This window comes from Glycomyces lechevalierae, assembly GCF_027622945.1.
GTDB lineage: Bacteria > Actinomycetota > Actinomycetes > Mycobacteriales > Micromonosporaceae > Glycomyces > Glycomyces rutgersensis.
This window is the reverse complement of sequence record NZ_JAPZVQ010000005.1, coordinates 72040-127543: the sequence shown is the minus strand read 5'-3', so window position 1 is coordinate 127543 and position 55504 is coordinate 72040. Positions and strand designations below refer to the sequence as shown.

Genomic DNA, 55504 nt, shown 5'->3' with positions numbered 1-55504 from the left:
TTTTACTACGGCCGGAACCGTCCGAGCCGTAGGTCGTCGCGCTGACACCGACCTACCGGCCCCGGGCGAACAGCCCGGGGCTTTTTTCACGCCCAGGGCCACCGCCCGGAGTCAGATGAGACATCGCTCTAAGGAGAAGCCCTGATGACCGCCAGCACCGAGACCGAAGTCGCACCCGACGAGCTCAAGGAGCTCCGCGTCGAGATCGACGCCCTGGACGCCGAGATCATCCGCCTCTGGCAGCGCCGCGCCGAGGTCTCTAAGCGCGTCGGCGAGATCCGCATGGCCAACGGCGGCACCCGCCTGGTCCTGGACCGCGAGCGCGCCATCCTCGAGAAGTACCGCGCCGCCCTCGGCGACGACGGCATCCAGATCGCCATGCTGGTTCTCCGCGCCGGCCGCGGACCGCTCTAAAGAGTGACGCCGCGCCGGTCGAGTGTCGTACCCGGCGCGGCATAATTGTTCGTGATGAACGACCTTCTGACCGGCCTCAACGAACCGCAACGCCAAGCCGTCGAGCATGCCGGGTCCCCGCTGCTCATCGTCGCGGGCGCGGGATCCGGCAAGACCCGCGTCCTCACCCACCGCATCGCCCACCTGCTCGGCGAGCGCGGCGCCCACCCCGGCGAGATCCTCGCCATCACCTTCACCAACAAGGCCGCCGCCGAGATGCGCGAACGCGTCGCCGGCCTCATCGGCGACCGCTCCCGGGCCATGTGGGTGCTCACCTTCCACTCCGCGTGCCTGCGCATCCTGCGCCGCGAAGCCCACCGGCTCGGCTGGAAGAGCAGCTTCACGATCTACGACACCGACGACGCCCGCCGGCTCCTCACCCAGATCGTCAAAGACCTCGGGCTCGACTCCAAGAAGCAGTCCCCGCGCTGGTTCGCCGCCGAGATCTCCAGGCTGAAGAACGAGCTCATCGGCCCCGAGCAGGCCGCCGCCAAGGCCGACGACGCCCGCGGCACGCTCGTCGCCGACGTCTACGCCCAGTACGACGAGCGCCTCCGCCTCGCCCAGGCCGTCGACTTCGACGACATCATCGGCGCCACCGTCCAGCTCTTCCAGCGGTTCCCCGAGGTCGCCAAGTCCTACCGGATGCGGTTCCGCCACGTCATGGTCGACGAGTACCAGGACACCAACCACGCCCAGTACACGCTCGTCCGCGAACTCGTCGGCACCGGCGACGACCGCGCGGAACTGTGCGTCGTCGGCGACGCGGACCAGTCGATCTACGCCTTCCGCGGCGCGACCATCCGCAACATCATCGAGTTCGAACGCGACTTCCCGGACGCCAAGACGATCCTCCTGGAGCAGAACTACCGCTCCACGCAGACGATCCTCGACGCCGCCAACGGCGTCATCCGCAACAACACCGAACGCGGCCGCGAGAAGCGCCTCTGGAGCGACGAAGGCCCCGGCGGCCGCATCCTCGGCCACACCGGCGACAACGAGCACGACGAGGCCGCGTGGGTCGCGAACCGCATCGACGAACTCGTCGACGCCGGCGAGACCAGCTTCGGCGACTCCGCGATCTTCTACCGCACCAACGCCCAGTCCCGCGCGTTCGAGGAAGTGTTCGTGCGCCGCGGCATCCCGTACAAAGTGGTCGGCGGCGTGCGCTTCTACGAGCGCAAGGAAGTCCGCGACATGCTCGCGTACCTGAAGCTCACCGCGAACCCCGACGACACCGTCTCCGCGATGCGGGTCGTCAACGTCCCCAAGCGCGGCGTCGGCGACCGCGCCGTCGCCGAGGTCGAAGCGCTCGCCGCCCGGCTCCGGATCTCCTTCCCCGCCGCGCTCCACCGCGTCGACGAGGCCCCCGGCGTCTCCGGCCGCGCCCGCACCGGCATCAAGCGCTTCTGCGAGATCCTCGACGAGGCCACCGCGCTCGCGCAGACCGCGCCGCCCGAGGAAGTGCTCGACAAGCTCATCGGCGACACCGGGTACCTCGAAGGGCTCGAGCAGTCCACCGACCCGCGCGACGAAGGCCGCGTCGAGAACCTCCAGGAACTCGTCGCCGTCGCCCACGAGTTCACCGAGTCCGTCGTCCGCGGGACCACGGCCACCGAATTCGAAGAGACCGGCGAGGCCGACCTCGCCGCGGACGTGCCGTCCTTCCTGGAGCACGTCGCGCTCGTCTCCGACGCCGACTCGATCCCCGACCCCGAGGCGGAGGAAGGCGGCGTCGTCACGCTCATGACGCTCCACACCGCGAAGGGCCTCGAGTTCGACACGGTGTTCCTCACCGGCCTCGACGACGGCCTCTTCCCGCACGAGCGGTCCATGAACAAGCCCGGGGACATGGAGGAGGAGCGCCGCCTCGCGTACGTCGGCCTCACCCGCGCCCGCAAGCACCTGCACCTCACCCGCGCCGGCACCCGCAACATCTTCGGCCAGCCCGAGTACTACGCCGCCAGCCGCTTCCTCGCCGAGATCCCCGCCGACCTCATCGAATGGAGCGAATCGGCCCCGCCGCCGCGCGTCGTCAAACCCAAGACCACCGCGAACTTCGGCTCCCCGATCGTCATGCGCAGCGCCGCCGACATCCCGTCACTCGACGTGGGGGACAGGGTCACCCACGACAAGTGGGGCCTCGGCCGCGTCGTCGAGCTCAAGGGCTCCGGTCCGAGGGCCCAGGCGCGCATCGACTTCGGCGACGGCGAACCCAAATGGGTGATCCTCAGGCTCGCCCCCGTCAGCAAACTCTGAGCCGCGGGGCCGGCCTCGCTCAACGCAGGTCGAGCCCCGCCTCGGCGAGATAGTTCAGCGGCTCGACCGGCTCGCCGTTCACGTGCACCTCGAAGTGGACGTGCGAGCCGAACGAGCGGCCCGTGTTCCCCGCGTTCGCGATCTGCGAACCGGCGTCCACCCAGTCGCCCTCGCTCACCAGCACTTCGGAGTTGTGCGCGTAGTACGTCTCCACGCCGTCGCCGTGGTCGATGATCACGAGGTTCCCGAACCCGGTCTCCCAGCCCGCGTGCGTCACCGTCCCCGGGTACGCCGCGTACACCGGGTCCCCGGTCTCCGCATCGAAGTCGACCCCGTTGTGGTTGCGGCCCCAGCGCTGCCCGAACAGCGACGTGATCGTGATCTGGTCCAGCATCGGCGTCCACTTGATCTGCGCCGCTTGGCCGGTGACGGGGGAGGTCCGCTCCGACAGGGCGACCTCGTCGGCCGTGGCGGTGCCGAGCGGGGCGGTCGAACCGGGCGACGACGTGCTCGCGACCTGCGCCTCAGGGACGCTCGCCTCCGCTGCGAGGGCCGCGATGTCGGCGACCGCCCGCGACGGCGGCGGCTCCTCCTCTCCGGAGGAGAACCCGGCTCCCGTCGCCATGGCGACGATCGACGCCCCGGCCACGGCCGAGCCCACGACGGCGGTGTAACGACGTTGCGTCCCCGCCAGCAGCGGGGACAGTTCAGCGGCCCACGAGGCGCGATGCTGGCCCCTCGTGCGGTGCGGCCGGGCGGCGTGACGCCTGATCGCTGAGGCGGCTACCGGTCCGGTTTCGGACATGAAGACTCCGAGATCGAAGTGTGCCCATCAGCGGCGCTTCGGAACCGCGCGGGTTCCCGGGGGGCCGGCCGTGGGCTTGGCGACCGCCACACGGTAGCGCCGCGAGCGCGCGGCGGGCGAGATCCGTCACCGCCCGGCGTGTCGCGACAATCAGGACAATTCCGGAAGGTAGTGGTCAGCCGTCCGCCAGGGCCGCCTTTGATTCGGTGAACAGGCGCACGATCTCCGGCCGCACCTCGGCCCGCTCCGACAGCGGCGACGCCCAGCGGATCCGGACCGGCACCTCGACGCCGTCCACGAGCGCCGCGAAATCCGCGCCGTCGCCGTCGAACCCCGTCATCCGGGCCGCCTCCGAACCGCGCTGGTCTCCGGCGCCCCGGCAGATCACGAGCGTGTCCGCGGCGTGGTCGGTGTTCATGTGGTGGCAGATCGCGGCGATGACTTTCGGCTCGAACGGGTTGCGGCCCAGGCCTTCGCCGAGCGCCGCGAGCACCGCGCCGTTGTGGTCGTACGCGAGCAGGACCTCCTCGATGAGGCGGTCCTGCTCGGCCGCGGTGAGGTCGGCCGCGTCGAGTCGGGACCGGTACTCGTCCTTGAACGCCTTGGGGCTCTTGATGTCCGCGAAGTCGTAGAACGAGGCGCCCTCGCCCTCGAAGCCGTAGTTGCGGCGCGCGGCCTTGCCGAACGCCTGGCCGCCCGAGAGGTCGCCCAGGTAGCGGGTGTACGCGTGGGCGATGTAGCCGCCCGGCCAAGCGGCCGCGGCCTCATCGATTCGGTCCACGTAGGCCTTCGTCGCCGCCAGCGGCTCGACCCCCGAACGCCACTTGGGGCCCATGAGGAACCGCAGGTCGGCCTCGATCGCGGGCACGCGCGCGAGTTCGGGGAACACGAACGGGCCGGCCACCGGGTCGTCCCGGAATCGCTCGGCCGCGGCCTCGATCGCCTCGTACACGAAGAACTGCTGTGCGTGCCAACGCGTGTAGTCGTCGACGCTCAGCGTGCCGTCGAAGAGCAGGTCGAACACGCCCGGGGTCGGCTCGGCGGCGTCGGCCGACGGGTCGAGGCCCTGGTGCCGTGACCAGGACGCTTCGCGGATCCGGGCCGAGAAGGCGGCGGTGTCTGCTGGCATGTGCGCATTCCTTATCGAACAGCGATCGTCTTCACGAGTAAGGCGAGCCTAACCTACATGATCGAGCAACGGCGGGCATGTGAACGCCCGACCCGTGAGCGAGGCCGCCGCGGCCATCGGCGAGAATGGGACGTGAGCCGTGCTCACCCGTACGGCTGAACCAGAAAGAGCGCGAGAATCACGGTCGCAAGCCTTCCCCGCGGAGAGCCGACTGTGGCACCATGGCTCTACTGGTCCCCTTGACAGCACATTCCCACACCTCACGGGAGGCCTCGTGAAACCGGTCAGAATCTTCAAGCGACTCGGCGCCGCCGTCGCCGCGGGTCTCCTCGCGCTCGGCATCATCGCCGGGACCGCGTCGGCCGCCAGCGCCGGCGGCTCGGGCGAACTCAACTCCGCCGGATCCGGTGAACTCAACAACGTGTCCACGTTGGGCTCGGGAGAACTCAACTAGCACCTGGCGACCGGAGATGGTCAGCATGCGATGCCGATGACAGGCCGGGCTTCGACCGTGCGCGAGGCCATGCCGCAAGTGATCTCCGGCGGCGTGTTCGCCGCCGGGCTCGCGTGGCTCGTGGTACTCGGGCCCCCGCCGTCGTACCCCGTCCTGCAGCTGATCATCTTCACGGCCTCGTTCTTCGTATGCCAGGGCCTGCTGGTCCAGCATCATGCCCGCGGCACCGGGATCGCGTTCAACCTGACGGACATCCCGATGGTCGTGGCGCTGTTCTACCTGCCGCCGTTCTGGGTCGTGGCGACCAAGTTCGTCGCGGCGGCGATCTTCTTCGGGCGGCGTTACGTCCGCGAGGACATCGGGCTGCTCAAGCCCGTCTTCAACACCGGGGTGACCACGACGAGCACCGCGGTGGGCGCGGTCTACGTCCAGTACATGACCCTCGGCGCCGCCACCGACCCCCGCACGTGGCTGGTCCTGATCTCCGCGATCGTCCTCATCGGGGTGGTGACCACCCTCTTCCTCTCGGCGATGTTCTTCTTCATGACCGGCTGGGGGGCCGTGGTCCACGCGTGGGCCGGGTTCGCGCTCACCATGATCGGGCCCGTCCTCGCCGCGTGCGTCGGCCTGATCTTCCTCGTGCTGCTCTCGGCGACGATGTGGACCTCGATCTTCATCGGGCTCATCGTCATCGCGTTCATCTACCTCGCCCGCAGCTACGCCGCGCTCCGCCGGCAGCGTCACGTGCTCCGCGAGCTCAACGCCTTCACGCAGCTCGTGGTCGACTCGGTGCGGTCCAACCGGCTCATCGACGCGATGCTCGGGCGGCTGCGGGACATCCTCTCGGCCGAGTCGGCGACGGTCTGGGTCCCGGCCGCGGGCAGGTACCCGCAGATTCGGCTGACCTCGACGCTCGACGACGCCGGGCTCACGGACCTGGACCCGATTCCCGATGCGCTCCAGCGCGAGGTCATGGAATCCGGCAAGGGCTTGCTGCTGAGCCCGAAGAACGGCACCCGCGAACAGCGGGCGACCCTCGAGGAGGCGGGGCTGCGCGGCGCGATGCTGCTGCCGCTGCGGTCCGGCGACGAGGTGTACGGCTGCCTGTCCGTGGCCGACCGCATCGGCGGGGAGATCTCCCACTTCGAGCCGGTGGACCTGCAGCTCATGGAGACCATCGCCGCCAACGTCGGCATCGCGGTCCAGAACGAGCGCCTCCTCGACCAGCTCCGGTACGACGCGTACCACGACCCGCTCACCGGGCTCCCGAGTCGCCGCCGGTCCCTCGCGGCGCTGCAGGAGGCGCTGTCGATCACGGTGCCGAACGAGGTCGTCGCGGTCTTCATGTTCGATGTGGACTCGCTCCACGAGATCAACGACGCGCTCGGCCACGAGGCGGGTGACACCGCGCTGAAGGAGTTCGCGAAGCGGCTCAAGGCCCACGCGCCCGCGGCTTCGTTCCTGGGGCGCATCGACTCCGACGAGTTCATCCTCCAGACCCGCCTCGCCTCCACCGATGAAGCGCTCGACACGGCCCGGCGCCTGCGCGCGGCCGTCCAGGGGCCCTTCGAGGTCGGCGGGGTCGCCGTGAGTCTTTCGGCGGCGGTGGGGGTCGTCACGCACCCGGACTTCGCCGCGGACGCGGACGAGCTCCTCAAGCGCGCGGACGGCGCCACACGGCAGGCGAAGACCGCCGCCGACGGCGTGCAGCTCTACCACTCCGGCCTCGAATCCGAGAGCCTGCGCCGCATCGGCCTCGCCGCCGACCTGCGGCGGGCGCTCGACCGGGGCCGGCTCGAAGTGCACTTCCAGCCGAAGGTCCGCCTCGACACGGGCGTGGTGCTCGGCGCTGAGGCACTGGTGCGGTGGCCGCACCCGACGTTCGGGCTCGTCGCGCCCGAGGAGTTCATCCCGATCGCCGGGTCGACCGGGCAGCTCGGGGCGCTCACCGAGATGGTGCTCGACGAGGCGCTGCGGCGCTCGGCAGAATGGGCCGGCGAGGACGGGCCGCTGCCGATGGCGGTGAACCTCTCGCCGCGCACGCTCGCGGACAAGGACTTCCCGGACAAGGTCGCCTCGCTCCTCGAACGGCACGGGGTGGCGCCGGAGCGGTTGACGTTCGAGATCACCGAGGACGACGTGGTCTCAGGTGAGCCGCGGCTCACGCCTGCGCTCGACCGCCTGCACGAGATGGGCGTGCGCCTGTCCGTGGACGACTTCGGGACCGGGTACTCCTCGCTCGCGTACCTGCGCCGGCTGCCGGTGCAGGAGATCAAGATCGACCTGCGGTTCGTGCAGGGCATGGCGACCGACGCGGACGACCGCGCGATCGTGGAGGCGGTCCTGGGCCTCGCCCGGCACTTCGCGATCGACGTCGTGGCCGAGGGCATCGAGGCCCACCAGACCGTCGAGGAGCTCCGCGAGCTCCACTGCGAGGCCGGTCAGGGGTACTACTTCTCGCGTCCGCTCCCGGCCGACCGCTTCGCCGCATGGCTCGACCACTGGACCCGTTTACGGCTCGCAAGGGTCGCCGAGGCCTGCGGCGGCACCGGGAAGACCCGCCTCCGGGCGGCCGATCGGGCCCGTTGTGGCCCGCACCGCAAGGCGGGCCCCGTGTTCGCTCCGGGCGGCCCGTCATGTACTCTTGTCAAGGCCGCGAGGGAAGCCTCGCGATCGCCCCCTTAGCTCAGTCGGCAGAGCGTCTCCATGGTAAGGAGAAGGTCTACGGTTCGATTCCGTAAGGGGGCTCGGAAGCACTCCGGAACCATTCGAGTGCTGTACTGCTCACAGGTTTTCTGCTCACGCAGTGCCATCTGGTGGCAGTGAGCGCACGGCGGTGTAGCTCAGTGGTAGAGCAAACGACTCATAATCGTTGTGTCGGCAGTTCGATCCTGCCCATCGCTACTTTTGTAAAGCGTCGACCACCGAGATACTCTGGTCGACGCTTTGTTTTGTTCAAGAACGGCCCGTCATCCCGGCAGGCCGCGTTAGAGGAAGGCACTCATCGTGGCCAAGGCTACTGACGTCCGCCCCAAGATCACCATGGCGTGCGTGGAGTGCAAAGAGCGCAACTACGTCACGAAGAAGAACCGTCGGAACCACCCCGACCGGCTCGAGCTCAAGAAGTACTGCCCGAGGTGCAAGGTCTCGCGGACTCACAAAGAGACCCGCTAGTCCCCACCGCTCCGGTACATGCTCAACACTTCGTACGCAGGTCGGTCTTTGCCGCCCACTGAACCCGTGGTCATCACCGCGGATGCGGTGACCCGTTTCGCCCAGGCCCTCGGCCTGGACGACGACGGAACGGTTCCGCCTACGTTCTTGATATCGCTCACGCTGCCCGCGGCGGAGCGGCTCATCGACGACCCCGACTTCGGGCTCGACTGGAGCCGCGTCCTGCACCGCGAGCAGCGTTTCGCGTACCACCGCGAGCTGCGGGCCGGTGCGGCGGTGACGTGCGCCTCGACCATCGAGTCGATCAAGTCCGTCGCCGGGAACGACCTCCTCGCGCTGCGCACCGACGTCGCCGACGGCGACGGCCTGGCTGCCGAGGTGTGGACCACCCTCTTCGTGGCGGGGGACGCGGCATGAGCCTCACCGGACTCGAAGCGGGCCAGACCGTGTTCACCTCGGCGTTCGCCGTCACGCGGGCCGACCTCGTGGCCTACGCCGACGCCTCCGGGGACCAGAACCCGATCCACCAGGACGAAGCCGCGGCCAAGGCCGCCGGACTCCCTGACGTGATCGCCCACGGCATGTACACGATGGGCCTCGTCTCCCGCGCGGTGCGCGAGTGGAGCAGGGGCGCCGGGCTCGACGCGACCCTCACCGACTTTTCGGCGCGCTTCGCGAAGCCCGTCGTGGTGCCCGCCGACGGCGGTGCCGAAGTGGTCGTGGAAGGCAAGATCCGCAAGCTCGACGCGACCTCGGTCGAACTGGCGATGACCGTCACGAGCGGCGGCGAGAAGGTGCTCGCGCCGGCGCGTGCGACCCTCGTGGTGAAGTAGCAGACAGCGAAGAACGGCGCGGACCTCCTGGTCCGCGCCGTTTCGCTGTATCCACAGGGCTGTGGATAACTCGCTGTAGTCGAAGAATCCCTTGCCGCTCTTGCGGCCGATCTCGCCGGCCGCGACGAGGCGGCGCAGGAGCGCGGGCGGGAAGAACTTCGGGTCCGCGGTGTCCTCGTAGATGTTCTCGGTGGCGTGCGTGATCACGTCGATCCCGGTGAGGTCGGCCGTGGCGAGCGGGCCCATCGGGTGGCCGAAGCCGAGCCGGCAGGCGGTGTCGAGGTCCTCGGCGGAGATCACGCCGTCCTCCACGAGCCGGGCCGCCTCGTTCACGAACGCGCAGATGAGGCGGGTGGTCGCGAACCCGGCGACGTCGCGGTTGACGACCACGCAGGTCTTCCCGGCGGACTCGGCGAAGCGGCGCGCGGTGTCGAGCGCCTCGTCGCTGGTGTGGATGCCGCGCACGAGCTCGCAGAGCTGCATCATCGGCACGGGCGAGAAGAAGTGGGTGCCCACGACCCGCTCGGGATGCGTTGCGGCGGCGGCGATCTCCGTGATCGGGATGGCAGAGGTGTTCGTCGCGAGGACGGTCTCCGGCGAGCAGATGCCCGAGAGCGTGCGGAAGACCTCCTGCTTGACCGCGAGACGCTCGAAGACCGCCTCGACGGCGATCCTCGACCCCGCGGCCTCGTCGAGGTCGGTGCTGACGGTGATGCGCGACTGCGCGGCCTCCGCGTCCTCCGCGGTGACCTTCTCCTTGGCGACGAAGCGGTCCAGCGAGCCGCGGATGGCGGCCCGTGCGCGCTCGAGCGCGCCCTTGTCCGTGTCGATCAACGTGACGTCCCAACCGCCCAGGCTCGTGACCTGCGCGATCCCGGAACCCATGAGTCCCGAACCGATTACCGTGACTTTTGCCATGGGGCGAGGCTATATGGTCGGTGCATGGCGGTCAATCTCACCAGGATTTATACGAAGACCGGCGACGACGGCACGACCGGCCTCGCCGACTTCTCGCGCGTTCCCAAGACGCACGTCCGGCTCGCGGCCTACGGCGACGTGGACGAGGCGAACGCCGTCATCGGCGCCGCCCTGGCGCTCCAGACGGGCGAGATCGGGGAACGGGAGCGGGAGGTCCTGCTCGCGGTCCAGAACGACCTGTTCGACGTCGGCGCGGACCTCTCGACGCCCGTGTCCGAAAACCCCAAGTATCCGCCGCTGCGGATCGACGAGTCCTATGTGACCCGGCTCGAGGGCTGGATCGACGAGGCCAACGCGGACCTGGAGGCGCTGCGGTCCTTCATTCTGCGCGGCGGCACCCCGGGCGCGGCCCTGCTGCACCAGGCGTGCACGGTGGCGCGGCGGGCCGAGCGGAACGTGTGGGCGCTCCTCGAGGCCGAGCCGGACACGACGCACGCGGTCCCGGTCACGTACTTGAACCGGCTCTCGGACCTGCTGTTCGTGCTGGCTCGGAAAGCGAACCCGGGCGGCGACGTGTTGTGGAAACCACGCGGCTCACAGGCTTGAAAACGCTATCTACCTTGGCTTTTCTCGCATCGTGTTGCTGAATCGTTACGCCTTTACAGCTCCTTTACGGGTTGACGAGAGCGGTAACACAGGTGAGGATATGAGCGGTAACATGCACGCGCGCAAATATCGAAAACCCTCGTAACAACCCTTTGAAAGGCGACCCCCATGAAACGACGGTCTCTTGCCGGCATCGGCGCCGGCGCCGGCGCAGCCCTCTTCACCCTCTCCGCGTGCGGCGAGGACTCCGGCGGTGATGGCAACGGCGGCGGCGGTGACGGGTACGTCATCGGCTTCTCGCAGGTCGGTGCCGAATCCGCTTGGCGCACCGCCAACTCCAAGTCCGTCCAGGACGCCGCCGCGGCGGACGACCGCATCACCGAGCTCAAGTTCGACGACGGCCAGCAGGACCAGGAGAAGCAGATCGCCGCGGTCCGCTCCTTCATCAACCAGGCCGTCGACGCGATCGTGATCGCCCCGGTGGTCGAGACCGGCTGGACCGACGTGCTCACCGAGGCCTCGGACGCCGGCATCCCGGTCGTGCTCGCCGACCGCGGCGTCGAAGCCGCCGACGAGGACCTCTACGTGACCCGACTCGGCTCGGACTTCGAGGCCGAGGGCCGCTCCGCCGGCGAGTGGGCCGCGACGACGTTCGCGACCACCCCGGACTTCAAGATCCTGGAGCTCACCGGCACCACCGGCTCGGCCCCCGCGAACGACCGCAAGGCCGGGTTCTTCGCCGTCCTCGACGAGAAGGGCGTGGCGTACACGCTCGTCGACTCCCAGACCGGCAACTTCACCGCCGAAGAGGGCAAGGCGACGATGGAGACCTTCATCACGACCCACGGTCTCGACGGCATCCAGCTGCTGTACGCGCACAACGACGAAATGGGCCTCGGCGCCATCCAGGCGATCGAAGAGTCCGGCAAGGCCCCCGGCACCGACATCCAGATCATCATCGTGGACGGCTCCAAGGCCGGTTTCCAGGCCGGTGTCGACGGCAAGGTCAACTACATCGTCGAGTGCAACCCGGCCTTCGGCGAGCAGCTCATGGACGTCGTGGTCGACGTCATCGAGGGCGGCAGCCCCGAGAAGTTCACGCCGGTCGAGGAAGGCGTCTTCGGCCCCGACCAGTTCGAGGCCGAGCTTCCGAACCGTCAGTTCTAACGTCCCGCAAAGGCACCGCGTCGCCGCTCAGGATCCCTCGCCCTGGGCGGCGGCGCCGACCCCCAGAGTCCGCTCCTAACAAAGGACGAGTCCCATGTCCGCTGCCCTGGTCTCGATGACCGGCATCGTGAAGGACTTCACCGGCGTCCGCGCCCTCGACGGCGTCGACTTCACCCTCAGGCCCGGCGAGATCCACGCCGTCATGGGTGAGAACGGCGCCGGGAAGTCCACACTCATCAAGGTCCTCACGGGCGTGCACGCGCACGACGCGGGGGAGATCCTGCTCGACGGGAAGCCCGTCCGGTTCAACAGCCCGGGCGCGGCCCAGGCCGCCGGCATCGCCACGGTCTACCAGGAGGTGAACCTGACCGAGAACCTCTCGGTCGCGGAGAACCTCCTCGCCGGGCGCGAACCGCGCCTCGGTCCGTTCATCAACTTCAGGGCCATGCGCCGCAAGGCGAAAGCGCTCCTCGACGACCTCGGCATCGACCTCAACGTGGCCGCGCCGCTGTCGTCGTACTCGATCGCGATGCAGCAGCTCGTGGCGATCGCCCGGGCCGTGGACATCGACGCGAAGGTGCTCATCCTCGACGAGCCGACCTCCTCGCTCGACCGCGACGAGGTCGCCGTCCTCCTGGGGCTCATGCGCCGCCTCGCCGCCGAGCGGGGCACCGCGATGGTGTTCATCTCGCACTTCCTCGAGCAGGTCTACGACATCTGCGACCGGATGACGGTGCTGCGCAACGGGAAGCTCGTGGGCGAATGGGCCACCGCGGACCTGCCCGAGAGCGAGCTCATCGGGCACATGCTCGGCCGCGAAGCGGCCGCACTGGAGCAGCTGGAGCGGTCGGTGGCCGGTCACGAGGTCGCCGACGAGGCGCCGCTGCTGAGCGCGAAGGGCTTGGGCCGCAAGGGCTCCATCGCCCCGTACGACCTCGACGTGCGCCGCGGCGAGGTGGTCGGCCTGGCCGGGCTCCTCGGCTCGGGCCGGACCGAGACCGTGCGGCTCATCGCCGGCGCGGACCGGGCCGACTCGGGTTCGCTCAGCTTCGACGGCGCGAAGGTCGCCGGCCACAACCCGCGGACCGCCGCCGCGCGCGGCATCGCGTTCTGCCCCGAGAACCGCAAGACCGAGGGGCTCGTCGGGGACCTCACCGTCGCCGAGAACATGATCCTCGCGATGCAGGCCGCGCGCGGCTGGGCCCGCACGATCCCGCAGTCCCAGCGGAACAGGGTCGTCGCGGAGTTCATCGACAAGCTCGGCATCCGTCCCGGCGACCCGGACATGCCGGTGAAGAACCTGTCGGGCGGCAACCAGCAGAAGGTGCTGCTCGCCCGGTGGATGCTCATCGAGCCGAAGCTGCTCATCCTCGACGAGCCGACCCGCGGCATCGACGTGGGCGCCAAGGCGGACATCCAGAAGCTCGTCGCCGAACTCTCGGGCGAGGGGATGGCCGTGCTGTTCGTCTCCGCCGAGCTCGACGAGGTCACCCGCCTCTCCGACCGGATCGCGGTGCTGCGCGACCGGGAACTCATCAGCGTGCTCGAATCCGAGGCAGACATGACGACCGAACGCATCGTCGACACGATCGTGGCCGGAGGCGGCAGTGAATAACGCGCTCAACCGCGTCCTCGCGAACCAGTACGCGCGCCGCCTCATGTGGCCGGTGCTCGTGCTGCTCGTGCTCATCGCGGTCAACATCGCCGTCACCGGCTTCGACTTCATCTGGCCGCACGTGAGCGACGGGCGCCTCTCCGGGGCGTTCGTGAACATCCTGCGCCGCTCGGCGCCGCTGCTGCTCATCGCGCTCGGCATGACGCTCGTCATCGCCACCAAGGGCATCGACCTCTCCGTCGGCGCGGTCTACGCGATCGGCGCGGCCATCGCGTGCCAGACGATCATCGACGGCACGGACCAGTCCGCGGCCGGGCTGATCTTCCGGGCCGTCGCGATCGCGCTCGTCGCCACCGCCGTCATCGGCGCGTGGAACGGGACCATGGTGGCGTACTTCGGGATCCAGCCGATCGTCGCCACCTTGATCCTCATGATCGCCGGGCGCGGCATCGCGCAGCTCGTCACCGGCGGGCAGATCCCGAAGGTCCAGGACTCCAGCCCGTTCACCGAGCTCGGGCGCGGCGAGATCCTCACGGTCCCCGTGCCGATCTGGATCGCCGCGGCCGTGTTCGCGGCGCTCGTGCTCCTCACCCGCCGGACCGCGCTGGGCATGCTGCTCGAAGCGGTCGGCGGCAACCCCGAGGCGAGCCGCCTGGCGGGCATCCGGTCCAAGGGCATCACCGTCCTGGTGTACCTCGTGTGCGGGCTCTGCGCGGGCCTCGCCGGGCTCATCGGCGCGGCGAACCTCGGCAGCGCCGACGCGAACAACGGCGGCCTGTGGATCGAGCTCGACGCGATCCTCGCGGTCGTCATCGGCGGCACCTCGCTGCTCGGCGGCCGGTTCTACCTGCTGGGCACCGCGATCGGCGTGGTCATCATCGGGACGCTCGGCGACACGATCATCAACATCGGGCTCTCCGACCAGTGGCAGTTCACCGTGAAGGCCATCGTGGTGTTCATCGTGGCGCTGCTGCAGAGCCCCGAGTTCCGGGCCTGGGTGTTCAAGCCGTTCAAACGCAGACCCGCCGCCCCGGCGGCCGCGCCCGCCGAGGAGGTCCTGGCCAAATGAGCACGCAAACGCTGACCGAGCGCCCCGCGCGCTCCACGCTGTTCGACGGCATGACCCGGTACATCCCGATCGGCGCCACGGTGGCGCTCCTGCTCGCCCTGTACTTCGGCGGCGTCGCGAACTACCGCAACTTCGACAAGCCGCAGGTCATCGCGAACCTGTTCATCGACAACGCGCCGCTCCTGGTGATCGCGGTCGGCATGACCTTCGTGATCCTCTCCGGCGGCATCGACCTCTCGGTCGGCTCGGTGATGGCGTTCTCGACCATGACCTGCGCCTGGCTCACGGTCGAGGCCGGGCTCAGCGCGCCGCTCGTGGTCGCCCTCGTGCTCGTGTTCGGCACCGGGTGGGGCCTGCTCATCGGCGCGGTGATCCACTACTTCAACGTGCAGCCGTTCATCGCGACCCTGGTGGGGCTGTTCCTGTTCCGCGGCCTCACGCTGCAGATCTCCACCAGCGACATGTCGATGCGCGAGGTGAAGTTCTTCCAGTGGGGGATGACGCACGTCGAGGTCGGCGGCGGGATCCGCCAGGGCGGGTTCTGGCTGCCGTACCTGTCGTTCGCGGCGATCGCGGTCGTCGCCGTGGCGTTCGTGGTCCTCCACTACACGCGCTTCGGACGCGGCGTGTACGCCGTGGGCGGCAACGAGCAGTCCGCGCTCCTCATGGGGCTTCCGGTGGCGCGCACCAAGATCGGCGTGTACGTCGTGAGCGGGTTCTGCGCGTCCCTCGCCGGGGTCCTGGCCGCGTTCGCGACCAAGAGCGCCGACCCGCTCCGGCACGTCGGCGCCGAGCTCGACGCCATCGCGGCCGTCGTCATCGGCGGCACGCTGCTCACCGGCGGCGCCGGATTCGTCCTCGGCACGCTCGCGGGCGTCATGGTGTGGGGCCTGCTCAACACCCTCATCCAGTTCCAGGGGAACCTCTCCTCCTGGTGGGCGCGCATCGTCATGGGCGTCCTGCTGCTCGCGTTCATCCTGCTGCAGCGGGGCCTCGCCCGCTCGGGCGAGAAGCGCCGAACCTAGTCCACTCTCTCCGCACCGCGAGGGCCGTCCACCATCGGTGGGCGGCCCTCGTCGTTATACGGGTTGGCGGAGAGCCATGACGAGATGTAGTATGTGTGCTATCGATGAACGAACTGCTACTGCGGAGATGATCATGGGACACCCCCCGGCTTACGACGGGCCCGCCATCGCCGTGTCCGACCTGCGGATGCGTTACGGCGACAAGGACGTGCTCACCGGACTCGACCTCGAGATCGAGCCCGGCGGCGTGACCGCGCTGCTCGGGCCGAACGGCGCCGGCAAGACCACCACCATCGAGATCCTCGAAGGCTTCCGCGGCCGCTCCGACGGCGAGGTGAGCGTCCTCGGCGTCGACCCTGCCCGCGGAGACGAGGCCTGGCGCGCCCGGCTCGGCGTGGTCCTCCAGGAATGGCGCGACAACGGCAAGTGGAAGGTGCGCGACATCGTCGGCCACTTCGCCGAGTACTACCGGCCCTACACGGAGCCTTGGGGCGCAGGGGAACTGCTCGAGATGGTCGGCCTCACCGCGCAGGCCGGGCAGCGGATCCAGACCCTCTCGGGCGGGCAGCGCCGCCGCCTCGACGTCGCCCTCGGCATCATCGGGAAGCCCTCGCTGCTGTTCCTCGACGAGCCGACCACGGGCTTCGACCCGCACGCCCGCCGCGAGTTCCACGAGCTCATCCACCGGCTCACCGACCTCGACGGCACCACGATCCTGCTGACCACGCACGACCTCGACGAGGCCGAGAAGCTGGCCGAGCGGATCGTCATCCTCGCCGGCGGGCGGATCATCGCGGACGGCTCGCCCGACCAGCTGGCCCGCGCGGCCGCGACCACCGCCGAAGTGAAGTGGATCCAGGAGGGGCAGTTGCAGATCCACGCGACCGAGGACGCCACCGACTTCGTGCGCAAGCTCCTCGCCACGGACGACGGCAAGGTCACCGAGCTCGAGATCCACCGCGCCAGCCTCGAGGACGCCTACCTCGAACTGGTCGCCAAGTTCGAGGCCGGCCAGGCCGCGACCGCCGTCGACACCTTCCTCGCCAAGTTATGGCTCGCAAGCTTCGCCAAGAGAGAGGCCACCCGATGAGCACCAACACCCTCCACGAGTACCGCACCGGCTGGAAGCGCGCCCTGATCCAGACCAAGATCTCGCTCACCTCTCCTGGGGACCTCCTCGGGTTCCTCATGCCGACCGCGATTGCGGTCGTCGTGCTGCTGTTCATGCAGAAGGCCGACTTCGAAGGGGCCCCGGTCTCGTTGGGCTCCATGAACATGCCGAGCCTCATCGGCATGAACGTGGTCTTCGGCGGCATCATGGGCATGGTCGGCTCGCTCGCGATGGACCGCACCAACGGCACGCTCCTGCGCGCCAAGTCGATGCCCGGCGGCATGACCGGCTACCTCGTCGGGCACCTCGCGTCCACGGCGATCTTCACGACCATCATGGCGCTCGTGCTGCTCCTCGTCGGCCTGCCGCTGTTCGACGGCCTCGAGTTCGACAGCCCGGACCGGTGGCTGATCTTCATTTCCGTGCTGCTCATGGGGATCGTCGCGACCCTGCCGATCGGCGCGGTCCTCGGCGCGCTCCTCGACAACCCGCGCAACATGGGCCTCGTCATGTTCCCGATCATGGGCATGGTCGCGATCTCGGGGATCTTCTACCCGATCACCGCGCTGCCGACCTGGCTGCAGGGCATCGGGCAGGCGTTCCCGATGTACTGGATGGGCCTCGGGATGCGGCACGCGCTGCTCCCGGACTCCATGGCGGCCGTGGAGATCGGCGGCGAATGGCGCACCGTTACCATGTTCGCCGTGCTCGCGGTCTGGGCCGTGGTCTCGATGGCCTTGGCGCCCAGGCTGCTGCGGCGGATGTCGCGGCGCGAATCGGGTTCGGCCGTGGCGGCGCGCCGCGCCGACATGCAGAGGGACTGGTGATCGAGCCATGGCGGGGGACGAGGTCTACAACCGGATCGCGATGCTGCGCGCCGAACGGGGCGTCTCGCGGCGGCAGCTGGCCGACGCCCTCGGCGTCCACTACCAGACCGTCGGGTACCTCGAACGCGGCGAATACAGTCCGAGCCTCTACCTGGCCCTGAAACTCGCCGAGTACTTCGAAGTACCGGTGGAAGTCGTCTTCTCCACCAAGCCCTTCCCGCGCCTCGGCGCGTAGCGAAGGTCTTCCGCCCCGCTCCCCGGCAACACCACGGCGCCAGCCGGTCCGGGGAGCGGGGCTCCGGCCTGTCACGCCGCTGCAGGGCTCCTTCCGGTTGCTTCCCAAGGACCGGTGATCCTCCGGCGGGATCTGTTCATGTGCGTGTCGCTTCGCGGTCGTCCTCGGCTGATTGGGTGAGGCTGTCAGACACCGACCCCCACGCTTTTGGAGACGACAGTGCAGATTGCTCGTCGGCGGCTGCTGGCCGCCGGGGCCGGCGGCGCGATCCTTCTCGGGACTCCCGGGATCTCGTACGCCGCATCACGCCCGCAGCTCACCCACGGCGTCCAGTCCGGCGACGTCACTGCGCAAGGCGCGGTCCTCTGGACCCGCGCGGACCGCGGCTCGCAGATGCGTGTCGAACTCGCGACCCGCCCGGACTTCAAGCACGCCCGCCGCATCGACGGCCCGGCGCTCACCGAGGCCGCGGACTTCACCGGGAAGCTGCGGCTCAAGGGCCTGCGGCCCGGGCAGGAGTACCACTACCGGATCACCGCCGAAGGCGAGCGGGAGTCCGAGGCGCTCGAAGGCTCGTTCACCACGGCCGCATGCGAACCCGCGTCCATTACCTTCCAGTGGTCGGGCGACCTCGCCGGGCAGGGCTGGGGGATCAACCCCGACTTCGGCGGGTACCGGATCTTCCAGGCCATGGCCGACGCCGAACCGGACTTCTTCCTCTGCTCGGGCGACTTCGTGTACAGCGACGGGCCGCTCGTCGAGACCGTCGCCCTGCCGGACGGCACCACGTGGAAGAACACCGTCGTCGACGAGAAGCTGAAAGTCGCTGAGACGCTTGACGAGTACCGGGGCCAGTTCAAGTACAACCTGCTGGACGAGAACCTGCGGGCGTTCCTGGCGCGGGTGCCGATGGTGAACCAGTGGGACGACCACGAGGTGACCAACAACTGGTACCCCGGGGAGATCCTGGACCTGCCGCAGTACACGGAGAAGAACGTCGACGTGCTCGCCGCGCGGGCGCGGCAGGCGTTCGCGGAGTTCACGCCCGGCGGGTTCGGCGCTACCGACGCCGCGGGCCGCATCTACCGCAAGATCGCGTACGGACCGCTGCTGGACCTGTTCGTGCTGGACATGCGGACCTTCAAGAGCCCCAACCCGGACGCGGACGGCACCGGCGCCGGCGCGGTGCTCGGCGCCGAGCAGCTCGCATGGCTCAAGCGGGAACTGCGGCGGTCGAAGGCGACGTGGAAAGTGATCGCGGCGGACCTGCCGATCGGGCTCATCGTCGGCGACGGCACCGGCGCGCAGGAAGGCGTCGCGAACGGGCTCGCCGGCGCCCCCGGCGGGCGCGAGACCGAGATCGCGGACCTGCTCTCGTACGCGAAGCGCGAAGGCGTGCAGAACATGGTGTGGCTGACCGCCGACGTGCACTACACGGCGGCGCACCACTACAGCCCCGACCGCGCGGTGTTCCAGGACTTCGACCCGTTCTGGGAGTTCGTGTCCGGGCCGCTCAACGCGGGCGCGTTCGGGCCCAACAAGCTCGACGCGACCTTCGGCCCGGAAGCGGTGTTCGTGCAGGCGCCTCCGGCGGCCAACACGTCCCCGGCGGTCGGCTACCAGTTCTTCGGCGAAGTCGGCATCGACGCCGAGACCGAGATGCTCACCGTGTCCCTCAAGGACATCGACGGGAACACGCTGTACTCGAAGACCCTCGAACCGGCCGCTTAGCGGCGAACGGCCCGTGGGAGGCGACTCCCGCGGGCCTTCGTCGTGCTAGTCGAGGAACGTCAGGCCGTCGATCGACGCGGCGCGCACCGCGCCGTCCGGCATCTCGCCCGGGTCGACCCCGCACAGGCCCGCGACGAGCAGCGACCCGAGCGCCCAGTTGACCCCGGCAGGGTCGGACGTGCCGTGAACGTCGTCGACGTTCCAGGTGAAGGTCGCCTGGCGCTCGCCGTCGACCGAATGGAACGAGTACGTCTGGTGGCCGAGCCCGCCGCCGGTGTGCCCCACGAAGACCTCCTCGGGGTCGCCGGGGCAGCCGGGCGTGAACCCGATGAGCCCCAGCCCGTATCGCATCCCCTCGCCGGCGTCGACGAAATCGGTCATCTCCGCGAGCTCGGCGCCGGTCAGGAGCGTCCCGTCGAGGAGCGCGTCGTAGAAGTCGTTCACGTCCGCCGGGGTGGACATGACCCCGCCCGCGGCCCACATCTGGTTGTTCGAGAGCTTCGTGGTGTCGAAGTACGGGTCGGCCGGGTCGCCCGTCGTCATGTACGGGGTCATGTTGGCGCCGCGGATGCCGGACGTGCCGAGCTTCGGCAGGTACGTGTCGTCCAGGCCGGCCGGGTCGAAGATCCGGTCGTCGAGGACCTCGTCGAGGTCGTCGCCGGTGCGCTCCTCGACGAGGAGGCCGAGCGCCAGGTACCCGGTGTTGGAGTACGACCAGCCTTCACCGGGCGCGAACAGCTGCGGGCCCTGGGTGCCGAGGTCGACGAGTTCCTCAGGGCTGTAGTGGATCCGGTAGTTCGCGTACAGGTCGGCGAGGTCGCCTTCGAGGAGCGACGGGTACAGGTGCGCGAAGTAGTCGTCCAGGCCGCCCGTGTGCTGCATGACCTGCCGGACCGTCGGCTCGTCCTCGTAGGGGAGGAGCCCGGGCAGATAGTCGCTGAGCGGCCGGTCGAGGTCGACCTCCCCTTCGGACTGGAGCTGGAGGAGGACGGCGGCGACCATCGACTTGGTGAGGCTCGCGATGCGGACCCGGTCGTCGGTGTCGACCCGCCCGCCCGTGCCGTCGATGTTCCGGGGGCCGACGGCCTCGGACCAGACGTCGTCGCCGAGGCGGACCTCGGCGGTGACGGAGTGGTCGGCCGCGTCATAGAGCTCGCGGAGTTCCTTGTCCAGCAGCGCGTCGTCGAGGTCCTCGGACGGGGCGGCGCTGGCGGTGGCGGGGATCGCGAGGAGGGCGAGCGTCAGTGCGCTCGCGGCGGTGGTGGTGCGGTGTCGTGGCATGCCGCAACGCTAATGGCGCGGGAGGTGTCGAACCACCGCAGAACGGCGGAATTCTGGTTGCGCCGCAAGGAGGATCGCAAACGGGACGGCTCCTCCGAAAGGCGGAGGGGGCGCGGGTCAGTCGCGTCCGGAGTAGAACTCGGCGCCGGGCGGGGCGGCCTCGAGCCAGGAGAGGAAGCCGGTGACCGCGGAGGTGGTCATGGCGAGTTCGACTTCGCCGCGCGAGCTCTTGCAGCGGAGGATGGCGACTTCGGGGGGGAAGATCTGCGCTTCGGGGCCGGCCGGCTTGCGGCGCTCGGAGACCTGGACGTCGTGGCGCAGCAGCGAGTAGCGCGGCCCGAACGCGAGGGAGAACATGCGGTACCAGCGGAGGGTGCCGCTCTCGTAGACGGCGAAGCCGGGGGCCCAGCCGCGTCCTTCCATGTGCCGGGAGAGCCTGGCGGCCATGGCCACCGAGCCGGAGCGGGACAGGAAGGAGCGGCGGACGTACGTCAGCACCAGGAACACCGCGACGGACGCCGCCACTGCGGCGACGACGAGCAGTGCCTTCAGCATGGGCTACGCCGAAGCGGGGGCGACCGCCTCGGCGGTCTCGGCGAGGATGGTGACCCCGTCGGTGGTCACCGACAGGAAGCCGCCCTCGATCTTCCAGGCCAGTTCGCCGCCGTCGACCGGCTGCACCCGTACGGTGCTGTCGACGCGCAGCTCGCCGAGCAGCGGCTGGTGGTTCGGGAGGATGCCCAATTCGCCTTCGGTGGTGCGCGCGTACACGGCCTTGGCCGTGCCGGACCACACCTTCGAGTCGACTGCGACGACTTCGACGTTCAGTTGCCCTGCCACGACGCTCCTTCAGACTGCGGGATGGTTACCGGAAGTCTAGACGGGCATGTGCGCGAACGTCGAATCGGCCAAGGGGCGTGATCGGGAGATCACCCTGGGGACCTGTGGAAACAAGAAGACCCCCGGCAGGGCCGGGGGTCTTCTCGGCGAAGCTTGCGAGCCGTAAGTCGGCTCTGTAGTTCATCCTTGGGTGTTACACGCGGGCCCGGCGAGCCAACCGCTCGGGGTCCATGATGATGACGCTCTTGCCGTCGAGGCGCAGCCAGCCGCGGCCGGCGAAGTCGGCGAGGGCCTTGTTCACGGTCTCGCGGGAGGCGCCGACGAGCTGGGCCAGCTCCTCCTGCGTGAGGTCGTGGGTGACGCGCAGGACGCCGCCGTCGCGGGTGCCGAATCGGCTGGCCATGTGCAGGAGGGCCTTCGCGACGCGTCCGGGGACGTCGGTGAAGATGAGGTCCGCCATCGAGTCGTTGGTGCGACGCAGCCGGCGTGCTATCACCCGGAGCAGCTGCTCGGCGATCTCGGGCCGGTTGGCCAGCCAGGGGCGCAGCGCCGTCTTCGACAGGCGGGCCAGGCGGGTGTCGGTCAAGGCGGTGGCGGTGGCGGTGCGGGGACCGGGGTCGAACAGCGCGAGCTCGCCGACCATGTCGGACGGGCCCATGACCGCGATCAGGTTCTGGCGGCCGTCGGCCGAGCGGCGGCCGAGCTTCACCTTCCCGGACATGACGATGTACAGACTGTCACCCGGCTCGTTCTCGGTGAAGACGGTCTGGCCCTTGTTGACGTCGATGTACTCCATCTCTTTGATGAGCGACTCGACAGCTTCGGGGTCTACGCCCTTGAACAGGGCGGCCCTGGCCAATACATCTTCCATGTCCGTTCGCACCTTTCTTCAACGCACCGCTAGTGCAAGTACTGAGTCTATGCCTCTTGTCCGCATTGCGGGAGCGAGACCCCCGTAAATCCACATGCGCACCGTAGACGCCGAAATCGACATTCGTATCCGAATGAATGCGTTCCGTCGGTTCCGAGCGTCACCGCGAGAGACTCACCACGCCGTCTCAGCAGGGTATACGTTCCGGAATTCGGAAAGCGTCGACAGCGACCGGTACAGCCTACCTGCAATGTGACGCCACGCCCAGTATCAGGCAATGGCGTAATCCCACAGGAACCCACAGATCAGGTGCAGGATCCGGTGCCGACGGGTCCGTCGGCGGTGCGGCCCGCGTCCAGGACGGGCGCGGACTCGTCCATGGTGAGCGCGTAACCGGTCTCGGGATCGTCGACCGCGGCGGCGAAGATGACACCGATCACCTCGCCTTGCGGGTTGAGGAGCGGGCCGCCGGAATTGCCGCCGATGATGTGCGCGTAGAGCTGGTAGACCTCGCGGGTGACCGTGCCGGAGTCGTAGATGTCCGGGCCGGTGACGATGCGCGCTTCGCGGACGCGCGCGGCCGTCGCGGTGTAGGGGCCGCCGGCGGGGTAGCCGAGGACGATCGCGTCGTCCCCGGACGCGGCGGTCTCGGACTGGAGCGGGAGGGGCGCGGCGTCGAGCTCGGGGACGGAGAGGATCGCGAGGTCCTTCTCGGGTTCGAACACGATCACCTCGGCGTCGTAGAGGTCGCCGTCGGATTCGACCTGGACGTGGTCGGTGCCGGCGACGACGTGCGCGTTGGTGGCGACGAGCCCGTCGTCGTACACGAAGCTGGAGCCCTCGATCTGGCGGTCGCAGGAGGGCGCGGAGCCGTGGACCTTGAGGACCGAGTCCTCGGCGTTGACGACGACGCCGGAGGCGGCGAGCTCGGGGTCGGGCGGTTCGACCGAGCGGGCCTCGGTCGGGTCGAGCCCGGAGAACACGTCCGGCATCCCGGAGGTGTTGAGCGATTCGCGCATCGACTCGTAGACGCCTTTGACGGCTTCGGGCATGTACTCGTCGATGCCGCTGACGAGGCTCGAGTTGCGGACGGCGGAGGCGACGGCGGGCATCGAGGAGTTCGCGAGCGGCGCGGCCGCGACCCAGGTGACGAGGAGGACGGCGGCGACCGAGACGATCGGGCCGGCGAGGTGGTCGAGGCGCTTGGAGCCGTCGCGGCGCAGGCGCCTGCGGAGCCGGTACCCGAGGGAGGTGGCGATGGCCATGCCGCCCAAGGCGAGCGCGAAGACGACGAGGAGCGAGGCGATGAGCTTCGCGAGCGCCTCGGAGTAGAAGTCCGCGGCGAACGGGGCGATCTGGATGCCGAGGATCGCGCCGCCGAGGAAGCCGATGAAGGTGGTCGCGGAGGCGATGAACCCTTCGCGGTAGCCGTTGATGGCGAACAGGAGCGCCAGGAGCACGATCACGACATCGACGAGGAGTCCCGCACTGGTCGGTTCCACGAGGCCTCCGTTCAGTGCCGTTCGAGCTCCATCGTCCGGTCGGCGTTCCAGGGGCGGGCCCAGCCGCCCAGGTCCAGCAGCCACGACAGTACCCCGGCGGTGAACCCCCAAATCAAGGGCACGCCTTCGACCTGGAAGCCCGGTCCGCTGCGGCCCGAAGGGAAGGGGACCGTGCCGCGCGAGGCCGGGTCGGCCAGGAGCGCCAGCGGCACCTGGTGCGCGGCCGCCACTTCGGAGGCCGCCTGCGGGGCGACGAGGTGCGGGCGCGTCCACAGCGCGAGCACCGGCGTGACCGCGAAGCTGGACACGGGGATCCAGAGTTTCGGGAGGGACCGGCCGATGACGACCGTGTCCGGGTCGACGGCGAGTTCCTCGGCGGCCTCGCGCAGCGCGGTCGCCGCCGCGTCGGCGTCGCCTGGTTCGGTGCCGCCGCCGGGGAACGCGACCTCCCCCGGGTGGTGGCGCAGCGTCGCGGCCCGCTGCTGCAGCAGCACTGAGGGGCCGTCCTCGCCGTCCTTCAACAGCACCAGGACGGAGGCGGTGCGGGCGTCCGCCTCTTCATAGGGGAGCAGGTGGTCGGCGATGACGCGGCCGATCATCGGCGGCTTCGCCTCTCCGGCGGCCTTGAGCAGCGGCGGCCACCAGTCAGGGTTGGTCATGCGAGCTCCAGACCGAACGCGGACTCGGCGGTCTCGGTCAGGCTCTCCGCGGTGACGCCGGGTTCGGCGATGAGCTCGGCGACCGTGCCGTCCGGGTTCACGAACGCGACCCCCGGCAGGGCCGGGACGCCGAGGCCGATGCGAACGGCCTCATCGGGATCGGACACGGAAGGGAAGGTCATGCCGAAGTCCTCCGCGAACCAGCGGCCCTCCTTGCGCGTGTCGGCCGTGTCCACGCCGAGCACGTCGACCCGGTCGCCGTACTGCTGGAAGAACGCCTCGACCTCCGGGGCCTCGGCCTGGCACGGCCCGCACCACGACGCCCACAACACCACGACCAGGGGTTTCTCGCCGGGACCGATCACCGTGGAGGCCTCGTCCCCGAGGCAGTCGAGCTCGAGATCCCCGACGCCCTCGATCGGGGTCGCGCCCGAAGCGCACGCCACCGCCCACGTCGGGTCCTCCGTGCCCGGCACGGACGCGCCGGTCTCGGGGGACTCGTTCGTGCAGGCCGCCAGGAAGAACAGTGCCGCCGCAGCGGTCAGCACCCGCCTCATGCGCCCACCGCGTGCTCGATGCCCGCCAGCCGGATCAGCTCGTCCACGTTGTCGCCCTTGAGGAGCTTCGCCGCCTCGGCCGGGTCCGTCGGGCCCTCGCCGAACGAGGGGCACTGCGCCGCGAGCGTGCACGCCCCGCACGCCGGCTTCCGGGCGATGCACACGCGGCGGCCGTGGAAGATGATCCGGTGCGAGAACATCGTCCACTCGCGCGGCTCGATGAGCTTCTGCAGCTGGAACTCCAGCTTCACGGGGTCTTTGCCGTCGACCAGGCCGAGCCGGTTGGTGATCCGGATCATGTGCGTGTCGACCGTGATGCCCGGGACCCCGAACGCGTTGCCGCGGATGACGTTCGCCGTCTTCCGGCCGATCCCCGGCAGCTTCACCAGCGCCGCCATGTCCTCCGGCAGCATCCCGCCGTGGTCCTCGACCAAGGCCTTGCCCAGGCCGATGATCGACTTCGCCTTGTTCCGGTAGAACCCGGTGGGCCGGATGATCGCCTCGACCTCCTCCGGATTCGCCTCCGCGTAATCCGAGGCCCCGCGGTATTTCGCGAACAACGCCGGCGTCGTCAGGTTCACCCGCACATCCGTGCACTGCGCCGACAGGATCGTCGCGATCGCCAGCTCCAGGGGATTGGTGTAGTCGAGCTCGCAGTGCGCGTCCGGATGGGCCGCGGCCAAGAGGCGGTCGATCACACGGGCCCGGCGCTTCTTCGCCAGCTCACTCTCGGTGCCCTTGCGGGCGTCAGCGGCGGTCACCCCGCCATGGTACGCGGACGCGAAGGCAGCCGACCGCCTCGCCGCGAACCGCGCCCGCCGCGCAGCAGCAGCGCCGACACCCCGATCAGGCCGCCGCCCGCCGCCGTCGCGGCCGCACTCCACACCGGCGAGACGCCCGCCCCGACCGACTCCGGCGCCTCCGGCTCCACCTCCGCGGCCACCGCCGCCGCCACGTCCACGACCCCCGCGCCCAGCCCCGGGCCGCCGCCCGACGCCGTCGCCGTCAACGCCCGCCGCACCTGGTCCGCGCTCCACTCCGGATGCGCCGACCGCACCACCGCCGCCGCACCCGACACCACCGCCGACGCGAACGACGTCCCCGTCACCGACTTGTACCCACCGCCCGGCCGCGGGGCGTTCAGATTCGCGCCCGGCGCCGCCACATCCGTCTCCGCGCCCGTCACCGCCGTCTTCCAACGTTCCCCGTGCTCGTCCGCGCCCGTCACCGCCAGGACGTCCGACACCCGCGCCGGGAACCACACGTCCTCATCCGGCAGCTCCTCGTGCTGATTCCCCGTGCACGCCACGATCAGCACGTCGTGCTGCTCCGCGTACGCGATCGCCTCCGCGAACGGCGGCGAGTCGTAATGCCCCCCGAGCGAGAGGTTCACGACGTCCGCGCCGTTGTCCACCGCCCACTCCACCGCCGCGCCCACCATCGCCGAATCGTGGTACCGGTTCTCGTCGTCCAGCACCCGCACCGGCAGGATCTCCGCGTCCGGTGCCACCCCCGGGTGGCCCGACTCCACACTCCCCGCGATCAACCCCGCCACCGCCGTGCCGTGCCCCACCGGGTCCGCCTGCCCGAACGCCCGCTCGTAGACCGGCCCCGGATCCGAGCCGAACGCCAGCAGCCGCGGCTCCGCCCCCGGATCCACGTCCACGTAGCTCCGGCCCGGCAGCACCGACCCCTGCAGCGCCGGATGATCCGCGTCCACACCCGAATCCACCACCGCCACGGTCACACCCGCGCCCGTCGCCACCGGCCACGCCTCGGGCGCCCGCACCGCCGACAACTGCCAGGCCACAGGCGCGGACGCGCCCCCCGTGTGCGCGGAGAGCAAGAGCCCCAACAGCGTCGAGCACACACAGGCCAGAACGTACCTAGCAGAGCGGTCCCCCATCAGAACCGGATCGTTACACAGGGACAGGCCCACAGCGTGGGAATGACACACGTTCTCCTTTATGAATTCGTTATTCTCGCCCTACTGACGGAAACTTGACAACGCCCTCGCGTTACGGTGACGATCGCGAGGGGACGCCGCGTTCGCTCGACACACCTCGGCGACGCTTACGAGCCGTCAATGAGCACCGCCCCATCCAAGACCGGTAGGGGGGAAGGGCTGAGTGGGATCGATGTGGGAACCCAGTAACGAGATCGAGCACCGCCTCCGCGAGGCGCTGCGAGCCGAAGACCAGGACGGATACTTCCGTACCCTGGCCCAGATCGAACTCGTCCTCCCACTGTCCTATGAGGACTCGAACGGGTCGGGCGCCGACACCTGGGCCACCTGGACCACCGACGACCGCACCCACATCCTCGCCTTCACCTCCGAGACCGCCCTCCAGACCTGCCTGCGCGACAACGCCGGCGCCTCCCGCCGCGTCTCCTTCGCCGCGCTGGCCGAGGCCTGGCCGGACGAGGAGTGGTGGCTCGCCGTCAACCCCGGCCTGCCGATCGAGGGCTACCTGCCCGCGTGGTTCGTCTCCCAAGTCGCCCAAGGCATGACGACCGTCCCGGCCGACCCCGAGCCGGAGTACGGCGCGCCGCCCGAACCCGCCGCCGACCCCTACGGCGACACGTATTCCTCTGGCGCGCAATCGTCCCCGTTCGGCGCGGCCCCGTCCGACCCGTTCGCGAACCCCATGGCGCCCGCCCCCGAGCCGCGCCGCGAGAGCTTCATGCCCCCGGCCCCGCCGGTGCCGGACGTGCCGCCCGCGCCCCGCCGCTCCTCCGACCTCAGCGGCGGCTCGCTGAACGGCAGCTCTCTGAACGGCGGCACCCAGCAGCAGTCCACTGTCGGCGGCACCACCTCCGCCGGCCTCCCGCTGCGCCAGCCGCCGCGCGATCCCGAAGCGCCCGAAGCCGACCCGTTCAACGGGCACTCCTTCGCGTCCCAGCCGCCGCCCGAACCGGAGCAGTCCCAGCCCCGCCAGGGCTTCGGCTCCCAGCCGCGCGGGACGGGCTCGCAGCCGCGCGAGTTCGGCTCCCAGCCGCAGGGCTACGGCTCACAGCCGCAGCAGTACTCGCAGCCGCCGGCCGCGCCCACGCCGCAGGCGTTCCCCGCCGACGCGCAGTGGCCCGACCCGACCAACCCGCAGGAGCAGTGGCCCGACGCCCCGGACTGGCTGCGCGAGCAGCAGCCCGCCCCGTCGACCCTGCCGACCCGCTCGCCCGCGCCGCCGACCGCCGCACCCGAGCCGTTCCCCGCCGGGGAGTCCTTCGGCGGCGGCTCCGCTTTCGGCGCGAGTCCTTCTGCGCCGCAACGGCAGCCGCAGAGCGACCCGTTCCAGGACGACGCCTTCGGCAACGACGCGTTCGGCTCCGAGCAGCGCTCCGCCGAATCCTTCGCGTCCATGTCCAGCGCCTTCGGCCGCCGCGGCCCCGAGCCCGAACCGCAGCCCAGTGCTCAAGCCGAGGACCGGCCGGTCGAGCTCACCGGCGACGAGGCCGAGCCGCTGCTCGCCCAGGCCGCGTCCACCGGCGACACCGCCGCGTTCCTGCAGACCCTCCTGTGCGCCAGCGTGATCCTCCCGATCGCCGACCCCGAAGCCGCCCACCTGCGCGTCGGCGACCCCGCCTTCCGCTGGGCCAGCGACATCGTCGACGGCATCATCGGCATCACGGTGTACACCACGAACGAGCGCATGGCCGAGCGCGCCGGCGAGGACACCCCGCACACCATCGTCCCGTTCGGCTGGCTCATCCAGCACTGGCCCGCCCAGGACTACGCGCTGTACGTCAACCCCGGGACCTCCGTGGGCGCCAACATGAGCGGCCCCGAGATCGAGCCGCTCATCAAGTGGGCCGAGGCCAAGGACCTGCTCGCCTTCGCGACCGAGATGGAGCAGCGCCAGGCCGCGGCCGCGCGCGCCAACTCGCCCTCGCACAAGGTCCAGCCGATCCTGTGGCAGAAGACGATCCCGCACCAGCAGGTGCCGTTCTACCTCGAACGCGGCTACGACCGCGTCGGCGGTTTCGTCCACCCCGCCGAGGCCGTGGACCACCTGCGCACCCCCGCGCAGCTCTACCTCGCGCTGGGCCTCATCCGCTCCAGCGAGGAGTTCAGCCCCGCCGACGACGCGGTGCACGTCCTCCGCTGGGTCGGCTACCGCACCGACCTCTACCCGGTCGCCTTGGGCGGCAACGACTTCGCGACCGCCGAATCGCGCGGCGGCACCGTGGTCGAACCCGGTCCGTTCCGCGGCGACGGCTTCGCGCCTTCCGAAGGCGACGAGCGCATCCCCGAGCACAAGGTCGACTCCGTGCGCCTTCCGCACGGCGCGAAGATCCTGCGCATCGACTCGCGCGGCGAGGTCACCGACATCGCGTACTACGACGCGGACACCCGCGAATGGACGCCCATCGACGGCGCCTTCGGCGGTCCTGCCGCGATCGAGGCGCCCTCGACGCCGGCGCTGCCGGCCGGGCCCGCGCCGAGCGGGCCGATGGGCGAGGCCTACGGCTACGACAGCGCTCTGGGCGACGCCTGGGGCGACGCGGACGGGCACTACGACCTCGTGCGGCCCAAGCCGGAGGAGCGGGCCGCGCACGTGCTCGACACCCGCGACCGCGAATGGAAGGACGCCTGATGCGCGACGGCTACATCGCCCGCTGGAAGGGCGCCGAATACGACTCGAGCCCCGACGGCGCGCACGTCCGGCTCTACTCGCCCACCGGCGGCGACGGCTTCGTCGAGGTCGCGGACGGCCGGTTCCGGCGCGGCGTGCCGATCGGCGAGCTCGAGGACTTCTTCTACGTGCGGACCGTCGCGACCTGGCGCGGCGAGCCGTTCTTCGTGCTCGGCGCCTCGGGGGAGTGGCTGCGGCTCGAGTACCGCGGCGGCCGCAGCGACGTGGCCCGCTCGCTCGGGCTCGAACCGTACGACAACGGCGTCTACCAGATCTGGGCGCCCGCCGAAGAGGTCACGGACATCAGCGAGCAGTACCTCTAGACGACTTCGGAGCAGCCCCGGTCCGCGCGGCCGGGGCTTTCTCCATGCCCGAAACGAGCGCGTTTCCCATGGCCGCGAACATGAGGCGATCGTTCCGGCGAAACTGTCAGGAGACCGCTTTCACATAGGTGTCGTTTGATGTATAGTTCAGGAAAATAAGAAAGCGTTTGCCTAAGCCTCGGCGAAGCCCGCGAGCCGTACACTCGCCCGGCGCCCCGGCGAGCGCTTCCGCAGCCATGTTCGGCAAGGTCTGGAGCACATCCCTATGGCAGAGAGAATCACCGTCGGCATCGCCCTCAACGGGGTGACCGGTCGCATGGGCTACCGGCAGCACCTCGTGCGCTCACTCCTCGCCATCCGCGAGCAGGGCGGCGTGGAGCGCGCCGACGGCAGCGTGATCTGGCCCGAGCTCACCCTCGTCGGCCGCAGCGCCGACAAGCTCGCCGAGATCGCCGGCCGCCACGGCCTGGACAAGTACACGACGAGCCTCGACGAAGCCCTCGGCGACGACTCGATCGACGTCTACTTCGACGCCCTCACCACCCAGCACCGCCTCGCCGCCGTCAATGCCGCCATCAAGGCCGGCAAGCACGTGTACACCGAGAAGCCCATCGCCACCAACCTCGACGACGCCCTCAACCTGGCCCGCGCCGCGCGCGACGCCGGCGTCAAGAACGGCGCGGTCGCCGACAAGCTCTACCTCCCCGGCCTGCGCAAGCTCAAGCGCCTCGTCGACTCCGGGTTCTTCGGCCGGGTCCTCTCCGTGCGCGGCGAATTCGGCTACTGGGTCTTCGAAGGCGACTGGCAGGAAGCCCAGCGCCCCTCGTGGAACTACCGCGCCGAAGACGGCGGCGGCATGGTCCTCGACATGTTCCCCCACTGGTCGTACGTGTTCGAAGAGACCTTCGCCAAGGTCAAGTCCGTCTCGGCCCACGTCACCACCCACATCCCCGAGCGCTTCGACGAGCAGGGCAACGCCTACGCCGCCACCGCCGACGACGCCGCGTACGCGATCTTCGAACTCGAGGACGGCACCGTCGTCCAGATGAACTCCTCCTGGGCCACCCGCGTCGACCGCGAGGAGCTCGTCGAGTTCCACGTCGACGGCACCGAGGGCTCCGCCATCGCCGGCCTCCGCAAGGCCCGCGCCCAGCACCGCGCCCACACCCCCAAGCCCGTCTGGAACCCCGACATCGACCAGCCGATCCCCTTCCGGCAGCAGTGGCACGAGGTCCCCGACAACGAGGTCTTCGACAACGGCTTCAAGATCCAGTGGGAGGAGTTCCTGCGCCACGTCGTCGACGACGAGCCGTGGCACCACGACTTCCTCGCCGCCGCCCGCGGGGTGCAGCTGGCCGAGGCCGGATACCGGTCCGCCCGCGAAGGCCGCCGCATCGAGCTGGAGGACCTGGTCCTGTGACCCGCAAGTTCAACTCCCGCATCATCTACTCCGCCGCCCACGTGGTCGCGGACCCGCTGGCGGACAACGGCCCCGGCCGCCCGGCCGCGGTCGACTGGGACGCCACCATCGCCTACCGGCGGCACCTGTGGGACCTCGGCCTCGGCATCGCCGACGCCATGGACACCGCGCAGCGCGGCATGGGCCTCGACTGGGAGGCCACCAAGCAGCTCATCCGCCGCTCCGCCGAAGCCGCCGGCCCCGACGACCTCCTCGCCTGCGGCGTCGGCACCGACCAGCTCGGCGCGGAACCGACCACTATGGACGAGATCCGCGCGACCTACCTCGAGCAGCTCGCCGTCGTCGAGGACGCAGGCGCCGGCACGATCCTCATGTGCTCCAGGGCCCTCGCCGCCAGCGCCAAGAGCGCCGACGACTACAAGGCCCTCTACGGGGAACTGCTCGGCGAGGTCAGCGGCAAGGCGATCCTCCACTGGCTCGGCCCGATGTTCGACCCGGCCCTCGAGGGCTACTGGGGCTCGACGGACCTCGAAGCCGCCGCGGACACCTTCATCGAGATCATCACCGAGAACGCCGCCAAGATCGACGGCATCAAGATGAGCCTCCTCGACGCCGAAGCCGAGATCGCCGTCCGCCGCAGGCTCCCCGCAGGGGTCCGCTGCTACACCGGCGACGACTTCAACTACCCGCGCCTCATCGCCGGCGACGAGCAGGGCCACTCGGACGCCCTCCTCGGCATCTTCGACCCGCTCGCGCCGCTCGCCGCTAAGGCCGTGCAGCGCCTGGACGAGAACGACGTCGCGGGCTTCCACGCCATCCTCGACCCCACGGTCCCCTTGGCCCGCAAGGTCTTCGAAGCGCCGACGTTCAACTACAAGACCGGTGTCGTGTTCCTGGCCTGGCTCTCCGGCCACCAGGACCACTTCAAGATGGTCGGCGGCCTCGAATCGGCCCGCTCCATCACCCACTTCGGCGAGATCGTGGACCTGGCCCTGGAAGTGAACCTCTTCCCGGACGAAGCCCTTGCCATGGACCGCTTCAACGCCCTGCTCAAGGTGGCGGGCCAACCGAAGCGGACCCTCGCATGAGCATCCTCGACCGCTTTTCCTTCAATCATGCGACCGCGAAGTTCTGGGACCAGCGCGAGGCGGTCGAAGCCTGCGCGCGCACCGGCTCCGGGATCGGCCTGTGGCGCGAACCGTTGCAGGAGATGGGCGTCGAGGCGAGCGCGAAGCTCGTCAAGGACGCCGGCGTGAGCGTCACCAGCCTGTGCCGGGCAGGGTTCTTCACCGACCCGACCGAGGAGGCGCTGGCCGACAACCGAAGGGCCATCGACGAGGCCGCCGCGGTCGGCGCCCCGACCCTGGTCCTGGTCTCGGGCCCGATCCAGCCGGGCGGCACGATCGACAGCGCCCGCGAGGGCGTCAAGACGGCCCTCGCCGAGCTCGCGCCGTACGCGCTCGAACAGGGCGTCACGCTCGCGATCGAGCCGCTGCACCCGATGTTCGCGAGCGACCGGTGCGTGGTGACCACGCTGAAGGAGTCGCTCGACCTGGCGGCGCCGTTCGACCCGGCCGCCGTCGGCGTCGTGGTGGACACGTACCACATCTGGTGGGATCCGGAAGTGTGGCACGGGATCGAGCGTGCGGGCGCCGAAGGCCGCATCGCCTCGTTCCAGCTCGCCGACTGGATCACGCCGCTCCCGGCGGGCGTGCTCACCGGGCGCGGGCAGCTCGGCGACGGCTGCATCGAGATGCGCCGTTACCTGGACGCGGTCGACGCGACCGGGTTCGACGGACCGATCGAGGTCGAACTGTTCAACGACGCGCTCTGGGCCCGCCCAGGCGCGGAAGTCTTCGAGGAGACCAGGGCCGCGTTCGCGCGGGTCCTGGAATAAGGATCACCGCGGGCGCGGACCGGCAGCGGTTGGGCAATGCCGGGCCCCGCGCCCGCGGATGAGCCCCCTGGAATGCCGCGGGGGCGGGGCCGGTTGGGGTCAAGCACTCCGGCCCCGCCCCCGCGGTCGTGTTCCGTCCGGTGTGGGCACTGGCCGGTACGCTCATGTCGCTCTGACATGAGAAGGGAACGCATACCCATGACCGGATCGGTCTCACGCCGCAACCTGTTCAAGATCGGCGGCGGTGTCGCCGCGGCCGGAGTCGGCGCTTCAGTCGCCTTGACCGCGCACGCGCAGGACCCCGAAACCGCCGTCATCTGGCACTCCGAACTCGTCTACCCGGGTGCGGACGGCGAACTCAACTACGCCCTCGATGACGCGAGCCGCAAGAAGATCCCCAACTTCAGTTTCGCCGGGTACCGCAACGGCGAAGCGCCGATCCCGACAGTGCCCGCCGTCAAGACGATCAGCTCGATCGTGGGTGAAGTCGACGCCACCGCGCGCATCAACGCGGCTTTGGCGGAAGTCGCCGCGATGCCCATGGACGCCAACGGCTTCTGTGGCGCACTGAAACTGGGACCGGGCCTGTACCAGGTTGCGGGCACGATCGAGCTGAAGTACAGCGGCGTGGTCCTACGCGGCTCGGGCCGGTCCAACGACCCCGCCGTGGGCACCATCATCAAGTCGACGGCGACTTCGGGCATCGAGAACCCGGAAGACGGTGTCGAGTGCCCGATCCGGATCGGTTCCAAGAACCAAGACGTCGACTGGAAGGCTAGGATCGGCGACACGATCCCCCTCGCCCCCGAGGTCGCGCTCGCCGGTTCACGGCGGCTCAAGCTCGCGCCCAATACCAGTCTCTCGGTCGGCGACAACATCATCATCTGGCACCGCTGCACCGCGGAATGGATCGCGGCGATCAACGGCGGCGGCGTGGAACTCGATCAGCCATGGCAGCCGGGCGATCAGCCCATCATGTACAACCGCACCATCAAGGCGATCGATGAAGATGAGATCGTCATCTGCGCTCCCATCTTCAACGACCTCGACCCCTCGCTCTCGGAGATCTTCGTCTACAAGTGGCCCAACATGAATGAAGTGGTCAACTCGGGTGTCGAGGATCTGCGCGTGGACATGGTGGAACCCCCGACTGGCCTTCCCAACAATCACGCCGACAGCTGCATCGTGATCGAGCGGAGCCGCGACACCTGGGTGCGCAACGCGGCCACAACACGCTTCAAGCAGTCCGGCGTCATGGTCCGCCGCAGCCATCGGGTCACCGTCGAGAACGTCTGGGCCCTGGAGCCGAGATCCGAGCTCAAAGGCGGGTTCCGCTATAACTTCTGCGCCGGGTACATGGCACAGCAGGTCCTGTTCACGGACGTCGTGGCCGCCGAGGCCAGGCACGCGTTCGTCGCGGGTGGCGGTGCCTCCGCCTCCGGCGTCGTCTGGCTCGACGCCGTCTCGAAGAACGGCTACCTCGAGTCCGGGGGGCACGCCCACTGGAGCCAGGGCCTCCTTTTCGACAACGTCACTGAAACGATGAACAGCAGCCCCGAGCACAAGAAGGTGGTGCTGAACCTCCACAACCGGGCGGACGGCGGTGCCGACGAGACGGGCGACTCTCACGCCCACGGATGGTCCTCCGTCTACAGCGTGCTGTGGAACTGCAAGCTGGACAACGGCAACCGGGCATGCGTGCAGCGCCCGCCGACCTCGCAGAACTTCGCCATCGGCACCACCGGCAACGTAGAAGACGTCGTCACCGGCTCGAACTGGCTCGTCACCGAGGAACGCGGGTATGTCGAGAACGAGCCCGGGACGCTGGAACCGGTGTCGCTGTACCGCAAGCAACTCGCGGACCGGCTGGCCCCCTGACTGTGCCCTAGTGGGCTTGAGACACGCAGAACTCGTTGCCGTCGGGGTCCTTGAGGACCGTCCATGAGAAGGATCCGCCGGGGGCCTCGTGGTCGGCGACGTGGGCGGCTCCGGCGGTGACGAGGCGTACGACCTCCTTGGCGGCGTTGGCGGCGACGAGGTCGAGGTGGATGCGGCCCGGCTGGGTGCCTTCGACGTACTGGAAGGCGAGGCCGGTGCCGTCGCCGAGGCCGACTTTGACGTACTCGCCCCAGTCGGCGGTGACCTCGCCGCCGAGCGCGGCGGCCCACCATTCGGCGAGCTGCTTCGGCCGTTCGGAGTTGACGGTGACGTTCACGATCTTCAAATCCATGCGGGCGAAGGTAACTCAGGGGGCCGACATTTCGCCTATCTGAAGTGGTCTCGGCCGTTCAGCGGGCGGTCGAGGTCCTTCGCGGTGGCGTCGCGTTTGCCGGTGTAGCTCGCGAAGACCACCAGGTTCTCGGTGTAGTCGCCCGCCTTGCGGTCGAAGGCGCCGCCGCAGGTGATGAGGCGCAGGGCCGGTTCGGGCTCGACGCCGAAGACCTCCTCGTACGGGAGGCGCTGCTTGGAGAAGGACTCGATCGCGGTGACCTCGTACGCGACGATGACGCCGTCCTCGCGGGTGACGTCGATGCGGTCGCTCTCTTCCAAGTCCCGCAGGGGAAAGAACACCGCGGGGCCCGAGCGCTCGGTGTCCACGTGGCCCATGAGCACGGTCGGCCCGAACTCGCCGGGCGTCGGGCCCGCCTCGAACCAGCCGGCCTCGTGGGGGCGCCACATCTTGGGGACCTCGAAGTTCCCCTCATAGTCGAGGCCGAGCGCGGTGAGCGGGGCGTGGACGCCGACCGCGTCGATGTCGACGCGGGTCGGCTCGGAGCGGTCGAGCCAGGTGCCGCCGGCCGGGTCGGCGACGGCGAACGGGTCCTCGTGGAACGGGTTTCCGAAGTGCGGCATGGAGAACGAGGGAACGGGGGCGACGCTGGAGAGCATGAGCCCGAGGCCCCCGGCGAGCACGAACGAGAGGACGACAGCGGCCACCGGCCGGAACGCGGGTTCCGGCCGGTGACAGGGCTTCTCAACTGCGCGTCGTCCGTCGGGCGAGGGTCCGCCCGCCGGTTCAGGCGGCAGTGACATTGCTGCGGCGCTTGAGCAGCCAGAGCCCGGCGGCGGCGGCGAGCACCGCTGCGGCGCCCGTCCACAGGACCGCCGTGGCCGCGTTCGAGGCCGTCGAGCCGCCGCCGGTCGCCGCGCCGGTCCCCGAGGTCACCGTGAACTTCGTGGAAGCGGTGTCCGATCCGCAGGTCACCGTGACCGTGTACGAGCCGGGCTTCATCTTGTCCGTCACCGTGAAGCTGCCCTGGGCGTTGTTGTTGTTCTTCGGCAGCTTGAAGCTCGTGTCGGTGTTCTCGACGTCGCCGGTCGCGTCCTGGTCGCAGTCCGAGGCGAGCACGTCCACGCGCGTGCCCACGGCGCCCGCCGTCGGCGAGAGCGTGACGGTGACGGCCGCGTTCGCCGGAGCGGCGGCGGTCAGCACGAGCGCGGCGCTGACGGTCAGCGCGGCGAGCATCCCTCGGATGGGCAGCGGCATTCGCATGGGCACGGTTCCTCCCCGAACGGCGCCGGGTCGCACCCGGCACGTGACGTGTCAATGGCTCACGGTAACGGCTCTTGTGGACGCAGCACGCGGTTTCATGGGAAAACCGGCCCCCTCGCCCGCGCCTGGCGAGTCGGGAATCGGACAGCCTGATCCTTGGCGTGGAACGGCAATTCATCCGCGAAGCGCGGCTCAGGGTCTGGAAAACCTCGGTGCCATCTGCCACGATGAGGTCATGAGGCTTCCCGGGAGCGGACTGGCCAGCGGTCTCGCGCAGACCGCGCGCACCGCCGCGCGCCGCGCGGTCACGAGTCAGTACCCCGAGCACGAGCCCGACCTGCCCGAACGCACGCGCGGCGTGATCGCGCTGCACGAGCCGAGCTGCACCTCCTGCATGCTGTGCGCCCGCGAATGCCCCGACTGGTGCATCTACATCGACTCGCACAAGGAGACCGTCGAGGTCGAAGGCGCGGCGCGGGCGCGGCAGGTGAACGTGCTCGACCGGTTCGACATCGACTTCTCGCTGTGCATGTACTGCGGGATCTGCGTCGACGTGTGCCCCTTCGACGCCCTGTTCTGGGCCCCCGACTTCGCGTACGCCGAAGGCGACATCCGCGACCTACTCCACGACAAGGAGCGCCTGGGGGAGTGGCTGGGGAACGTGCCCGAGTCGGCGAAGACGGAGGCCGTGAAGGCGGATGAGACCGAGTGACCCTCGCTGACGTGCTGCTCCTCGCGTTCGGGCTGCTCTCGCTCGGCGCCGCGCTCGCGGTGGTCACCACGGACCGGATCGTGCGGGCCGGGCTGTGGCTCGCGGTCGCGTTCGCCGGGATCGCCGGGGCCGCGCTCGTGCTCACCGCCGAATTCCTCGCGTGGGTGCTCGTGCTCGTCTACGTGGGCGCGATCGTGGTCCTGCTGCTGTTCGCGACGATGCTGACGCGGGCGCCGACCGATCCTTCCGACGACCTCGACCGGGCGAGACTCCCCGGTGCGCTCATCGCGGGCGGCGTCGGGCTCGGGCTCGCGGCCGTCGTGGTCGGCGCGTTCGGGTGGACGAAGGCGGGGCTCGACGACCGCGCGAGCGGCGCGGCGGCCGTCATGGGCGAAGCGGTCTTCGCCGACTGGGTGCTGCCGTTCGAGGTGCTGTCGCTGCTGCTGCTCGCGGCCCTGGTCGGCGCGGTCGTCGTCTCGACCCGGAATCCGGTCGGCAACGGGGGCGCTGACACGATGCCCGCCGAGCAACAATCACGTAACGAAGGATTACTAGCCGCGCGGTAAGCTGACGGCCATGACCTCACCGATATTCGCTTTGGCCGACGAGTACATCACCGCGTACGCCCGGCTCCACCCCATGTTCGCCGGGCTCGCCGGCATCAAAGGCGACTTCGGCGTCGCCACCGACTTCGGCCCCGAGGCCGTCGCCCAGCGCGCGAAGCTCGACGCCGACACCCTCGCGAAGCTCAACGCCCTGGAATCGACCGGACCCGCCGACGACCTGGCCCGCCTCCACATGGCCGAGCGCCTCGAAGTGAGCGTCGCGCAGCACGAGGCCGGCGAATGGCGCCGCGCCCTGCGCGTCCCGTACGGGATGCTGCAGAACTTCGTCGGGTATGTGGACCTCGCGCCGCGCAAGACCGAGAACGACTGGCGGCTCAACGTCTCGCGGATGCGCGCCATCCCCGAAATGCTCGCCACCTGGCGCCAGACCCTCAACGCCGGGATCGAGGCCGGCTCCACGGTCGCTCTCCTCCAGGTCACCGAAGGCGTCAAGCAGGCCCGCCGCAGCGCCGAGACCCGCGCCTTCGACAAGCACCTCGAGGCCTACGGCGACGGCCCCCAGGCCCGCGACCTGCGCGACGCCGCCGAAGCCGCGTACCAGGCGTTCAACGCCGCCGCCGACTACCTCGAGCGCACCTACGCCCCGCACGCCGCCGAGCGCGACGGCGTGGGCGAGGAGCGGTACCTGCTCGCGGCCCGCTCCACGCTCGGCGCGGTCCTCGACCCGCGCGACGCCTACGACTGGGCCTGGGACGAGCTGCACCGCATCGAGGACGAGATGGCGGTCGAAGCGGGGAAGATCCTCCCCGACGCCGGGCTCGACGAGGTCATCGCCCATCTCGACGCGACCCAGGCCGTGGACACCCACGAGGCGTACCTGGCGTGGCTCACCGAGAAGCACCAGGGCGCGCTCGAAGCGCTCAACGGCGTCCACTTCGACATCGACCCGCGCCTGATGAACCTCGACGTGCAGGTCGTGCACGGCTCCTCCGCCGGCTCCGCCTACTACACCGGCCCGAGCGAGGACCTCTCCCGGCCCGGCCGCACCTGGTGGCCCGTGGCCGAACGCGAGACGTTCCGCACCTGGGGCGAGCTGACCACCGTCTTCCACGAAGGCGTCCCCGGCCACCACCTCCAGATCGGCCAGACCAAGGTCGCCGGCGACGGCCTCTCCCGCTTCGCGAAGGTCTTCGGGTCCGTCTCCGGCCACGCCGAGGGCTGGGCGCTGTACGCCGAGCGCCTCTCGGACGAACTGGGCTGGTTCACCGACGAGGGCACCCGCCTCGGCATGCTCAAGGGCTCCGCGCTGCGCGCCGCCCGCGTCGTGATCGACATCGGCTGGCACCTCGACCTGCCGCTGCCCGCCGCCGAGGCGAAGCGCCACGGCGAACGGTGGAACTTCGACGTCGCCCTCGAGGTGCTCAAGTCCCGCGGCCGCATCGCCGGGCACCGCGCCTACCCCGAGATCGTTCGCTACGCGGGCTGGCCGGCCCAGGCCATCTGCTACAAGCTGGGCGAACGCGCCTGGGTCGACGCCCGCGCCGAAGCGCAGGCCGCCGCCGGGTCCGCGTTCGACCTGAAGGCCTGGCACACCCGCGCCCTCAACCTCGGCCCGATCGGCCTCGACAACCTGGCGTCCGTCCTCCGCGGCTAGCGTGAGAATGCAACGGGCCCAAGGCTTTCGCCTCGGGCCCGTTTGCCGTGCTCGGGTGCTTTCACTGCGACTGGCCGATGAGATCCGCTGCGGCCCTGTCGATCTCCTCGCCGAGGTGGCGCAGGCGCTCCTTCTCGAGTTCCGCGAGGCTCGTGGTGAGCCGGTCGGCCCGGTCCGCGCCCGGCAGGCGCAGGAGCCAGTTGCGGGCGATCACGGCCTGGCGGTACTGATCCAGCAGGTGCTGGAGATCGCCGAAGTGCGTGACCATGTCCTCGGCGGTGCGGCCGAGGGCCGGCGCGGCGACCTCCGCGAGGTAGTGCGCTTCGCGGGCGGCGATGCGGGTCTCGTCGCGGGCGAGCACGAGGTCGGTCGCGTAGCTGAGCTTGCCGTAGGTGTCGAGCAGGTGGGTCTTCGCCTGCGAGAGGACGCCCAGGAGCGAGGAGGCGGGCTTGTCGCCGTCTCGGCTGAACCGGGCGTGCTCGGCGAACATGCGGACCTCGCTGAGGAGGACCGCGACCCAGGTCTGGGAGGCGATGCCCTCGGTCTGCCGGTACGACTCGCGCATCTCGTTCTCAATGGCCCCATACCATTTCGGGTAGTCGGGGGCGGCGAGGCCGAGCTGGGCGAAGCGGTCGGCGAAGTGGACGCAGAGCTTCTCGAGGTCCTCGGTGTGCTTGAGGGCCGCGAGGAGGTGGTCGAGTTCCTGGCTGCGCGGCAGGGTCTGCGTGAACAGGTGGGCGTAGCCGCGGATGTCGGTGCGGAGTCGGTGGATGGTGGCGCGGACGGCGCCGGCGGAGCCGGGCGCTTGGCGTTCGAAGGCGGCGATCGCGCGGTTGAGCGCGTCGACGTGATCGGAGATGTAGGTCTGGACGACGATGCCGGCGCGCGTGTTCGCGGTCATCGGCTCGGACGCGGCTCGCGCCGACGCTGTGGATGCTGACATGGCTCCTCCCCCCGGAAGACCTGCTGGTTCAAGTATTCCAGGAGGTCCGCGGGGGGAGGAGTGGAAGCGGTGATATTTCGACGATCCTTCAGGTTCTCGCCTGGCAGCCGTCGTTCTCGGGAATCACCGCGGTGTCACGCGGGCATGCACTCCATGGGAGGCATGGTGGTGAGGTTGCCGGTGGCGTTGAAGCCGAAGCTCGCCGTCCCGCCCGACGCGATGGTCGCGTTCCATCCGGATGGGCTCGCCATCTGCATGTCGCCCATGGTGCTGATGGTCGTGTTCCACGAGTCGCGGACGGCGATGCCGGAGTTCGGCGGCCACAGCCAGTGGATCATCCAGCCGCCCATCGAGGCGCTGCCGGTGTTCTTGACCGTGACGTTCACGGTCGCGCCGCCGTCCCAGGAGTAGACCGAGGCGGTGGCGGTGCAGGTGCCCGTCGGGTTGCCGGTCGGACCCTCGGTCGGGGAGGTGGTCGGGTCGGTCGGCGGGTCGACGACGCCGCCGTCGTTGCCGGGGAGCTCCGCGCCGGGGCGGATGCCGGTGATCTCGCCGTTGCCGCCGTCGAACTCGATGTCAGAGCACGCGTAGAAGTTCTCGTTCGAGTCCGAGCGCACCCAGTGGGTGAAGACGATGTGGTAGCCGTCCTTCTGGGGCAGCGTCATGTTCGCGTAGTAGTAGTGGTCGTCGCTGCCGGGGCCGCCGTTGGAGGGCGGGTTGGTGATGGTCTGGAACTTCTCGAGGTCGTCCCAGCCGATCGGCTGGCTCGGGTCCCACCCGTCCTTGGTGATGTAGAGGTCGAAGCGGCCGGGGTGGTGCGCCCAGTTGTTGTAGCGCCATTCGACGGTGTCGCCGGCGGTCACGTGCGTGCGCGGCCAGTTGCCGGGGGCGTTGAAGGGCTCGAAGTCGTACGGGCCCTTGCCGTTGCCGTCGCAGAGGCGCCCGTCGGGGATGTACCCGACGGTCTGGCCGGCGCCGTTGGAGTCGAGGTTCCCGAACCAGTTGTAGAACGGGGTCGGGCCGACTTCGTCGAACGCGGCCTGGCAGGCCTCGTTGTAGGGGTCGAGGGCGCCGTTCTGGGTGAGGGCGTCGAAGTAGCAGAAGTACTGGCGCGAGCCGGGGAAGACGGTGGCGCCGTGCGCCTGCGCCTCGTCTCTGCTGAAGAGCCCGGTGATGGTCATCGCCGCTACGGCGGCGAGGACCATGGACATGACGGCGGCGATGCGGCGGCGTCTGCCGCGCAGCGCCGCCGTGGCGGTGGTGGACATGGATTGACTCCTCTGACGGACATGGAGCGCTCCCAACCTGGCCCTCGCGGAACCAGCGCGATCTCGTGGACTGCTGCCGACGATATTGTGATATTCGAGTGTATCTATATCTCTGGTCGGATTGCAACGGTTCCGGGCGGCCCGTGCTCGAACGGTCCTATCCCGGGAACCGCGGATACACTCGGCTTCATGGACACCGGAGACACCGCCCCCGCATTCACCCTCGACGACGACCACGGCAACCCCCGCAGCCTCGACGAGCTCCTCGCGTCCGGCCCGGTCGTGCTCTTCTTCTACCCGCAGGCGATGACGGCCGGCTGCACCGCCGAGGCCTGCCACTTCCGCGACCTCGCCGCCGACTTCAAGGCCGTGGGCGCCACCCCCGTGGGCATCTCGCACGACACGGTCGACCGCCAGGCGGCGTTCGCCGCGAAGCACGACTTCGGGTACCCGCTCCTGTCGGACCCGGAGGGCAAGATCGCCGAGGCCTTCGGCGTGCGGCGCAAGCTCGGCATCGTCGCGACCAAGCGCAAGACCTTCGTGATCGGCGAGGACCGGCGCATCCTGGGCGCGTTCAAGAGCGAGCTGAACATGAACGCGCACGCCGACAAGGCCCTGGAACTGCTGAAGGCGCGATAGCGAAAAGGCGGCCCTGGGGCCGCCTTTCATGCTTGAGATCCGCTCCGCGAGTTTGCGACTGCGCGCTAGATCTGCTTCGCCAGTTCTCTACTGTGCTTCAGATTCCGCTCGCAAGCTCGCGGAATGCTTTGCCGCGGTGGGAGATCGCGTTCTTCTCCGCCGCGGAGATCTCCGCGCTGGTCCGGTCGAAGCCGTCCGGGGTGAACAGCGGGTCGTAACCGAACCCGTTGGCGCCCTTGGGGCCACGGCCGACGGTGCCGCGCATCTCGCCGTGGACGACGAGTTCGCGGCCGTCGGGCCAGACGATCGCGGCCGCGCACACGAACTTGGCGCCGCGCAGGCCGTCGGGGACGTCGGCGAGCTGGTCGAGCAGCAGCGCGTTGTTCGCCGCGTCGTCCTTCTCGCTGCCGGCCCAGCGGGCCGAGAGCACGCCGGGCATCCCGTTCAGTGCGTCGACGGCCAGGCCGGAGTCGTCGGCGATCGTCGCGAGCCCGGTGTGCTTGACGCCGTCGCGGGCCTTGAGGAGCGCGTTCCCGGCGAAGGTCAGCTCGGTCTCGGGGGTCTCGGGGTAGTCGGCGACGGCGTCGAGGCCGACCAGCTCGATCTCCGGCGCGGCCTCGGCGAGGATCTGCCGCAGCTCCTCGATCTTCCCGGCGTTGCGGGTGGCGAGCAGGACCCTCATGACGACAGCAGGGTCCGGGCCTGGAGGCCGGCGAGTTCCTTGCAGCCCTTGAGGGCCAGGTCCAGGAGTGTGTCGAGCTCGGCGCGGTTGAACACCGCCTCCTCGCCCGTGCCCTGGACCTCGACGAAGTCGCCTTCGCCGGTGCAGACCACGTTCATGTCCACGGACGCGGCCACGTCCTCCTCGTACGGGAGGTCGAGCACGGGCACGCCGTTGACGACGCCGACGCTGATCGCGGCGACCGAGGTCGTCAGGATCTTGTCCGGCTTGCGGGCGATCTTCTGCTCCTTGAGCCAGTCCACCGCGTCGTGCAGCGCGATGTAGGCGCCGGTGATCGCGGCCGTCCGCGTCCCGCCGTCGGCCTGCAGCACATCGCAGTCGAGGGTGATCGTGTTCTCGCCCAAAGCCTTGAAGTCGATGCAGGCGCGCAGGGACCGGCCGATGAGGCGCGAGATCTCGTGCGTGCGGCCGCCGATCTTCCCGCGGATCGATTCGCGGTCGGAACGGGAGTGCGTGGAGCGCGGGAGCATCGAGTACTCGGCGGTCACCCACCCCTCGCCGGACCCGCGCCGCCAGCGCGGCACGCCCGGCGTCACCGTCGCGGTGCAGAGCACCCGGGTGCGGCCGAATTCAACGAGCACCGAACCCTCGGGGTGGTCGGTCCAGGATCGGGTGAACTTCACGGGGCGCAGCTCATCGGCGGCGCGCTTGTCAGGTCGAGTCATCCCCACCAGACTACGGGACCCCTGGAGCGTGTGAAACACTAGTTGCTGCCCATGGCCGGACCACCCGGCACGGCGTCGGGCGCATCGGGAACGATGCCGCCGACCTCACTGCTCGCGCGAGTGGCGGAACTGGCAGACGCGCAGGATTTAGGTTCCTGTGTCCTCGGACGTGGGGGTTCAAGTCCCCCCTCGCGCACCATCGGAAGGCCTCGAAGGTTCGGGGCCTTTTTTGCTGTGCGGGGTCAGTCGGTGCAGTGGACGGGGAGGCGTTGGACGAGGTTGTTGGCGAAGCCGCCTCGGTTCCAGGGTTGGGCGAGGGGTTGGGTGCGGCCTTCGGCGTCGGTGGCGCGGGCGGTGAGGGTGTGGGGGCCGGGGGTGGCGGTCCAGTCGAAGGTCCAACGGCGCCAGGCCCAGCGGTGGTCGGCGGGGGTCTCGAGGGTGGCGGGGTCCCAGGTGGCGCCGTCGTCGGTGCTGATGTCGACGGTGGCGAGGGGGGCTTGGCCGGACCAGGCGCGGCCTTCGAGGCGGACCGGGCCGGGGCGGACGATGCGGGTGCGGGACATGAAGTCGGGGAAGCCGGGCGGGACCATGAGGGCGCGCGGAGCGATGCGGGTGACCGGGACGCCTTCGTCGTCGGGGTCGTGGCGGAGGCGGTAGGCGACGGTGTGCTGGAAGCCGGTGAAGGGTTCGTCGGTGACGGTGATGTCGCGCAGCCATTTGACGTGGGCCATGCCGTACCAGCCGGGGACGACGAGTCGGAGCGGGCGGCCGTGCTGGGGCGGGAGGGGCGCGCCGTTCATGGCGTAGGCGACCAGGACCTCGGGTTCGTCGCCGAGGGCGGTGTCGAGGGGGAGGGCGCGCTGGTAGTCCTGTTCGACGCCGCGTTCCACGCCGTGGTCGGCGCCGGTGAAGACCGCGTCGACGGCGTCGTCCTGTACGCCGGCCTCGTTGAGGAGGGTGCGCAGGGGGACGCCGGTCCAGTCGGCGGTGCCGACCGCTTCGACCAGCCAGGGTTGGCTGACAGGTCGGGGTGAGAGGAGGGCGCGGCCGTTGCCGGCGCATTCCATGGTGACGCGGGTGGTGACGGGCTTGAATGAGCGGATGTCGTTGAGGCTCAGGCGGAGCGGGTGGTCGACGCGGCCGCCGATGGTGAGTTCCCAGGTGTCGTCCTCGGCGTAGGGGATGTCGTAGTGGACGAGGACGTAGTGCATGCCGGGCGGGGTGACGTCGTAGCGCAGGCCTTCGAGGGGCAGGCCGTGGTTGCGGGTGGCGAGCGACAGTTCGTCCCGGCCGATGCCTTCTCCGGGCCCGGCCAGGCGCGCGGGTGTGCTGACGTCCTCTTCGAAGCGGACCACGGCCTGAGCGTATCGCCGGGAGGCGGTGCGTGTGCCGGTGTCGGGCGCTATCCGGCGGCTTTACTGCAGCGAGCGGCGAGGCGGGCGAAGGCTTCGGCGAGTTCGGGCGGGTGCGGGGTTTCGATGTCGGTGTCGAAGCGGGTGAACGAGGCGGCGAGGGCGGGCCAGGACCAGGAGCCGAGGGTGAGGCGGCAGCGGTCGGGGCCGAGGTCTTCGATGAGGGCGTCCTCGGCGAACGGGGCGATCGCGGCGGCCGGGGCGGTGAGGACGGCCGAGCCGGTGCACGGCCAGGTGTCGGTGTCCGTGGCGCCTTTGAAGCGGGCGTTGAGGAACGAGGCCGGGTCGGTGCCGAGGTCGCGCGGGGTGAAGCGGGGGCCGTTGGGGGTGCGCGGGGTGATGCGGTCGGCGCGGAAGACGCGCCAGTCGCCGCGGTCGAGGTCCCAGGCGATGAGGTACCAGCGGCCGACGCGGACGGCGAGGTGGTGGGGTTCGGCGCGGCGGCGGTCCGCGCTGGGTCCGTAATCGAAGCGGAGGGTCTCGCGGACGCGGACCGCGGCGGCGAGGGTCGCGAGGAGGTCAGGGCTGACTGCAGGGTCGGGGCGGTGGGGGACGGCGGTGACCTCGAGGGCGTCGATGCGGTGGCGCAGGCGCGAGGGCAGGACCTGCCGGATCGTGGCGAGCGCACGGGCGGCGGCCTCGTCGAGGCCCGCGCCGCCGACGGTGCGGAGGGCGACGGTGAGGGCGACGGCCTGCTCGTCGTCGAACAGCAGCGGCGGGAGGGCCGTGCCGGCTTCGAGCCGGTAACCGCCTTGGGGGCCTTTGACGGCGGCGATCCGGTAGCCGAGCTCGCGGAGCCGGTCGACGTCGCGGCGGACCGTGCGCTCGCTGACCGCGAGGCGCGCGGCGAGGGTCGGCCCGGGCCAGGTCGGGCGCACCTGGAGGAGCGAGAGCAGCGTGAGCATCCGCGAGGAAGTGGCCATGCCCTGGATCTTGGCACGAGAAGCGGACGCCACCTGTCCGCTACCCCTGCCAGCCTCGAGTTCGCCGGGCGAGAGCCGCCCGGCGACTGTCGAGCAGGAGCTCCCATGACCGTGCAGACCACGCCCCATCTCAACTTCCGCGGCGACGCCAGGGCCGCGCTCGAGTTCTACCGGTCCGTCTTCGGCGGGGACCTCACCGTGATGACCTACGCGGACATGGGCGGCGCCGAGGACCCGGCCGAGTCCGACCTCGTCGTGTGGGGCCAGGTCGCGGCCGCGAACGGGTTCCGGGTGATGGCATACGACGTGCCCGCGGCGCGGCCGTGGAGCCAGGGCGACGACCCGTTCTTCGTCTCCGTGCGCGGGGACGACGCCGACGAGCTGGACGCCGCCTGGAAGCGGCTTTCGGAGGGCGCGTTCGTGATCCAGCCGCTCGGGCCCTCGCCGTGGGCCGAGCGGTACGGGATGCTCAAGGACCGCTTCGGGGTGACCTGGGTCTTGGACGTCCTCGGCGCGCAAGACAGCGCGCAATGAGAGCAGGCCCCCGGCGGTTCCCCGCCGGGGGCCTTTCGCGGTCTTACCGCAGGTCGAACCTGTCGAGGTTCATGACCTTGGTCCAGGCCCGGTTGAAGTCCCGGATGAAGTGGGACTCGGCGTCGTCGGCGGCGTAGACCTCCGCGACGGCGCGCAGCTCCGAGTTGGAGCCGAACACGAGGTCCACGCGGGAGCCCGTCCACTTGAGGTCGCCGGTGGCGCGGTCGCGGGCCTCGTAGGTTCCCGAGTCCTTCGCCGTGGGCTTCCACTCGATGTCGAGCGAGAGCAGGTTCCGGAAGTAGTCGTTCGTCAGCGCGCCCGGCCGCTCGGTGAGCACGCCGACCGGCGAGTCCTCGAAGTTCGCGCCCAGGACGCGCAGGCCGCCCACGAGCGCCGTCATCTCCGGGACGCTGAGGCCGAGGAGGTTCGAGCGGTCGACCAGCAGGTACTCGGCCGGGAGGTCGTGCTCCTTGCCGAGGTAGTTGCGGAACCCGTCCGCGGTCGGCTCGAGCGGCGCGAACGAATCGACGTCGGTCTGCTCCTGCACCGCGTCGACCCGGCCGGGCGTGAACGGGACCTCGATGTGGTGCCCGGCGGCCTCGGCGGCCCGCTCGACCGCGGCCGAGCCGGCGAGGACGATCAGGTCCGCGAGCGAGACCTGCTTCGCGCCCGACCGCTCGTTGAAGGCCCGCTGGACCCCTTCGAGGGCGTGCAGGACCTCCGCGAGGGACTCCGGTTCGTTGACCTCCCAGTCCTTCTGCGGCTCCAGGCGGATGCGGGCGCCGTTGGCACCGCCGCGCTTGTCGCTGCCGCGGAAGGACGACGCCGCGCCCCAGGCCGCCGCGATGAACTGCCGCATGCTCGGCCCCGACGCGACGATCCGCTCCTTCAGCGCCGCGACGTCCGCGTCGTCGATCGGCTCGTAGTCCGCGGCCGGCAGCGGGTCCTGCCACAGCAACTGCTCCGAGGGGACCTCCGGGCCCTTGTAGCGGACGATCGGCCCCAGGTCGCGGTGGGTGAGCTTGAACCACGCGCGCGCGAACGCGTCCGCGAGCTCGTCCGGGTTCTCGAGGAACCGCCGCGAGATCGCCTCGTACACCGGGTCGAACCGCAGCGACAGGTCCGTCGTCAGCATCGTCGGCGCGTGCCGCTTCGTCGGGTCGTGCGCGTCCGGCACGGTGCCCTCGCCCGCGCCGTCCTTCGGCCGCCACTGGTGCGCGCCCGCCGGGCTCTCGACCAGCTCCCACTCGAAGCCGAACAGGATCTGCAGGAAGCTGTTGTCCCACTCGGTGGGCGTGTTCGTCCAGATGCCCTCGAGGCCGCTGGTGATCGTGTCGTTGCCCTTCCCGGTGCCGTGCGCGTTCGCCCAGCCCAGGCCCTGCGCCTCGAGCGGCGCGGCCTCCGGTTCGGGGCCGAGGTTCGACTCCGGGGCGGCGCCGTGGGTCTTGCCGAACGTGTGGCCGCCCACGATGAGCGCGACGGTCTCCTCGTCGTTCATCGCCATCCGGCGGAACGTCTCGCGGATGTCGTGCGCCGCCTCCACCGGGTCGGGGTTCCCGTTGGGGCCCTGCGGGTTCACATAGATCAGGCCCATCTGGGCCGCCGCGAACGTGTCCTCCAGCTCGCGGTTGTCCCCGCGCCGCTGGTCGTCCAGCCAGTCCGTCTCCGGGCCCCAGTAGATGTCCTCGTCGGCCTCCCACGCGTCCTCGCGGCCCCCGCCGAACCCGAACGTGCGGAAGCCCATCGACTCCAAAGCGACGTTCCCGGTGAGGATGAGCAGGTCCGCCCACGAGAGCTTCCGCCCGTACTTCTGCTTCACCGGCCACAGCAGACGCCGCGCCTTGTCGAGGCTGATGTTGTCCGGCCAACTGTTCAACGGCGCGAACCGCTGCTGGCTCGTGCCCGCCCCGCCGCGGCCGTCGCTGATCCGGTACGTGCCGGCGCTGTGCCACGCCATCCTGATGAACAGCGGCCCGTAGTGCCCGAAGTCGGCCGGCCACCAGTCCTTCGAGTCCGTCATCACCGCCTCGATGTCGCGCTTCACCGCAGGCAGGTCGAGGGACTCGAACGCCGCGCCGTAGTCGAAGTCCGCGCCGAGGGGGTTGCCCACCGGCTGGTTCTTCGCGAGCAGCTTCAGGTTGAGCCGGTCCGGCCACCAGCCGCGGTTGCCGCCGCCCTGGACGGGCAGCAGCGCCCGGCTGTGCCGCACCGGGCAGCCGCCGGCGCCGTTGTCGTTCGCTTCTTGCTTGGCAGACATGGGAATCCTCCCGCATGGTCGCGTCAGGGAGCCCGAAATGAGGACACCCCCATGAGGTCATACCATCACAATGCCTCCATATGCCGAAAATCGCCCCGCCGTCGCGGCCCCGTCCCGACCCGGACCCGCGAAAACCCGATCGGGGGCAAACCGGACATCGATCGTTGTCGCCGCGTCCGGTCCGGTTCACCTCCGGTTCGTCTGCCCGACGTCTTCAACATGGACGGTCAATGGCATGAACACTGCTGACAACGGTGCCGCCACCGACCTCGAACGGGTCGCCGCCCTCGCCCTCGCGGTCCAGCGGTCCGGCATGCTCCCGCAAGACGAGCAGGCCGCCCTCCTCGACCGGTACCGCCGCCTCCGCGAGCACGTGCTGCGCACCGGCACCGCCGAGACCGCCCAGCGGCTCCTCGAGATCGACGAGGCCGCCGGCCCCCGCCCGCGCGCCCTCACCCGCCTCTGACTCTTACCGTTCTCTGAGCCGACTCCCAGGACGGCTGCGGGCCGCCCCGGTATGAATGCCTGGCAGCCGAATTAAGGAGTCCAGGTGAGCGAAGCGACCGAGCCCAAAGACCGCGTCCTCGTCGTCGACGACGAGGAGAACATCGGCGCGCTCCTGTCCGCCACACTCCGCCTCACCGGCTTCGAAGTCGAGGTCGCCCGCGACGCCGCCGAGGCCCTCCGCGCCGCCGCCCGCTTCGAGCCCGACCTCGTCATCCTCGACGTCATGCTCCCCGACATGGACGGCTTCGAAGTCGCCAAGCGCCTCCGGGCCGCCCGCGACCTGCCCGTCCTCTTCCTCACCGCCCGCGACGCCGTCCGCGACCGCGTCACCGGCCTCACCGTCGGCGGCGACGACTACGTCACCAAACCCTTCGACCTCGAAGAAGTCGTCCTCCGGATCCAGGCCATCCTGCGCCGCGCCAAGACCCCCGCCCCGCCCGAGGACCGCGTCCTGCGCTACGCCGACCTCGAACTCGACGAGACCGTCCACGAGGTCCGCCGCGCCGGGCAGCCCATCGAGCTCTCGCCCACCGAGTTCAAACTCCTGCGCTACCTCATGCTCAACGCCGGGAAAGTCGTGAGCAAATCCCAGATCCTCGACCGCGTCTGGAACTACGACTTCGGCGGCAACGGCCGCATCGTCGAGTCCTACGTCTACTACCTGCGCAAGAAGATCGACCAGGTCGAACCCGCCCTCATCCAGACCGTCCGCGGCTTCGGCTACGCCCTCCGCGAACCGCGAACAAAATGATGGCCCGCAAGCTTCACCAAGAGGGGACCCCGAGGTGAGACGACCGCGGCGCTGGCGGCACTGGACCGTCCGCTCCCGCATGGCGATCACGATCGTGACGCTGTGCGCGCTCGCGCTGGCCGCCGCCGTCCTCGCCGCCACGATCCTCCTCCAGAACGTGCTCACCGACCGGATCGACTCCCAGCTCCGGACCGCCGCGAACATGGTCCGCTCCGAAGCGCCGCCCACCGGCCAGGAGGACGACGAGTTCAACCCGCCCGGGCCGCAGCCGGGGCTCCCGGACACGCCGAGCGTCTCCATCTACGACGCCGACGGGGACCTGCTGCACGCCTTCGGGAACGGAGACGGCGCCGAACTCGGACTCGGCGACCTCGCCGCGCACACCGGCGAGCCCTACACCGTCGAGGACGCCGACGGGAACACCTGGCGCGTCCTCGTCGAGGACGCGGACGACACCGGGGAGTACGTGGTCTACGCCCTCTCATCGGAGTACATCGGGGCGGCCACCGAGTCGCTGCTGCTCATCGGCGGCGCCGTCACGCTCGTGATCCTGCTGCTGCTCGCCGTGAGTGCGTTCTGGGTCGCGCGCCTCGGCCTGCGCCCGCTCGACCGCATGCAGGAGACGGCCGACGCCATCGCCGAAGGCCGCCTCGACGCGCGCGTCACCGACACCGACCCGCACACCGAGACCGGGCGGCTCGGCTCCGCCCTCAACACCATGCTCGGCCGCATCCAGGCCGCGCTCGACGCCAGCGCCGCCTCCGAGGCGCGGCTGCGGCAGTTCCTCGCGGACGCCTCGCACGAACTGCGGACCCCGCTGACCTCGATCAAGGGGTTCGCGCAGCTCTACCGGCGCGGCGGCGTGCCGCCCGGGCCGGTCCTGGACGAGACCATCGGTCGGATCGAGGCCGAGTCGAAGCGGATGGGGCTGCTGCTCGACGACCTCATGCTGCTCGCGGCGCTCGACCGGCAGCGGCCGCTCACCCGCGGGCCCGTGGACCTGCTCGGCGTCGCCGCCGATGTGGTGGGGGACGCGCACCTCCGCGCCCCGAGCCGGTTCATCGCGCTCGAATCACTACGCGCGCCTCTGCACGACACCGGCGGCGGTGACGACGACCTGCTCGACGCCGTCGACATCACAGGCGACGAGCCGCGGCTGCGCCAAGTGCTCACGAACCTCGTGGCGAACGCGCTGCGGCACACGCCGCCGGACGCGCGGATCACCGTGCGCCTGGGATGGAGTTCGAGTCCGGGGCCGCGCTGCCTCGCGCAGGTCGGTGAGAGCCCGGCGCTGCCGGCGGCCGTGGTGGAGGTGGCCGACACCGGGCCCGGGGTCGCGCCCGAGCACGCCGAAGGCGTCTTCGAGCGGCTGTACCGGGTCGACCAGGGCCGGGCCCGCGGCGCCGAGGGCGGCTCGGGGCTGGGGCTCTCGATCGTCGCGGCCATCGTGGCGGGGCACGGCGGCTGCGTGCGCCTCTGCGAGACGCCCGGCGGGGGAGCGACGTTCCAGGTGGTCCTGCCGAAGGGCTGACCCGGGACTGCTCTCGGTGCTACTGCTCTTCCAGGCCGAGCTGCTTCTTGAGGCGCGCGACGTGGCCGGTGGCCTTGACGTTGTACTGCGCGAGCTCGATGTCGCCCTGCTCGTCGATGACGAACGTGGAGCGGACGACGCCGACGATCGTGCGGCCGTAGTTCTTCTTCTCGCCCCACGCGCCGTACTCCTCGAGCACCTTGTGCTCGGGGTCGGAGAGCAGCGGGAAGGTCAGGCCGTCGCGCTCGACGAACTTGGCCAGCGCCGGCGGTTCGTCGGGTGAGATCCCGAGCACCGCGTAGCCGGCGGCCTGCAGACCGGTGAGGCTGTCGCGGAAGTCGCAGGCCTCTTTGGTGCAGCCGGGCGTCATGGCCTTCGGATAGGCGAACAGGATCACCTTGCGGCCTTGGAGGCTCGACAGGGTCACCGGGTCGCCGGTGTCGGTGGTCAGCGTGAAATCAGGCGCCGTCTCACCAGGCTGAAGTCGTACGTTCACAGGTCGCAACCCTACCGGTCGTCCCTGACAATCCCCTGGGAGCACGCTTGGCGGTCCCTGTCCGGCGGACGGGCGGGTTCACGACACTTCGCGGTCCGGGTTGACGGAGAGGAAGCGGCTATTGCAAAATAATTGCAATAGCCGGACAGTTGGCTGTTGATTCCACGCGTGGGCGCCTCGCATCCGGTGAGGCGGCCGCCGCACCCGCCCCCGGCCCCGCCCCAGGCCGCCACAACCAGTCGAAAGGCGGCACTGCCCGTGTCAGACCTGGCGCTGCACATCCCCGTCAACGTCATCGACGGACCCACCTCCCTGGTCTTCGCCCTCCTCGCCGCCGTCGCCGTCGGCGCGTGCGTCCTCATGGCCCGCAGGCACCTCGACGAGCGGCTCGTGCCGCTCGCGGGCCTCGCGACCGCGTTCATCTTCGCCGCGCAGATGCTCAACTTCCCTGTGGCGGCGGGCGTCTCGGGGCACCTCCTCGGCGGCGCGCTCGCCGCGGCGCTCCTCGGGCCGTGGCTCGGGGCGCTGTGCGTCACCGTCGTGATCGTCATCCAGGCGCTCCTGTTCGCCGACGGGGCCGTCACGGCCCTGGGGCTCAACGTGGTCAACATGGCCGTGATCGCCGCGTTCACCGGTTACGGCGTGATCCTGTTGGCGCTCAAGGTGCTCCCGCGCACCCGCTTCGGCCTCGGCGTCGCCGTGTTCGCGGCCGCGCTCGTCAGCGTCGTCGCGGCCTCGGCCGGGTTCGTGCTGCAGTTCTGGCTCGGCGGCGAGGAAGTGGGGCAGTCCTTCGGGGCGATGGCCGCCGCGATCCTCGGCACGCACGTGCTCGTCGGGATCGGCGAGGGCGTGATCACCGCCGGGGCCGTCACGGCCGTGGCCGCGGCCCGCCCCGACCTGGTGCACGCCCTGCGCGGCACCCCGCTCGCCCGTACCGCGAAGGAGTCGGTGTGAAGACCAAGCGTTTCTGGATCACCGGCATCGTCGTGACGCTGGTCCTCGCCGGGTTCGTGTCCCTGTTCGCCTCCGCCTCGCCCGACGGGCTCGAATCGGTGCTGCTCACCGGCTGCGACACCGCGGACGGCGAGATCACCGGCGGCACCTGCGTCCTGCAGGCCGCGGGGGAGCACGAGATCGGCGGGGCGTTCGCCGACTACGGGATGTCGTTCCTCGACAACGAGATCCTGGGCGCCTCGCTCGCCGGGATCCTCGGCGTCCTCCTGACCCTCGCCGTCGCGACCGGGTTCTTCTGGCTGCTCGCCCGCGGCAAGAAGAGCGAGCGCGCGTGAGCCCGGTCGACGGGCTCTACCGGCCCGGGGACTCGCCCGTCCACCGGCTGCGCCCGCAGGTGAAGATCGTCGCGCTCGCGGCCTTCACCTGCGCGATCGCCGCCACCCCGCGGGAAGCGGTGTGGGCCTTCGCGGTCTACGCCGCGCTCATCGCGGGCCTGTTCGCGCTCGCCCGCGTGCCGTTCGCCTGGGTGCTCTCACGCAGTCTCGTCGAGTCGCCGTTCCTGGTGCTGGCCTTGGCGTTCCCGTTCATGGTCGACGGCCCGCCCGTCCACCTCTGGTTCCTCCACGTCTCGGAACCGGGCTTGTGGGCCGGCTGGAACCTCCTCGCCAAAGCCACCCTCGGCGTGTGGGCCGCGCTCGTGCTCGCGGCGACGACCCCGATCGCCGGGGTCCTCGCCGGGCTCTCGCGGCTGCGCTGCCCCGAGATCCTGCTCCAGATCACCGCGTTCGCGATCCGCTACGCGCACCTCACGGTGGCTGAAGTGACGCAGATGCGCCTGGCCCGGCTCGCGCGCTGCGACGACCCTCGGTTCCTGTGGCAGGCGGGCGCGCTCGCCCGCAGCCTCGGCGTGGTCTTCATCCGCTCCTTCGAACGCGGCGAACGCGTCTGGCAGGCCATGGCCGCCCGCGGCTACACCGGGCGGCTCCCGCTCGACGTCGGCCCCGCCCCCGCCAGCGCCCTCCAGTGGTCCGCCGCGCTCGCCGCACCGGCGCTCGCGGGCGCGATCGCGGCATGGACGGCGGTGATCGCATGAGCGCCCTGAACATCAGTGCCCTCGAACACGTCTACCCGGACGGGCACCGCGCCCTGAACGGCGTCGACCTCGAAGTGCGCGAAGGGGAACGCGTCGCGATCCTCGGCCCCAACGGCGCCGGGAAGACCACGCTCATGCTCCACCTCGCCGGCCTCCTCACCGCCACCGCCGGAGCAGTGTCGGTGGGCGGTGTCAAAGTGGAGAAGAAGACGCTCGCCGAGACCCGCCGCCGCGTCGGCATCGTCTTCCAGAGCCCGGACGACCAGCTGTTCATGCCCACCGTCGCCGACGACGTCGGGTTCGGCCCCGCGAACCTCGGCCTGCGCGGACCCGAACTCGCCGAACGGGTCGCGGCCGCGCTCGCCGACGTGGGCCTGAGCGACCTCGCCGACCGGCCGCCGCACCACCTCTCGGTCGGCCAGCAGCGCCGCGCCGCCCTCGCCGGGGTGCTCGCCATGCGCCCGGACATCGTGGTGTGCGACGAGCCCAGCGCGAACCTCGACCCGGCCGCCCGCCGCGACCTCGCCCAGATCCTGCAGGCGACCGCGCCGACCCTGCTGCTCGTCACCCACGACCTGCCGTACGCGCTGCAGCTCTGCGAACGGGCCGTCATCCTCGACGCCGGCCGCGTCGCCGCCGACGGCCCTACGGCCGAGATCCTCGCGGACACCGCACTGCTGCAACGGCACCGGCTCGAACTGCCCTTCGGCTTCTCCCTGGAGACCGCGCTGGCGGCGATGCGGGCGTAAGAGGTATGACGGCGGACCCTTTGGGGTACACCGGCACTACCGAGACTCCGTCCCGCGGATCCGTGCCCCCGTTCGGGTCCGCGGGGCGGTCACGCCCGGGCACACGTCCCCGACAGCGCGAACGGCAAGGGGCGCGGCCGTGAAAGCGGCCGCGCCCCGTGCCGAAACGAACGGTCAGGCCCCGCTAGCGGCCTCGCCCGTGGCGGCGAACGTCGCGTTC

Annotated in this window: 56 protein-coding genes, 3 tRNA genes and 1 pseudogene; 37 read left to right on the top strand and 23 right to left on the bottom strand. The window is 70.2% G+C overall.

Translation table 11 applies throughout. The features are described from left to right. Positions 1–144: 144 nt before the first annotated feature. Both O2L01_RS10985 and pcrA read left to right on the top strand, forming a co-directional pair. Positions 145–414, top strand: coding sequence for a chorismate mutase (locus O2L01_RS10985; RefSeq protein WP_270121972.1), 270 nt, complete (start codon positions 145–147; stop codon positions 412–414). 54 nt (positions 415–468) lie between these two features. Beyond that, entirely contained in the window at positions 469–2712 is a 2244-nt protein-coding gene (gene pcrA / locus O2L01_RS10980) for a DNA helicase PcrA (protein WP_270121971.1), read from the top strand. 19 nt (positions 2713–2731) lie between these two features. On the opposite strand, the gene O2L01_RS10975 is transcribed toward pcrA, so the two are convergent. Both O2L01_RS10975 and O2L01_RS10970 read right to left on the bottom strand, forming a co-directional pair. Beyond that, positions 2732–3517, bottom strand: coding sequence for a M23 family metallopeptidase (locus tag O2L01_RS10975; RefSeq protein WP_270121970.1), 786 nt, complete (start codon positions 3515–3517; stop codon positions 2732–2734). Positions 3518–3692: 175 nt separating this feature from the next. Then, complete coding sequence (locus O2L01_RS10970; protein WP_270121969.1) at positions 3693–4646, bottom strand: biliverdin-producing heme oxygenase; 954 nt, start codon at positions 4644–4646, stop codon at positions 3693–3695. Positions 4647–4920: 274 nt separating this feature from the next. Here O2L01_RS10970 and O2L01_RS10965 point away from each other — a divergent pair, with 274 nt between their 5' ends. The 7 genes from O2L01_RS10965 to O2L01_RS10935 all read left to right on the top strand — a co-directional run bounded on the left by O2L01_RS10965 (position 4921) and on the right by O2L01_RS10935 (position 9107). After that, positions 4921–5100, top strand: coding sequence for a hypothetical protein (locus tag O2L01_RS10965; RefSeq protein ID WP_270121968.1), 180 nt, complete (start codon positions 4921–4923; stop codon positions 5098–5100). A gap of 36 nt (positions 5101–5136) precedes the next feature. Further along, on the top strand, positions 5137–7785 hold the full coding sequence (locus tag O2L01_RS10960) for a putative bifunctional diguanylate cyclase/phosphodiesterase (protein ID WP_270121967.1): 2649 nt from the start codon (positions 5137–5139) through the stop codon (positions 7783–7785). Beyond that, a tRNA-Thr gene (locus O2L01_RS10955) sits at positions 7776–7848 on the top strand. The genes O2L01_RS10960 and O2L01_RS10955 overlap by 10 nt, the downstream gene beginning before the upstream one ends. 84 nt (positions 7849–7932) lie before the next feature. Further along, positions 7933–8004: transfer RNA gene (locus tag O2L01_RS10950), tRNA-Met, on the top strand. A gap of 102 nt (positions 8005–8106) precedes the next feature. Continuing rightward, positions 8107–8274, top strand: coding sequence for a 50S ribosomal protein L33 (gene rpmG, locus O2L01_RS10945; protein ID WP_270121966.1), 168 nt, complete (start codon positions 8107–8109; stop codon positions 8272–8274). Between the two features lie 66 nt (positions 8275–8340). Continuing rightward, positions 8341–8691, top strand: a complete 351-nt coding sequence (locus tag O2L01_RS10940) for an FAS1-like dehydratase domain-containing protein (protein WP_270121965.1) — start codon at positions 8341–8343, stop codon at positions 8689–8691. Next, positions 8688–9107, top strand: coding sequence for a MaoC/PaaZ C-terminal domain-containing protein (locus O2L01_RS10935; protein WP_270121964.1), 420 nt, complete (start codon positions 8688–8690; stop codon positions 9105–9107). The genes O2L01_RS10940 and O2L01_RS10935 overlap by 4 nt, the downstream gene beginning before the upstream one ends. 75 nt (positions 9108–9182) lie before the next feature. On the opposite strand, the pseudogene O2L01_RS10930 reads toward O2L01_RS10935, so the two are convergent. Next, positions 9183–10025: pseudogene (locus O2L01_RS10930) on the bottom strand (3-hydroxyacyl-CoA dehydrogenase family protein); the annotation flags it as partial. Between the two features lie 24 nt (positions 10026–10049). On the opposite strand from O2L01_RS10930, the gene O2L01_RS10925 reads away from it, so the two are divergent. The 9 genes from O2L01_RS10925 (at position 10050) to O2L01_RS10885 (ending at position 19411) form a co-directional block, all read left to right on the top strand. Then, on the top strand, positions 10050–10631 hold the full coding sequence (locus O2L01_RS10925; RefSeq protein ID WP_270122126.1) for a cob(I)yrinic acid a,c-diamide adenosyltransferase: 582 nt from the start codon (positions 10050–10052) through the stop codon (positions 10629–10631). 168 nt (positions 10632–10799) lie between these two features. Then, complete coding sequence (locus tag O2L01_RS10920; RefSeq protein WP_270121963.1) at positions 10800–11798, top strand: ABC transporter substrate-binding protein; 999 nt, start codon at positions 10800–10802, stop codon at positions 11796–11798. A gap of 94 nt (positions 11799–11892) precedes the next feature. Beyond that, positions 11893–13413: a sugar ABC transporter ATP-binding protein gene (locus O2L01_RS10915; RefSeq protein ID WP_270121962.1), complete on the top strand. Its 1521-nt coding sequence runs from the start codon at positions 11893–11895 to the stop codon at positions 13411–13413. Continuing rightward, positions 13406–14482, top strand: coding sequence for an ABC transporter permease (locus O2L01_RS10910; RefSeq protein WP_270121961.1), 1077 nt, complete (start codon positions 13406–13408; stop codon positions 14480–14482). Before O2L01_RS10915 ends, O2L01_RS10910 begins: the two co-directional genes overlap by 8 nt. Then, positions 14479–15507 (top strand): ABC transporter permease subunit, encoded by a 1029-nt coding sequence (locus O2L01_RS10905; protein ID WP_270121960.1) that lies wholly within the window; start codon positions 14479–14481, stop codon positions 15505–15507. Before O2L01_RS10910 ends, O2L01_RS10905 begins: the two co-directional genes overlap by 4 nt. Before the next feature lie 133 nt (positions 15508–15640). After that, positions 15641–16597 (top strand): ABC transporter ATP-binding protein, encoded by a 957-nt coding sequence (locus tag O2L01_RS10900; RefSeq protein WP_270121959.1) that lies wholly within the window; start codon positions 15641–15643, stop codon positions 16595–16597. Continuing rightward, the gene (locus tag O2L01_RS10895; RefSeq protein WP_270121958.1) at positions 16594–17445 is read left to right on the top strand and encodes an ABC transporter permease; all 852 of its coding nucleotides are present in this window, start codon (positions 16594–16596) and stop codon (positions 17443–17445) included. Before O2L01_RS10900 ends, O2L01_RS10895 begins: the two co-directional genes overlap by 4 nt. A 7-nt stretch (positions 17446–17452) precedes the next feature. Continuing rightward, positions 17453–17680: a helix-turn-helix transcriptional regulator gene (locus O2L01_RS10890; RefSeq protein ID WP_270121957.1), complete on the top strand. Its 228-nt coding sequence runs from the start codon at positions 17453–17455 to the stop codon at positions 17678–17680. 219 nt (positions 17681–17899) lie between these two features. Further along, on the top strand, positions 17900–19411 hold the full coding sequence (locus O2L01_RS10885) for an alkaline phosphatase D family protein (RefSeq protein WP_270121956.1): 1512 nt from the start codon (positions 17900–17902) through the stop codon (positions 19409–19411). A 45-nt stretch (positions 19412–19456) separates the two neighbouring features. Here O2L01_RS10885 and O2L01_RS10880 read toward each other — a convergent pair whose 3' ends face one another. The 9 genes from O2L01_RS10880 to O2L01_RS10840 form a co-directional block, all read right to left on the bottom strand. Then, positions 19457–20692: a serine hydrolase domain-containing protein gene (locus O2L01_RS10880; RefSeq protein WP_270121955.1), complete on the bottom strand. Its 1236-nt coding sequence runs from the start codon at positions 20690–20692 to the stop codon at positions 19457–19459. 117 nt (positions 20693–20809) lie between these two features. Continuing rightward, entirely contained in the window at positions 20810–21247 is a 438-nt protein-coding gene (locus O2L01_RS10875; protein ID WP_270121954.1) for a DUF2550 domain-containing protein, read from the bottom strand. A gap of 3 nt (positions 21248–21250) precedes the next feature. Beyond that, a complete protein-coding gene (locus tag O2L01_RS10870; protein WP_270121953.1) occupies positions 21251–21532 on the bottom strand; it encodes a F0F1 ATP synthase subunit epsilon in 282 nt (93 codons plus the stop codon). 193 nt (positions 21533–21725) lie between these two features. Further along, positions 21726–22403, bottom strand: coding sequence for a Crp/Fnr family transcriptional regulator (locus O2L01_RS10865; RefSeq protein WP_030144656.1), 678 nt, complete (start codon positions 22401–22403; stop codon positions 21726–21728). 305 nt (positions 22404–22708) lie between these two features. Then, positions 22709–23905, bottom strand: coding sequence for a MarP family serine protease (locus O2L01_RS10860; RefSeq protein ID WP_270121952.1), 1197 nt, complete (start codon positions 23903–23905; stop codon positions 22709–22711). Between the two features lie 11 nt (positions 23906–23916). Beyond that, on the bottom strand, positions 23917–24564 hold the full coding sequence (locus O2L01_RS10855; RefSeq protein ID WP_270121951.1) for an NUDIX hydrolase: 648 nt from the start codon (positions 24562–24564) through the stop codon (positions 23917–23919). Next, positions 24561–25121 (bottom strand): TlpA family protein disulfide reductase, encoded by a 561-nt coding sequence (locus O2L01_RS10850; RefSeq protein ID WP_270121950.1) that lies wholly within the window; start codon positions 25119–25121, stop codon positions 24561–24563. The genes O2L01_RS10855 and O2L01_RS10850 overlap by 4 nt, the downstream gene beginning before the upstream one ends. Next, on the bottom strand, positions 25118–25882 hold the full coding sequence (nth, locus tag O2L01_RS10845; protein ID WP_270121949.1) for an endonuclease III: 765 nt from the start codon (positions 25880–25882) through the stop codon (positions 25118–25120). The genes O2L01_RS10850 and nth overlap by 4 nt, the downstream gene beginning before the upstream one ends. Beyond that, positions 25879–26931, bottom strand: coding sequence for a S8 family serine peptidase (locus O2L01_RS10840; RefSeq protein ID WP_270121948.1), 1053 nt, complete (start codon positions 26929–26931; stop codon positions 25879–25881). Before O2L01_RS10840 ends, nth begins: the two co-directional genes overlap by 4 nt. 328 nt (positions 26932–27259) lie before the next feature. On the opposite strand from O2L01_RS10840, the gene O2L01_RS10835 reads away from it, so the two are divergent. The 6 genes from O2L01_RS10835 (at position 27260) to O2L01_RS10810 (ending at position 35273) form a co-directional block, all read left to right on the top strand. Beyond that, a complete protein-coding gene (locus O2L01_RS10835) occupies positions 27260–29716 on the top strand; it encodes an SseB family protein (protein WP_270121947.1) in 2457 nt (818 codons plus the stop codon). Then, positions 29713–30078, top strand: coding sequence for a hypothetical protein (locus O2L01_RS10830; RefSeq protein WP_344469334.1), 366 nt, complete (start codon positions 29713–29715; stop codon positions 30076–30078). The genes O2L01_RS10835 and O2L01_RS10830 overlap by 4 nt, the downstream gene beginning before the upstream one ends. A gap of 265 nt (positions 30079–30343) precedes the next feature. Next, positions 30344–31498, top strand: coding sequence for a Gfo/Idh/MocA family protein (locus O2L01_RS10825; protein WP_270121945.1), 1155 nt, complete (start codon positions 30344–30346; stop codon positions 31496–31498). Further along, positions 31495–32586: a dihydrodipicolinate synthase family protein gene (locus O2L01_RS10820; RefSeq protein WP_270121944.1), complete on the top strand. Its 1092-nt coding sequence runs from the start codon at positions 31495–31497 to the stop codon at positions 32584–32586. The genes O2L01_RS10825 and O2L01_RS10820 overlap by 4 nt, the downstream gene beginning before the upstream one ends. After that, on the top strand, positions 32583–33395 hold the full coding sequence (locus O2L01_RS10815; protein ID WP_270121943.1) for a sugar phosphate isomerase/epimerase family protein: 813 nt from the start codon (positions 32583–32585) through the stop codon (positions 33393–33395). The genes O2L01_RS10820 and O2L01_RS10815 overlap by 4 nt, the downstream gene beginning before the upstream one ends. Positions 33396–33593: 198 nt before the next feature. After that, positions 33594–35273 carry a hypothetical protein gene (locus tag O2L01_RS10810; protein WP_270121942.1) on the top strand — a complete coding sequence of 560 codons (1680 nt, stop codon included), beginning with the start codon at positions 33594–33596 and terminating at the stop codon, positions 35271–35273. Positions 35274–35280: 7 nt separating this feature from the next. On the opposite strand, the gene O2L01_RS10805 is transcribed toward O2L01_RS10810, so the two are convergent. The 3 genes from O2L01_RS10805 to O2L01_RS10795 form a co-directional block, all read right to left on the bottom strand. Continuing rightward, the gene (locus tag O2L01_RS10805; RefSeq protein WP_270121941.1) at positions 35281–35625 is read right to left on the bottom strand and encodes a VOC family protein; all 345 of its coding nucleotides are present in this window, start codon (positions 35623–35625) and stop codon (positions 35281–35283) included. A gap of 35 nt (positions 35626–35660) precedes the next feature. Beyond that, a complete protein-coding gene (locus tag O2L01_RS10800) occupies positions 35661–36332 on the bottom strand; it encodes a class F sortase (RefSeq protein ID WP_270121940.1) in 672 nt (223 codons plus the stop codon). Positions 36333–36411: 79 nt separating this feature from the next. Beyond that, positions 36412–36888 (bottom strand): hypothetical protein, encoded by a 477-nt coding sequence (locus tag O2L01_RS10795; RefSeq protein ID WP_270121939.1) that lies wholly within the window; start codon positions 36886–36888, stop codon positions 36412–36414. Between the two features lie 235 nt (positions 36889–37123). Here O2L01_RS10795 and O2L01_RS10790 point away from each other — a divergent pair, with 235 nt between their 5' ends. Genes O2L01_RS10790 through O2L01_RS10780 form a run of 3 tightly spaced genes read left to right on the top strand, consistent with a single transcriptional unit; the run spans position 37124 to position 39820 of the window. Then, positions 37124–37600, top strand: a complete 477-nt coding sequence (locus O2L01_RS10790; RefSeq protein ID WP_270121938.1) for a 4Fe-4S binding protein — start codon at positions 37124–37126, stop codon at positions 37598–37600. Next, a complete protein-coding gene (locus O2L01_RS10785; RefSeq protein WP_270121937.1) occupies positions 37597–38166 on the top strand; it encodes an NADH-quinone oxidoreductase subunit J family protein in 570 nt (189 codons plus the stop codon). Before O2L01_RS10790 ends, O2L01_RS10785 begins: the two co-directional genes overlap by 4 nt. A gap of 10 nt (positions 38167–38176) precedes the next feature. After that, positions 38177–39820 (top strand): DUF885 domain-containing protein, encoded by a 1644-nt coding sequence (locus O2L01_RS10780; protein ID WP_270121936.1) that lies wholly within the window; start codon positions 38177–38179, stop codon positions 39818–39820. Positions 39821–39881: 61 nt separating this feature from the next. Here O2L01_RS10780 and O2L01_RS10775 read toward each other — a convergent pair whose 3' ends face one another. Both O2L01_RS10775 and O2L01_RS10770 read right to left on the bottom strand, forming a co-directional pair. Further along, on the bottom strand, positions 39882–40763 hold the full coding sequence (locus O2L01_RS10775) for a CHAD domain-containing protein (RefSeq protein WP_270121935.1): 882 nt from the start codon (positions 40761–40763) through the stop codon (positions 39882–39884). A 134-nt stretch (positions 40764–40897) separates the two neighbouring features. Then, positions 40898–42031 (bottom strand): lytic polysaccharide monooxygenase, encoded by a 1134-nt coding sequence (locus O2L01_RS10770; protein WP_270121933.1) that lies wholly within the window; start codon positions 42029–42031, stop codon positions 40898–40900. 189 nt (positions 42032–42220) lie between these two features. Between O2L01_RS10770 and O2L01_RS10765 the strand changes: the two genes are divergently transcribed. Next, positions 42221–42670: a peroxiredoxin gene (locus O2L01_RS10765; protein ID WP_270121932.1), complete on the top strand. Its 450-nt coding sequence runs from the start codon at positions 42221–42223 to the stop codon at positions 42668–42670. Positions 42671–42767: 97 nt separating this feature from the next. On the opposite strand, the gene rdgB is transcribed toward O2L01_RS10765, so the two are convergent. Together rdgB and rph are read right to left on the bottom strand one after the other, a co-directional pair. Continuing rightward, the gene (rdgB, locus tag O2L01_RS10760; RefSeq protein WP_270121931.1) at positions 42768–43352 is read right to left on the bottom strand and encodes an RdgB/HAM1 family non-canonical purine NTP pyrophosphatase; all 585 of its coding nucleotides are present in this window, start codon (positions 43350–43352) and stop codon (positions 42768–42770) included. Beyond that, positions 43349–44077 carry a ribonuclease PH gene (gene rph, locus O2L01_RS10755; RefSeq protein ID WP_270121930.1) on the bottom strand — a complete coding sequence of 243 codons (729 nt, stop codon included), beginning with the start codon at positions 44075–44077 and terminating at the stop codon, positions 43349–43351. The genes rdgB and rph overlap by 4 nt, the downstream gene beginning before the upstream one ends. A 114-nt stretch (positions 44078–44191) precedes the next feature. Between rph and O2L01_RS10750 the strand changes: the two genes are divergently transcribed. Next, positions 44192–44276: transfer RNA gene (locus O2L01_RS10750), tRNA-Leu, on the top strand. A gap of 43 nt (positions 44277–44319) precedes the next feature. On the opposite strand, the gene O2L01_RS10745 is transcribed toward O2L01_RS10750, so the two are convergent. Then, positions 44320–45432, bottom strand: coding sequence for a sulfite oxidase (locus O2L01_RS10745; RefSeq protein ID WP_270121929.1), 1113 nt, complete (start codon positions 45430–45432; stop codon positions 44320–44322). Positions 45433–45479: 47 nt separating this feature from the next. Continuing rightward, positions 45480–46412 carry a helix-turn-helix transcriptional regulator gene (locus tag O2L01_RS10740; protein WP_270121928.1) on the bottom strand — a complete coding sequence of 311 codons (933 nt, stop codon included), beginning with the start codon at positions 46410–46412 and terminating at the stop codon, positions 45480–45482. A 105-nt stretch (positions 46413–46517) separates the two neighbouring features. Between O2L01_RS10740 and O2L01_RS10735 the strand changes: the two genes are divergently transcribed. After that, complete coding sequence (locus tag O2L01_RS10735) at positions 46518–46946, top strand: VOC family protein (protein WP_270121927.1); 429 nt, start codon at positions 46518–46520, stop codon at positions 46944–46946. Positions 46947–46989: 43 nt separating this feature from the next. Here O2L01_RS10735 and katG read toward each other — a convergent pair whose 3' ends face one another. Next, the gene (katG, locus tag O2L01_RS10730) at positions 46990–49203 is read right to left on the bottom strand and encodes a catalase/peroxidase HPI (protein ID WP_270121926.1); all 2214 of its coding nucleotides are present in this window, start codon (positions 49201–49203) and stop codon (positions 46990–46992) included. Positions 49204–49438: 235 nt separating this feature from the next. On the opposite strand from katG, the gene O2L01_RS10725 reads away from it, so the two are divergent. The 3 genes from O2L01_RS10725 to O2L01_RS10715 all read left to right on the top strand — a co-directional run bounded on the left by O2L01_RS10725 (position 49439) and on the right by O2L01_RS10715 (position 51992). Next, positions 49439–49669: a hypothetical protein gene (locus O2L01_RS10725; RefSeq protein ID WP_270121924.1), complete on the top strand. Its 231-nt coding sequence runs from the start codon at positions 49439–49441 to the stop codon at positions 49667–49669. Between the two features lie 84 nt (positions 49670–49753). Then, a complete protein-coding gene (locus tag O2L01_RS10720) occupies positions 49754–50461 on the top strand; it encodes a response regulator transcription factor (protein ID WP_270121923.1) in 708 nt (235 codons plus the stop codon). 79 nt (positions 50462–50540) lie between these two features. Continuing rightward, entirely contained in the window at positions 50541–51992 is a 1452-nt protein-coding gene (locus O2L01_RS10715) for a sensor histidine kinase (RefSeq protein WP_416259803.1), read from the top strand. A 19-nt stretch (positions 51993–52011) separates the two neighbouring features. Here the strand turns inward: O2L01_RS10715 and bcp are convergent, their stop codons facing one another. Then, positions 52012–52488: a thioredoxin-dependent thiol peroxidase gene (gene bcp, locus O2L01_RS10710; RefSeq protein ID WP_270121921.1), complete on the bottom strand. Its 477-nt coding sequence runs from the start codon at positions 52486–52488 to the stop codon at positions 52012–52014. A gap of 258 nt (positions 52489–52746) precedes the next feature. Between bcp and O2L01_RS10705 the strand changes: the two genes are divergently transcribed. From O2L01_RS10705 to O2L01_RS10690, 4 genes are read left to right on the top strand one after another with little or no spacing between them, the layout of a single operon-like run. Continuing rightward, complete coding sequence (locus O2L01_RS10705) at positions 52747–53442, top strand: energy-coupling factor ABC transporter permease (protein ID WP_270121920.1); 696 nt, start codon at positions 52747–52749, stop codon at positions 53440–53442. After that, positions 53439–53777, top strand: a complete 339-nt coding sequence (locus tag O2L01_RS10700; RefSeq protein ID WP_270121919.1) for a PDGLE domain-containing protein — start codon at positions 53439–53441, stop codon at positions 53775–53777. The genes O2L01_RS10705 and O2L01_RS10700 overlap by 4 nt, the downstream gene beginning before the upstream one ends. Continuing rightward, entirely contained in the window at positions 53774–54535 is a 762-nt protein-coding gene (gene cbiQ / locus O2L01_RS10695; RefSeq protein WP_270121918.1) for a cobalt ECF transporter T component CbiQ, read from the top strand. Before O2L01_RS10700 ends, cbiQ begins: the two co-directional genes overlap by 4 nt. Further along, a complete protein-coding gene (locus O2L01_RS10690; protein ID WP_270121917.1) occupies positions 54532–55284 on the top strand; it encodes an energy-coupling factor ABC transporter ATP-binding protein in 753 nt (250 codons plus the stop codon). The genes cbiQ and O2L01_RS10690 overlap by 4 nt, the downstream gene beginning before the upstream one ends. The last annotated feature ends 220 nt before the right edge of the window (positions 55285–55504 follow it).

Excerpts from the sequence above, each read along its gene's own strand:
- O2L01_RS10780 (WP_270121936.1), top strand. The coding sequence starts at position 38,177 with ATGACCTCACCGATATTCGCTTTGGCCGACGAGTACATCACCGCGTAC.
- O2L01_RS10855 (WP_270121951.1), bottom strand. The coding sequence starts at position 24,564 with ATGACCAACCCTGACTGGTGGCCGCCGCTGCTCAAGGCCGCCGGAGAG.
- O2L01_RS10890 (WP_270121957.1), top strand. The coding sequence starts at position 17,453 with ATGGCGGGGGACGAGGTCTACAACCGGATCGCGATGCTGCGCGCCGAA.
- O2L01_RS10880 (WP_270121955.1), bottom strand. The coding sequence starts at position 20,692 with ATGCCACGACACCGCACCACCACCGCCGCGAGCGCACTGACGCTCGCC.
- O2L01_RS10960 (WP_270121967.1), top strand. The coding sequence starts at position 5,137 with ATGACAGGCCGGGCTTCGACCGTGCGCGAGGCCATGCCGCAAGTGATC.
- O2L01_RS10925 (WP_270122126.1), top strand. The coding sequence starts at position 10,050 with ATGGCGGTCAATCTCACCAGGATTTATACGAAGACCGGCGACGACGGC.
- rdgB (WP_270121931.1), bottom strand. The coding sequence starts at position 43,352 with ATGAGGGTCCTGCTCGCCACCCGCAACGCCGGGAAGATCGAGGAGCTG.
- O2L01_RS10775 (WP_270121935.1), bottom strand. The coding sequence starts at position 40,763 with ATGTCAGCATCCACAGCGTCGGCGCGAGCCGCGTCCGAGCCGATGACC.
- O2L01_RS10985 (WP_270121972.1), top strand. The coding sequence starts at position 145 with ATGACCGCCAGCACCGAGACCGAAGTCGCACCCGACGAGCTCAAGGAG.
- O2L01_RS10920 (WP_270121963.1), top strand. The coding sequence starts at position 10,800 with ATGAAACGACGGTCTCTTGCCGGCATCGGCGCCGGCGCCGGCGCAGCC.
- O2L01_RS10875 (WP_270121954.1), bottom strand. The coding sequence starts at position 21,247 with ATGCTGAAGGCACTGCTCGTCGTCGCCGCAGTGGCGGCGTCCGTCGCG.
- O2L01_RS10740 (WP_270121928.1), bottom strand. The coding sequence starts at position 46,412 with ATGGCCACTTCCTCGCGGATGCTCACGCTGCTCTCGCTCCTCCAGGTG.
- O2L01_RS10970 (WP_270121969.1), bottom strand. The coding sequence starts at position 4,646 with ATGCCAGCAGACACCGCCGCCTTCTCGGCCCGGATCCGCGAAGCGTCC.
- O2L01_RS10805 (WP_270121941.1), bottom strand. The coding sequence starts at position 35,625 with ATGGATTTGAAGATCGTGAACGTCACCGTCAACTCCGAACGGCCGAAG.
- O2L01_RS10935 (WP_270121964.1), top strand. The coding sequence starts at position 8,688 with ATGAGCCTCACCGGACTCGAAGCGGGCCAGACCGTGTTCACCTCGGCG.
- rph (WP_270121930.1), bottom strand. The coding sequence starts at position 44,077 with ATGACTCGACCTGACAAGCGCGCCGCCGATGAGCTGCGCCCCGTGAAG.
- O2L01_RS10770 (WP_270121933.1), bottom strand. The coding sequence starts at position 42,031 with ATGTCCACCACCGCCACGGCGGCGCTGCGCGGCAGACGCCGCCGCATC.
- O2L01_RS10795 (WP_270121939.1), bottom strand. The coding sequence starts at position 36,888 with ATGCGAATGCCGCTGCCCATCCGAGGGATGCTCGCCGCGCTGACCGTC.
- O2L01_RS10900 (WP_270121959.1), top strand. The coding sequence starts at position 15,641 with ATGGGACACCCCCCGGCTTACGACGGGCCCGCCATCGCCGTGTCCGAC.
- O2L01_RS10865 (WP_030144656.1), bottom strand. The coding sequence starts at position 22,403 with ATGGAAGATGTATTGGCCAGGGCCGCCCTGTTCAAGGGCGTAGACCCC.
- O2L01_RS10810 (WP_270121942.1), top strand. The coding sequence starts at position 33,594 with ATGACCGGATCGGTCTCACGCCGCAACCTGTTCAAGATCGGCGGCGGT.
- O2L01_RS10915 (WP_270121962.1), top strand. The coding sequence starts at position 11,893 with ATGTCCGCTGCCCTGGTCTCGATGACCGGCATCGTGAAGGACTTCACC.
- O2L01_RS10835 (WP_270121947.1), top strand. The coding sequence starts at position 27,260 with ATGTGGGAACCCAGTAACGAGATCGAGCACCGCCTCCGCGAGGCGCTG.
- O2L01_RS10815 (WP_270121943.1), top strand. The coding sequence starts at position 32,583 with ATGAGCATCCTCGACCGCTTTTCCTTCAATCATGCGACCGCGAAGTTC.
- pcrA (WP_270121971.1), top strand. The coding sequence starts at position 469 with ATGAACGACCTTCTGACCGGCCTCAACGAACCGCAACGCCAAGCCGTC.
- O2L01_RS10975 (WP_270121970.1), bottom strand. The coding sequence starts at position 3,517 with ATGTCCGAAACCGGACCGGTAGCCGCCTCAGCGATCAGGCGTCACGCC.
- O2L01_RS10690 (WP_270121917.1), top strand. The coding sequence starts at position 54,532 with ATGAGCGCCCTGAACATCAGTGCCCTCGAACACGTCTACCCGGACGGG.
- O2L01_RS10905 (WP_270121960.1), top strand. The coding sequence starts at position 14,479 with ATGAGCACGCAAACGCTGACCGAGCGCCCCGCGCGCTCCACGCTGTTC.
- O2L01_RS10725 (WP_270121924.1), top strand. The coding sequence starts at position 49,439 with ATGAACACTGCTGACAACGGTGCCGCCACCGACCTCGAACGGGTCGCC.
- O2L01_RS10825 (WP_270121945.1), top strand. The coding sequence starts at position 30,344 with ATGGCAGAGAGAATCACCGTCGGCATCGCCCTCAACGGGGTGACCGGT.
- O2L01_RS10850 (WP_270121950.1), bottom strand. The coding sequence starts at position 25,121 with ATGAGGCGGGTGCTGACCGCTGCGGCGGCACTGTTCTTCCTGGCGGCC.
- O2L01_RS10790 (WP_270121938.1), top strand. The coding sequence starts at position 37,124 with ATGAGGCTTCCCGGGAGCGGACTGGCCAGCGGTCTCGCGCAGACCGCG.
- O2L01_RS10735 (WP_270121927.1), top strand. The coding sequence starts at position 46,518 with ATGACCGTGCAGACCACGCCCCATCTCAACTTCCGCGGCGACGCCAGG.
- O2L01_RS10765 (WP_270121932.1), top strand. The coding sequence starts at position 42,221 with ATGGACACCGGAGACACCGCCCCCGCATTCACCCTCGACGACGACCAC.
- O2L01_RS10715 (WP_416259803.1), top strand. The coding sequence starts at position 50,541 with ATGGCGATCACGATCGTGACGCTGTGCGCGCTCGCGCTGGCCGCCGCC.
- katG (WP_270121926.1), bottom strand. The coding sequence starts at position 49,203 with ATGTCTGCCAAGCAAGAAGCGAACGACAACGGCGCCGGCGGCTGCCCG.
- O2L01_RS10895 (WP_270121958.1), top strand. The coding sequence starts at position 16,594 with ATGAGCACCAACACCCTCCACGAGTACCGCACCGGCTGGAAGCGCGCC.